The following is a 56,306-nucleotide window of genomic DNA, read 5'->3' on the forward strand; positions in this document are numbered from 1 at the left end:
GCGCGAGTTCCGGTGTGTCCGCCTCGTCCGTACACACCCGGGCGGGAACCGGCGCACCGGACCGCAATTCGCCGACGGTGGCGGTGACCGTGGTGCGCAGCGTCCGGCCGCCCGCGTCGATCGTCGGGCCGAGTGCGCACGGGACGGTGATCTCGCGGTCCAGCGCGGCGGCCTCCGGGTAGTCCGGTCCGATGACCGTCACCTCGGCCAGTCCGGGCGGCTGGGTCTGGACGAAACCCAGCGCGGTCTTGTCCAGCACCGGCCGCCAGGTCCGCATGCTCAGCTCGATGCGGTCGGTAACCGTGGGATGCAGGGAGATCCGCGTCGGCGTGCCCCGGCCGTCGTCGTCCAGCTCGCGCACCTGCGGGCCGTCGCCGAGGTTCACCGTCACCGAGGTGGGCGCGGCGGGCAGACCGCCGAGCGAGGGAGTCAGTTCGAGGCCGGTCACCAGCGTGGGCTCGGGCAACTCGAGGGTGAGCGTCGGCCTGCCTGCGGTCGGCTCGCGGACCGAGTCCTCCGGTGCGGTCCAGCTCGTGCGCGGATCGCCGTCGGTCGCGGCGAATGCGGCCCCGCGCAGGTCGCCGACGTCGGCCTTGCCCCGGGCCACCGGCCTGGCGTGGTCGGTGAGCAGCGCCTCCAGTGCTGGACCTTGCCGGGTTCGGACGGTCAGTTCCGGGGCGACCGACATCGGTTCCGGGACGGTCAGCGTGCGCTGAAACGCCCCCGGTTCCTCCGGGGCCAAGGCGAGACCTTTACTGCAACGCACCCGGTCGGGCGCGTCGAAACAGGCACTGCGGCCGGGGAATTCCTGACCGAGATCCCATCCCCGCATCGGTGCGCCCGCGGGAGCCGACGGCACCACGGTGCGATGCCTGATGTCGACGCGGACGGGCGCGTTGCGCGTCGAGTAGTCGTCCAGCGTGAGTTCGCTGATCCCGAACTGCCCTCCCGAGGAACCGTTCTCGGTGCGAATCGCGGTGATCTTCAGCCACTCGGTGCGGCCTGCGGGGAGGGAAACCGAGACCGGCGCGCCGGGTTCGGGCACCCGCACCGAAACGGTGCCGTTCGCGGTGCGCACCTCGATCCATTTGACCGGGTCGCCGATGGCGGCCGAACTGGTGGTCAGGTTCAGTTGCCCGGCCTTGATCGGGTGGTCGAGATCGAGCCAGAGCCATTGGCCGAGGGCGTGCTCGGTGCCGTTGCTGATCCACGCGGTGGACGGATCGCCGTCGACGACGGCCGCGGTGGAACTTCCCGGGGCCGCGCCGCCGAGCTGGGTGGCGTCGGCGGCCGAGCTCGACGCGGTGACGGTGGCGCCCGACCACTCGCCGCGCACCAATTCGGTGCCGGGCACCGGATAGTCGGGGACCAGGTTGAAGGTGCGGCGCGCGTCGTCGGGTGCGCGCAACGCGGAGTTGTGGTTGTCCACCCGGCCGAAATCGGCTTCGCGATCCATCGGCGTATCCGTGACCGTCACCGGGCCGAGCGGCAACCCGGCCTCGGTCGCGTCGGCGGCGAGCAAGGCGGGTGTCCGGGCGAGGCCGGGATCGCGGCGCATCCGCTCGAGCACTTCGGGGCCGCCCTGGATGACCGGGACGTCTCCGAGCGGGACGGTGTACGCGCCGGGGAACGCCTCGGGCGCGCCGGTGCCGCTGCGCACTTCCGCGGGTGTCCCGTGGCCCGGCGCGTCCACCCGGTAGATCTCGATCGCCTGGTACGGCGGGCGCAGGTCACCGTCGGCCACCAGATCGTCGGCGATCACCGCCGATTCGATGGGGTTGCCGAACTCGGCCACTTTGTGCAGCCCGGGCGACCCGTCGAGCGCCTGATGGGCCAGCATCGGCCGGGTCGAGCGGGAGGTCTCCGGATCGAGGTCGTTGCGCAGGACGACGACGCCGATCCCTTGGGCGCTCAGCGTCGCGGCCAGTCCGGCCGATGGCCTGCCGTCGGCGATGAGCCGCTGCACCGAATCCATCGCGCGGATGGTGCCGGGCGGGTTCAGCGGCACCGCGTCGCGGATCGCCCACGGCGTTCGGGCCAGCGCTTGCAGTGGTTCGTCGCGCGTGAGTCCCCAGACCTGACTGCCGAAGGGCGCGCCGGGCACCACCAGGGCGCGCGTATCGGCGGCGTTGTGCTCGAGCCAGTCGGCGGTCTGCTGCCAGTACGCGGGTACCCGGTCGTAGGCGCCGCGCGGGGCGAGTTTGCCGGTCCAGGCCAGCGAGGTGGACAGGGCCAGCGCGGTGAGGATCAGCGCCGCGATCGCGACCGCGCGGTCCCGCTCCGGGTGCGCGAAAGCGCTCCGCCAAGACTTCAGCGGTACCGAGGCGGGCAGCGGAACCCGGGCCAGCAGCTGCGCCAGCCCCAGCACGAGCGGGATGCGGATCAGCGGCTCCAGCTTGTGCACGTTGCGCAGCGGGGCGCCGCCGGAGTCCAGGAAGACGCGCACCGACTGCGCGAACGGTCCGCTCAGTTCACCGACGAACCCGGCGCTGATGCCGACCAGCCCGACACAAAGAATCAGAACGAGCCTGCCGCGATACGGCATGGACCGCAGGGCCAGCCCCGCCATGCCCGCCGCCGCGACCAGCCCGGTGGCCAGCACTGCCGCGGGCTGGGTGACCAGCACCGCGCCCGCGATGCGTTCCGGCGAGACGAACGGCGTCCAGCTGTCGGTGCCGCGCAGCACTTCGCCGAGCGAGGCCCACTGCGTGGTCACGCCCGAGGACTCGATGTAGTCCAGGAACGGCGGACTCACCTTGCCCAGCAGCAGCAACGGCACCGCCCACCAGAACGTGGCCAGCATCAGCAGCGGAACCCAGGCGGCGGTGAAACGCCACCAGCGGCGGCTGGGCCGATAGGAGCCCGATCGAACGCCGTCGGACGCAGTCCGCCCGCGGCCGATCGCCGGATAGGCAGCCGCCCACCACAGCAGCGCAGGCAAAAAGGCGGCCACGGTCGCGACCGCGTTGACCGAGCCCATCAGAGCCAGCGCCAGCGCACTGCCCGCGGCGGACTCGGCCCCGCCCCGCCGCCGCTCGCGCCCGGCGACGCCGAGCGCGGCGGGCGCGAGCAGCACCCACGGCGCCAGCATCATCGGCAGCGTCTCCGAGGAGATCGACCCGACGGTGGTCAGCACTCGCGGCGACAACGCGAAGGCGAGCGCGGCGACGACGCGTGAGCCGCGCGTGCCGATGCCGAGCGCCTCGCACAGGCGCACGATCCCCCAGAATCCGGCGAGCAGCAGCAGCGCCCACCAGATCCGCTGCGTCACCCAGGCGGGCGCGCCCAGCAGATGGCCGAGCGAGAAGAACGCGCCGTGCGGGAAGAAGTAGCCGTAGGCCTGGTTCTGCACCTGACCCATCGGCGCCTGGCTGCTCCACAGATGGCTCGCGCGTTCCAGGAAGCCGAGCGGATTCTGCGCCAGGTCGTATTTCGTGTCGGCGACCGTGAGTCCGGGAGCCTGCACGAAGGTCAACAGGAACGCCACGACGACGGTCGCGGCGAACCAACGTCTGCCCAGCGGCGCGGTGCTGTGCTGCCCCGGCGCCCCGGACGATCCGAGCGAGTCGGCGGGTGAAGCGGAGGTCAGCGGGTCAGCGGCTGCCGTACTCAACGTTGTTCAGCAGCGAGGAGTCCTTGTCGCCGCTGCGATCGATCTCCGGCCGCGAGTTCTGCTGGACCGCCATGGTGATGAGGAAGACGCTGAGCACGCCCAGCACGGCGCCCGCGACGGCACTCGCAACACCCGGGACAGCAAACTTCATCGCGGTACTCCAATACGTCGATGCAGGCACGTTCCCGGCCAACCTAGCAGGGCGTCCGGTATTTGTATGCGTTCAGGCCGCCGAATCTCCGCTGGACGCGCCCGGCCGACGCTGGAGCGCCCGACGGACTGCCCGGAAAGCGGCCGCGTCAGCGGGCCGGGAGAGCGCAGTGCAGCGCGCCGAGCAGGGTGCGCAGTTTGGCGGTGGTCTCGTCGAGTTCCGCCTGCGGGTCGGAGGCCGCGACGATGCCGCCGCCCGCGTACGCCCGCACCGCGCGACCGTCGGCCGAGAGTTCCGCGCAGCGGATCGCGACCACCCAGGCGCCGTCGCCGTCGGCGTCGCACCAGCCGACGGCGCCGCCGTAGAAGCCGCGGTCGTCCTCGAGGTGCGTGATGGTGTCCAGCGCCAGGTCGGTGGGGGTGCCGCAGACCGCGGGTGTTGGGTGCAGCAGCAGCGCGAGGTCCAATGCCGTGATCGTGCTGTCGCGCAGCCGCCCGGTGACGGGTGTCGCCAGATGCCACACCTCATGGGTGCTGATCAGTTCCGGGCTCTCCGGAATCGACAGCTCGGCGCAGACCGGCGCGAGCCGCTCGCGGATCCAGTCGATCACGAAGGCGTGCTCGTCCCGATTCTTGGTGCTCGCCAGCAGTGCCCCGGCCTGAGCGGCGTCGGCTTCCGGATCGGCTCGCCGTGGCGCGGTGCCCGCCAGTGGGCGCAGCGTCACCTTGTCGCCCTGCCGGGCGATCAGCACTTCGGGCGTCGCGCCGACCAGCGTCGCGCCGGGGCGTCCGGCGGGGGTGAGATCGACCGCGAAGACGTTCGCGTGCGGATGCCGGGTCAGCAGGTGTCCCGCGACGACTTCCGGGTCGAGCGCGGACTGCGCCTCGGCCAGCACCGACCGCGCCGCGACCACCTTGCGCAGCGGTTGCGCGGGATCGTTGAGCTGCTCGACCAGCTTGGTCACCCGCGCCACATGCTCGGCCGGGCTCGGGACCTCGGTCACCACGCGCACCGGCGGCAGCTCGGGCAACGCGGCGGGCCGCCATGGACCAGCGGTGTGCACGGCGCGCTCCGGCACGCTCAGCGCGGCAGGCTCCCGTGGATCGAAGGGCAGCGCGCCGACGACCAGCCGCGCACTGCCGTCCAGCAGCGCCGCCCGCGCTCGTCGCGCGTCGTCGAAGCAGACCCGGGTCCCGTGACCACGAACAACCCCGTCGGCCCGGGCAAGCAGGAACCCATCCATGCCCCCAACGTAACCCCGTCGCCGCGCCCCACAGCGGTGTAGCGATCCATATCTCACGCGAGTGCGATCACGAGTTCTTGCCGGGCGGGACGAGCAGGACCGGGCGGTGGCAATGCTTGAGGACGGCGTCCGCGACGCTGCTGTGCAGCAGCGCGCGGATGCCGGTGGCGCCACGGGTGCCCGCCACGATGATGTCGACGTCCAGTTCGTCGGCGCAGTCGACGATGGCGTTCCAGATGGTGGTGGCGCATTCGGCGGTGCGCGCCTCGGCGTTGAGACCCACCAGTTCGGCCAGCCGCACGCCCTCGGCGTTGATGGCGCGCGCGTCGACGTAGGCGATGTCCTCGATCTCGTCGTCCGGCACCCATTCCGGTTGCATCACTCCCGACAGCCCGGACAGGCGAGCCGCTTGCCGCACCATGGGCTCCCAGGCGGTGAGCACGATGGCCCGGTCGGCGGTGAGGAATCGCCCGGCGTATTCGACAGCGCGCTTGGCGTTCTCGGAGCCGTCGTAGGCGATGAGCATCAGATCGCAGGGCACGATGACCTCCTGGAAAGGACGCACGGCGACACCTCGAGATTACCCCTGGAGGCCCGCGTCGAGCGCTTGTTTTCGGGGGTCTACCTGCAGGTTCGCGGCCGCACCCGAGTTGCCTGCTCGGTAGGGACGTAGCGACTGCGGTCGCGCACGTCGCGGCGAGTACGGTTGACCTCTATGCGGAAGACGCCTCTGCTCGTCCTCGCCGTACTCGCCGCGGTCGCGACCGCCTGCTCGAACGGTGGCTCCACCGAGTCGGCCCCATCGAGCACAACCACCACCACGGACGCGACCACCGCCGCGGTCCCCGTCACCAGCTCAGCGCCGCCGGACTGCAACGCGGGATACCTCGCGCAGTTCACCACCCGCCAGAAGCTCGCCCAGTTGCTGACGGTCGGCGTCACCGGCGCGGCCGACGCCACGAACGTGGTGCGCAACGAGCAGATCGGCGGCATCTTCGTGGGCGGCTGGACCGACCAGGCGCTGCTCGCCTCCGGCCAGATCGAGCAGGTGAAGCAGGCTGCCAAGGTGCCGCTGATAGTGACCATCGATGAGGAGGGCGGCCGGGTCTCGCGGGTGCGCGACCTGATCGGCGCGGCGCCCTCGGCGCGGCAGACGGCGCAGACCATGAGCCCCGATGAGTTTTATAGTGCGACGCTGACCAGGGGTCGCGCGCTGAAGAATCTCGGTGTCACGGTGGATTTCGCTCCCGACGTCGACGTCAGTTCCCAGCCGGACGACTCCGTCATCGGCGACCGCTCCTTCTCCGACGACCCGGACGTGGTCACCCGCTACGCGGACGCCTACATCCGCGCTATGCGCGAGGTCGGCGTCGGCACGGTGATGAAGCACTTCCCCGGTCACGGATCCGGTTCGGGCGACTCGCACACCGGCGCGGTGCGCACTCCGCCGCTGGACCAGATGCAGAACACGGACCTGGTGCCGTTCCGCAATCTGATCGGCTCGGGCGCGGCCGTCATGGTCGGTCACCTCGACGTGCCCGGATTGACCACACCCAACGTCCCGGCCAGCATCAGCCCGGAAGCGATGCGTTTGCTGCGCGAGGGCACCGGCTATGGAGCCGCGCCGTTCCAGGGACCGATCTTCACCGACGATCTCGGTGGCATGGCCGCGATCACCAGCCGGATGTCGATCGAGGACGCCGTCGAGGCCGCATTGGTCGCCGGCGCGGACAGCGCCTTGTGGATCACCACCGACGCGGTGCCCCAGGTGCTCGACCGGCTGGAGCAGGCGGTTTCGAGTGGGCGACTGCCGATGGCCCAGGTGGACGCTTCGGTGTTGCGGTTGGCCGCGTACAAAGGTGCGTTGCCGCGCTGCTGAGGCGCGCCGCACGGTCGGGTCGGGCGACTGGTGAGCAAATCGGACCGCCGGAACTTACCTTGGAGTAATATATGAGATTCACCTGTGGTAGGAGTGTGGATGGCGGGCGGTACGAAGCGGCTTCCGCGGGCGGTACGCGAGCAGCAGATGCTCGACGCCGCCGTGGAGGTCTTCTCGCGTAAAGGCTTCCACGACACGTCGATGGACGCGATCGCCGCCGAGGCGAAGATCTCGAAGCCGATGCTGTATCTGTACTACGGCTCCAAGGACGAACTGTTCCGCGCCTGCATCCAGCGCGAGGGGCTGCGGTTCATCGAATCCGTCGCGCCCGCGGGCAACCCGCTGCTCACGCCGCACGAGCAGGTGCGCACCGCGCTGGAGGGGTTCCTCGGCTTCGTCGACCGCAATCGGCGCTCCTGGCAGGTGCTCTACCGGCAGGCCATCGGCCAGCAGGCGTTCGCCTCGGAGATCGAGAACGCGCGCGAACGCGTCATCGAGCTGACCGCAAAACTGCTGGAGTCCAGCGCCAAGCACGCCGAGCCGGGGACGAACTTCGACGTCGTCGCGGTCGCCGTGATCGGCGCGGGCGAGGCCATCGCCGACCGGCTGGCCAGCGGACGGATCGAGGTCGCCGAGGCCGTCGACCTGCTCGACGATCTGGCCTGGCGCGGTCTCGCCGGCCGGAAGAAAACCGAGTAGCCCGCCCATTGCCCGGATCGGTTGCTTCCGCGCCGCGCTCCTGCCAAAGTGCGTGAGTTCGCATAGCGCGGACCGGCTCGTCCGAAGAGCCGGGGAGAAACGGGGCGGAATTGTTCGGGTTGCTCAGGCCGTGTGCGCACGGCGCTCAGAAGTATGGAATCGATGCGGCCGAATGGCGGGCGCATCTGTGCGGTTTGTGTCTCGGCTTGCGCGACGGGCACGGTCAGCTCGCCCGCGCCACCACCAACAAGGACGCGCTGGTGCTGAGCATGCTCACCGAGGCCCAGTCCGGACCGGCGGCACGCACCACCGCGGCGCCGTGCCCGCTGCGCGGAATGCGCCGCGCGTCGGTGGTCGCCGCGGGCGCGCCCGGCGTCCAGCTCGCCACCACCGCGTCGTTGTTGTTGGCTGCGGCCAAGATTCGCGATCATGTGGACGACGGTGAGGTGGTCGCGCTCGCGCGCGGGCCGCTGGCGAAAGCCGCGACGCGATGGCACCGGGAGGCTCGCGCGGGCGCGGCCCGGATCGGTCTGGACGTCGAACCGCTCGTCGCGGCGCTCGCCGCGCAGCTGCGTTTGGAGCAGGAGGCGAAGGAGCTGGTCGCCGTGGGCGGGACGGCATTCGCGCCGGAATCCCTTGCCCAGTCCTCGCATTGGCGTTCCGCGATGTCGCCGTCGGCCGACCCGATCGACCGGTTGACCGCACCCACTCAGCTGTGCGCGTCGGAGTTCTTCGCCCACACAGCCGTCTTGGCCGACCGCACGGACAACGTCGACGCGCTGCGGGAGGCGGGATGGCAGTTCGGCCGGATCGCGCATCTAGCCGACGCCGTAACCGACTACGACGATGACGCCGCCCACGACCGCTTCAACCCTCTCGCGGTTACCGGAACCAGCGTGCCCGAGGCCTACGACCTGATGCGGCAGTCGAATTCGCGCCTGCGCGCGGCCGTCGCGGCGGCCGAACTCAGCCGGGTTCCCACCGTACGCTGGATGCTGCTCGACCCGCTGACCGCGGTGCTGCGGCGGCTCGGCGGCGGGCTCGGCGCGTTCGCCGCCCACACTTGCTCGGTGTCGCCCGAAGGGGCCGACATCCGCGCCCACGCGCACGGAACCCGCCACCGCCCGCCGACCCGCCGCCCTGGCATCGGTGAATCTCTCGCGCTCATCCTGGGCGCTTACTGCACCGGCTACGCGTGCTGCGCCGACCACACGCAACCGTGCACGGGCGACCGCAAGGACGCGTGGATCAAGAACTGCGACTGCGGAGATTGCGGAGATTGCGGCGGGTGTGATTGTTGTTGCGATTGCGGGGATTGCAATTGCTGCGACTGCGGTTGCGACTGCTGATCCGCGCTGGAGCGGCGAGCCGGCCGCTCCAGCGCGAAAGGCACGGCCGACCTCGCTGAAAAGCGCGAAGCCGCATCCTGATTCGTGGGAATCGGGATGCGGCTTCGCGGAACGTTCAGCGCAGGGTCGCCGTCAGGTGCGGGTACCCCTTCTTCGGGTGGAGCAGCGCCAGATCCCAACCGCCTTCGACCTGATCGGCATACAGGTTGACGGCGGAGGGCAGCAGGATCGGCTTGCCGAACTTGACCGAGTACGTGGTCTGCTCCGGAATGCGTCCCTCGACCGCCCCGAGAATCGTCGCCGCCGACCACATGCCGTGGGCGATCGATCGCGAGAAGCCGAACGCCTTGGCGCCCAATGCCGAAGTGTGGATCGGATTGTGGTCACCGGACGCGGCCGCGTACCGGGTGATCGTCTTCTGATCCACCCGCAGGGTGCGCAGCGGCGGCGGCGGAACCTCCTCCGGTTTGGGCTCCGGTTTCGGCCCGCCCGACAGCGAGGTGCGCTGCTGGTGCAGGAACGTGGTGACCTGGTGCCACACCTGCTCCCGGCCCACCTTCACATCGCTGATCGCGTCCACGAGCAGGCCCTTCGGGTGCTCGCGCAGGTTCTCGATGTGGGTGCGGATGTCCAGCGGCTCGCTCACCGAGATCTCGCGGGTGCGCTCGATGACGTTCTGCGCGTGCACCGCGCCCACCGCCACGAACGGGAAGTCCCGCGCCACCACCAGTTGCATCGCCAGCGGGAAGGTGAGGATGAACGGGTAGGTCAGCGGCAGCGCGTCGCCGAACCGCAGCCCGGTCGCGCGGCAGTAGGCGGCCAGATGATCCGGGTCCACCCGCAGCCCGTCGAGCCGGACGGCCCGGTCCGGCAGCGTCGGCTTGCGCGCCGACAGCAGCGGCACCGCGCCGAGCGCCGCCTTGACGAACAGGCGGTTGTTCTTCGGCGGTTCGGTGAGGGCGATCACCTGGGTCTTCTCCTTGCCTGCCGGAGCCTGGGCCATCATGCTCCGATCAGGCTCTGACCGCAGACCCGCACGACGTTGCCGGTCACCGCGCTCGACGCCGGGCTCGCGAAGTAGGCGATGGTCTCGGCGACGTCGACGGTCTGGCCGCCCTGCAGCAGCGAACTCATCAGCCGGCCCGCTTCCCTGGTGGCCAGCGGGATGGCGGCGGTCATCGCGGTCTCGATGAAACCCGGCGCGACGGCGTTGATGGTGATGTTCTTCTCCGCCAGCTTCGGCGCCTCCGCGTTCACCATGCCGATGACGCCCGCCTTGGACGCGCCGTAGTTGGTCTGCCCGCGGTTACCCGCGATGCCCGCGATCGAGGACACGTCGATAACGCGACCGCCCTCCTTCAGCGCGCCCTTGGCCACCAGCCCCTCGGTGATCCGGTGCGGAGCGGCCAGGTTGACGTTGATGACCGCGTTCCAGCGGCCTTCGTCCATGTTCGCCAGCAGCTTGTCCCGGGTGATGCCCGCGTTGTGCACGACGATATCGATGCCGCCGAAACGTTCGGTGGCGAACTCGGCCAGCTTCTCCGCCGCGTCGGGCGCGGTGACGTCGAGCGCGAGCGCGGTGCCGCCCACCTTGTTCGCGGTCTGCGACAGCGCCTCGCCCGCCGCCGGGATGTCGGCCACGATCACCTGGGCCCCGTCGCGGGCGAACACCTCGGCGATGGTGGCGCCGATGCCGCGCGCGGCGCCGGTCACCACCGCGACCTTGCCGTCCAGCGGGCGGTCCCAGTCGGCGGGCGCGCTCGCGTCGTCCTTGCCGACCCGGATGACCTGGCCGTCGACGAAGGCCGACTTGGCCGAGAGCAGGAAGCGCAGGGTCGACTCCAGGCCGGTCGCCGCCGCGGACGCCTCCGGGTGCAAATAGACCAGCTGGGCGGTCGAGCCGCGCAGCAGTTCCTTGGCCACCGAGCGGGTGAAGCCCTCCAGTGCGCGCTGCGCGATCTGCTCGTCGATGCCGGAAGCCAGCTCGGGAGTGGTGCCGATGACCACGATCCGTCCGGACGGGGTGAGGCTGCGCAGGGCGGGCTGGAAGAACTCGAACAGTTGCGAGAGATCCTCGATGGTGCCGATGCCGGTGGCGTCGAACACCAGGGCGCCGTACTTGGTGCCCTGGCTCAGCGCGTCGGCGAAGGAGTAGTCCGACAGCAGGGCGCGCACCGGCTCGGCGACGCGGCCCTTGCCGCCGATCAGCACCGGCCCGGACAGCGGCGGCTCGCCCTTGACGTAGCGGCGCAGCTTCTCCGGCTTCGGAAGGCCGAGCTTGCCGGCCAGGAACGCGCCAGGCGCGGAGTGTACGAACGATCCATAGAGGTTGGGAGCACCCTTGCTCTTGCTGGCTGCCACTATTCCTACCTTTTCTGAGTTCTGGCTCTCGGGTCTGGGGTATCGCCCCGGCGTGGTCTGCTGGCGCACTTTTGCGGGGGTATGTGTCGACATTAAACTTACTCCAGAGTAAGTTTAATGTAAACAACCGCGACGGGGCGCCGAGCAGCGCGGAGATGTCCGTGCTCCACCGGGCCGCCGGGACACCCATCCACGAGACCTTGGAGACTCGAGTGACTAGCAAAGCCCGTTCGGCGAAGAGTGCCGCCAAGACCGGTAGGACCACCCGCCCGGTCGCGATCGTCGGTGGCAACCGGATTCCGTTCGCTCGCTCCGACAAGGCGTACGCGCACGCCTCCAATCAGGACATGTTCACCGCCGCGCTGGACGGGCTGGTCAGCCGGTTCGGCCTGCAGGGCGAGCGGCTCGGCATGGTCGTCGGCGGCGCCGTGCTCAAGCGGGTCGGCGAGCACGGCCTGATCCGGGAGAGCGTGCTCGGCAGCAAGCTCAGCCCCTACACCCCGGCGCACGACCTGCAGCTGGCCTGCGGCACCGGCCTGCAGGCGATCGTCACCGTCGGCGACGCGATCGCCGCGGGCCGGATCGAAGCCGGCGTCGGCGGCGGTACCGATACCACCTCCGACGCCCCGATCGGCGTCAGCGAGGGCATGCGCGAGTGGATGCTCGACGCCAACCGCGCCAAGACCAACAAAGACCGCCTCAAGCTGGTCGGCCAGCTGCGCCCGAGCATGCTCGGCATCGAGATCCCGCGCAACGCCGAGCCGCGCACCGGGCTGTCCATGGGCGAGCACGCCGCCATCACCGCCAAGGAATTCGGCATCCCGCGCGAGGCGCAGGACGAGCTGGCCTATCTGTCGCACAAGAACATGGCGGCCGCCTACGACCGCGGTTTCTTCGACGACCTGATCACGCCGTTCCTCGGCCTGACCCGCGACGACAACCTGCGGCCGAATTCCTCGATCGAGAAGCTGGCGACGCTGAAGCCGGTCTTCGGCGTCAAAGCCGGTGACGCGACCATGACCGCGGGCAACTCCACCCCGCTCACCGACGGCGCCTCCGCGGTGCTGCTGTCCAGCGAGGAGTGGGCCGCCGAGCGCAAGCTGCCCGTACTGGCGCACCTGGTGGACAGCGAGGTCGCCGCGGTCGACTACATCCACGGCCCCGACGGCCTGCTGATGGCCCCGACCTACGCGGTGCCGCGCCTGCTCGCCCGCAACGGCCTGACCTTGCAGGACTTCGACTACTACGAGATCCACGAGGCGTTCGCCTCGGTGGTGCTGGCCACCCTGACCGCGTGGGAGTCCGACGCCTACTGCAAGGAGCGCCTCGGCCTCGACGGCGCGCTGGGCTCGATCGATCGCAGCAAGCTGAACGTCAACGGATCGTCGCTGGCCGCGGGTCACCCGTTCGCCGCGACCGGCGGCCGTATCGTCGCCGCCACCGCGAAGCAGCTGGCCGAGAAGGGCTCCGGCCGCGCGCTGATCTCCATCTGCGCCGCGGGTGGCCAGGGCGTCGTGGCGATCCTCGAGCGCTGACCGATCGCACACCGCGAGGTGGTCCGACCGGAATTCCGGTCGGACCACCTGCGCCCTACTCGCCCGGCAGCTCGAGGTGCCCGCCGAACGCTTTGCGCATCGCCGAGAGCACTTTGTCCGCGTACACCGCTTCGCCCCGCGAGGAGAATCGCGCGAACAAAGCCGAAGCCAGCACAGGGACGGGCACGCCGGTGTCGATGGCGGCATCGACCGTCCAGCGACCCTCGCCGGAATCGGATACCCGGCCGCTGTAGGAATCCAGGCTCGGGTCCGCGTGCAGCGCGGCCGCGGTGAGGTCCAGCAGCCAGGACGCGACCACCGACCCCCGCCGCCACACCTCGGTGATCTCGGGGATGTCCAGGTCGTACCGGTAGTACTCGGGATGTTCCAGGGGCGTCTCCTCCGCGGAGAACTCGCCCGTATGCTCGGCGCCGTAGTTGGCCCGGCGCAGGACGTTCAGCCCTTCGGCGTAGGCGGCCATCGCCCCGTACTCGATGCCGTTGTGCACCATTTTCACGAAGTGGCCCGCCCCTACCGGTCCGCAGTGCAGATAACCCAGCTCGGCCGTGGACGGCTCGCCGCCGCGTCCCGGCGTCCGCTCCGCCGCCCCGAGGCCAGGCGCGATGGATTTCAGCAGTGGGTCCAGGTGCTTCACCGGCTCGGATTCGCCGCCGATCATCAGGCAGAAGCCGCGAGTCCGCCCGAAAACCCCGCCCGAAGTGCCGATGTCCACGTAGTGGATGCCCTTGGGCCGCAAGCGCTCGGCGCGCACGAGGTCCTCGTGGTAGCGGCTGTTGCCGCCGTCGATGACGATGTCGCCCGGTTCGAGCAGCTCGGCGACCTGCTCGATCACCGCACCGGTGGCCCCGGCGGGGATCATCACCCACACCACGCGCGGCGTCTCCAGCATGCCGACGAACTCGGTGAGGTCGGTGCTGCCCCGGAAGCCGTCCCCGAGCTCGGCGCGCAGTTCGTCGATGTGCGCGGAGCGACGTTCGTATCCGACGGCGGTGTGTCCGTCCTCGACGATGCGGCGCACGATGTTGGCGCCCATCCGGCCGAGGCCGATCATTCCCAGCTGCATGCCATCCATCTCCCTCGTGTAGCCAAGTCTTGCGGCGGGGTCGTCTCGATTCTTCCGCGTGGGATCGATCACGGTTCGGTTCGCGGGTGTAACGCCGCCCGCTACAGCCCGATAAACAGATCGGCACCGCGCAGTTGCCTGACCCCCGACCCGGCAACTGCGCGGGCCTCTTTGTGTGGTGTACCCGGTTCTTCGCGCGGAATGTGCGCTATGCCCGAGCTGTGGCGAGCACTGTCGGTGTGGACCACTATCGTTGGCAGGGACGCGCAGCGGTGCGGGTCCACAATTCAATCGAACGGGGAGGACGGTTCGTGACGAGCCAGCCGAGCACCGGAGGACGCGGCCCACAGGCTGGTGGCGAAGTCGGATGGCGCCAGCTTCTCGGGGCGGAGCGGCCCCAGGCGGCGGACCGGTCGGTCGCTTGGACCGGCGACGAACAGCTCACCCAGCCTCTGCAAACTACCCGGAGGCGGCCCCCGCCACCCGCACCCCGCCGTGCGCCCGCGCGTCGCCCGATCTCGCCCCCGCCGTCGAAACGCCTGGACAGCGCCGTCGTGCGCCGGGTGGGTATCGCGGTGGGTGCGGTGCTGGCGGTCGCCGGTCTCGGCTACGTGGTGGACTGGGTGATGTCCTCGGGCGAGGTCGCGCGTGGCACCGTCGTCGCCGGTGTCGACATCGGCGGCATGGACAAAGCCGCGGCCGATGCGAAGCTGCGCGCCGAACTGGATCCCAGGGCGGGCCGCGAACTGCCGCTGCGCATCGGCGACGTGCAGACCCGCATCGTGCCGAGCGCCGCCGGACTGGCCGTCGACTGGGACGCCACCTGGTCGCGGATCGGCTCCCAGCCGCTCAACCCGTTCACCCGGCTCGCCTCCTTCTTCACCACCCGCGAAGTGTCGATCGTCAGTGCGATCGACGAACCGGCCCTGGATCGCCAACTCACCGAACTGCGGGTGCACGACCGGCCGTCAGTCGAGGGCACCATCACCTTCCGCAATGCCGAACCCGTCGCGGTGCCTCCGGTTCCGGGCCGGGTGCTCGATGTCGCCGCCGCGCGTACGGAATTGGCCGAGCAGTGGGTCGCCGGCGCCACAGTGGACCTTCCCGTCGTCCCCGCGCCGCTGCAGGTGCGTCCGGAGGCCGTGGACAAGGCCCTGCGCGAGATCGCCCAGCCCGCGGTGCGCTCGCCGATCGCGTTCGCGGGCAAGGGCGCCTCGGGCAGGCTCGATCCGGAGCAGATCGCGTCCGTGCTGGCCTTCGCGCCGGACGGGCAAGGCGGTCTCGCCGCGTCGGTGAATCAGGACGCCGCGACCGGTCTACTCGGGCCGCAACTGGCCACCACGGAGGTCGAACCGAAAGACGCGACGTTCGCGGTGGCGGGTGGCAAGGCGTCCGTCGTCCCCGCCGTGATCGGCGACAAGATCAACTGGCCCAAGACCTTCGAACAGCTCACCGCGTTGATGACCGCGCCGGGCGAGCGGACCGCGCAGGTGGTCTACGAACGGGTCGAACCGAAGCTGACCACCGAGGCCGCACAGGGGCTCGGCGTGGTCGAACCCGTCGGATCGTTCACTACCGGCGGTTTCAGCGGCCCCTCCGGGGTCAACATCCGCACCGTGGCCAAGAAGGTCGACGGCGCGATCGTGAAGCCGGGAGACACGTTCTCGCTCAACGACTTCACCGGTCCGCGCGGCACGGCGGAGGGATACGTCGAGTCCGGCATCATCGACCACGGTCGTCCCAGCACCGCCGTCGGCGGCGGCATCAGCCAGTTCGCCACCACGCTCTACAACGCGGCGTATTTCGCGGGTCTCGAGGACGCGGGTCACACCGAGCACAGCTACTACATCTCCCGCTACCCCGCCGCCCGCGAGGCCACTGTCTTCGACGGCGTGATCGACCTGAAATTCCGCAACAACACCCAGACCGGCATCTACATCGAAACCTCGGCGACCGCCACCGAGATCACCGTGCGACTGTGGGGCACGAAGACGGTCGACGTCGAGTCCATCACCGGCGAGAAGACCAAACCGACCGAACCCAACACGGTCACCTTGCCGAAGGGCAAGGACTGCATCGCCTCCGAAGGCGGCCCCGGCTTCACCATCTCCGACACCCGCGTCATCACCGACCACAAAACCGGCCGCGAAGTGTCTCGCAAGACCCGCACGGTGAAGTACGACCCGATCCCGATCGTCAAGTGCGAGTGAGGAAATAGCCCCGAGCACACGGTTCCCGAATCCGCCCCGCCACGCACCGGAGGGGCGGATTCGTCATCTTCACAACGGAGTTCGCATCAGCAACACGTTGTACTGGGTGTGCTGGGTGACCACGAAGTAGAGATCGCGGCCGGTTTGATACGGATAGATCATCGGCGCGTACGCGGTGGGAAGCGCGCGGGCGTCGATGAGGACGCGCGGTTCGCTCCACGGCCCTTCCGGCGCCGGTGCGGTGCGCAGGACGACGCTGTTGGCCGGATCCGTGGTCAACATGACGTACTGGCCCAGATAGTCGTTCCACATCACCGAGAGTTCCGCGACGCCGCCGACGATCGGAGCCGCCGTCTTGGCGTCGGTGGGCTTCCACTCTCTGCCGTCCCAGTATTCGTAGGCGTCGATATTCGCGATATCGGATTCTTTGGCGCGAGAGACGAATCCGGGATTGTTGCGCCCTGCCGGGGTGCCGTAGCGGTAGACGTAGCCATTCGCCTTCAAGAAGGCGTTCTGCTGGAAGTTCTCGTGGCCGTCGACGTTCGCGCGACGCGTGTGGGTGAGCTGGGCCCACGTGGTGCCGCCGTCACCGGAGGCGGCCAGGGTGGAGAAGTTGGTGTTCCACTTCCCGTGGTCACCCCATTCGCGCACCGACATCAAGCTCATGTACTGCACGCCGCCCACCGAGATGCCCGCGGTGGGAATCAGGCTGATCTCGATGCCGGGAATCTTGGGGCTGGGTATGGGATTCGGCACCACGTCGTCGAAGATGATGCCGTCGGCCGGATCGTGCCTGGAGCTGCGGAACAGCACATTGCTGGTCCAGGCCCAGATGCTGCCCGCGAGGAGATTCGGGATCCCGATGCCCGCGCTGTCGCCGAAGGCGGTGATCATGCGGCCGTTGCCGTCGTCCCACATGATGCCGAGATCCGTGCCGAGCACGTTGACGTTCTGGGTCCGATTCGGGCTGTCCATGCCGGTCACCTGGAACACCGCTCTGGCAGGCCCGGGCAGGTCCGGCAGGCCGTGAATGCCGTTGATCGCCGGAATCGGAATGACGTTGTTCGGGTCGGCTCCGGCGGGCGTGGCGGCGACCAGCGCCAAGACCGCGGCCAGCGCGCCGGCCCCGGTGAGTGCGGACAGCGATCGAGTCATCCGGCAATTCCCTTCCTCTGGGACGCAGTCTGCTCGGTCATTCTGCCCGTTCGCCGCCGCGATGTCGCCTACATCGGTGGGTGGACTCAGCGCGTTCGGCCGATCGTCACCAGCCGGTAAAGCCACCACGGGCGCTCGGGTAGTTCTGGGCTGTAGACCCGCATGCTCATCGATCGGACCCGTCTCGAGGCTGGATCGCGCACCTGCAATCGGCGCCGGGGGAGGTCGGCGGGACGCACTTCGGTGGTCCACATGCGATCCCAATCAGGGGAGCGGCGGCAACGTTCGGCGATCTCCTCGACGCGCTCGCGTGGCGCGAGCGGAGACAGAATACGGAAGGCGTCGACGAGCAGGTGCGCTTCCACGGCCCAGTCCACCATCACCCGGCGGGCCGCCGCGTCGAGGAACATCCACTCCAGCACGTTTCCTCGGGGGAGGGCACCTGGAAAGGCGCGTTCGTAGGCGGAATTGGCTGCCACCAGGTCCTGCGTCGGCATCCGCTGGTAGCAGGCCGGGTCGGGGAGGCTGTGCAGGTCGGCCTGGTCGTCCGGAGTGGGCATGTCGGGGCCGGGTCCGTAGGCGTCCGTGAAGAAATTCGGCAGGGACAGCACGACGATATGTTTGCGGTACCAGATCGGCACCTCCAGCGCGTCGAACAGCTGTTGCAGCAGTGGCTGATTCGGCGCCACCGCGCCTGTCTCGATCTGGTCGAGCACCGCTTCGGTGAGCTCGGCCCGCTCGGCGAGATGGGCGGGCGTCAGCCCCGCGGCGAGGCGTCGTTCGCGCAGATAGGCGCCGATGCCAGTTGCGTTGCGCGTCACCTCGGGCACCTCTGCCGACAATTCTCGTGCCGAACTGTGGGAAGCGGGAGGCTCTTGTCGCTCCCCGGGAGCACGCAATCTACCGGAGAGAATCGGCGTCGAGCGGTGATCGAACGTCACGAATCGACAAATGTAGACGACAACGGCCCGGAGAGGATCTCCGGGCCGTTGTGCCGTTGCGGTGGAACGAAGGTCAGAACGCGGCTTCGTCCAGCTCCATGATGTCGTTGTCCAGGTTGGACAGCACCGCGCGGGTGGCGGTCAGCTCCGGCAGGACGTTGCGGGCGAAGAACTGCGCGACCGCGATCTTGCCGTTGTAGAACGCCGCGTCGGCGCCGGTCGCGCCGTTGTCGAGGGCCGCGATGGCGACCTCGGCCTGACGCAGCAACTGCCAGCCGATGAGCAGGTCACCGACCGAGAGCAGGAAGCGCACCGAACCGAGGCCGACCTTGTACAGCTCGCTCGGCTGCTCCTGGGCGCCCATCAGGTGGCCGGTGAGCGTGGCGGCCATGGCCTGCACGTCCTCCAGCGCGGTGGCAAGCAGCTTGCGCTCGCCCTTCAGGCGGCCGTTGCCCGCCTCGGCGTCGATGAACTTCTGCACCTGACCGGCCACGTGGGCCAGCGCGACGCCGCGGTCACGAGCGATCTTGCGGAAGAAGAAGTCCTGCGCCTGGATCGCGGTGGTGCCCTCGTACAGCGAGTCGATCTTCGCGTCGCGGATGTACTGCTCGATCGGGTAGTCCTGCAGGAAGCCCGAACCGCCCAGGGTCTGCAGCGACTCGGTCAGGTACTGGTAGGCCCGCTCCGAGCCGACGCCCTTGACGATCGGAAGCAGCAGGTCGTTGACCCGCGCGGCCAGGTCGGCGTCCGCACCGGAAACGTGCTGGGCGACATCGGCGTTCTGGTGAGCGGCGGTGTACAGGTACACCGCGCGCAGGCCCTCGGCGTACGCCTTCTGGGTGGCCAGCGAGCGACGGACATCCGGGTGGTGGGTGATGGTCACGCGCGGCGCGGCCTTGTCGGTCATCTTGGTCAGGTCGGCGCCCTGGACCCGCTCCTTGGCGTAGTCCCGCGCGTTCAGGTAACCGGTCGACAGGGTCGCGATGGCCTTGGTGCCCACCATCATGCGAGCGTGCTCGATGACGTCGAACATCTGCGCGATGCCGTTGTGCACCTCGCCGACCAGCCAGCCCTTGGCCGGGATGCCGTGGCCGCCGAAGGTGACCTCACAGGTGGCCGAGACCTTCAGGCCCATCTTGTGCTCGACGTTGGTGACGAACACGCCGTTGCGCTCGCCCAGCTCACCGGTCTCGTGGTCGAAGTGGAACTTCGGCACGAAGAACAGCGACAGGCCCTTGGTGCCCGGTCCCGCGCCCTCGGGGCGGGCCAGCACCAGGTGCATGATGTTCGGGAACAGGTCGTCGGAGTCGGCGGAGGTGATGAACCGCTTCACGCCCTCGATGTGCCAGGTGCCGTCTTCTTGCTTGATCGCCTTGGTGCGACCGGCGCCGACGTCGGAACCGGCGTCGGGCTCGGTCAGCACCATCGTGGCGCCCCAACCCTGCTCGGCGGCGATCTCCGCCCACTTCTTCTGTTCGTCGGTGGCGTTGTTGTAGAAGATGTTCGCGAAGCCGGGGCCCGCGGCGTACATGAAGGCGGCGGGCTGCGCGCCCAGGATCAGTTCGGCGATGGCCCAGTACGCGGCGCGCGGGATCGGCAGGCCGCCGAGCTCCTCGGCGATGCCGAGCTTGTCCCAGCCGCCGTCCTGCAGGGTGCGGTAGCTCTTCTTGAACGACTCCGGCAGCGTGACCGTGTGGTTCTCGGGGTCGAAGACCGGGGGGTTACGATCGGCGTCGGCGAACGACTCACCGAGCGGACCCTCGGCCAGGCGGCGCACCTCGTTGAGCATCTCCTTCACCGTGTCGGTGTCGAGATCGCCGTAGGCGCCGCTGTCCAGGATGGACCCGAGGCCGAGAACCTCGAAGAGGTTGAACTCCAGGTCGCGGACGTTGCTCTTGTAGTGACCCATTGTCAGTACTCACTCTCCGTTGAGTTGGTGCGGTCGGTATGGTTGCCGTTCCCGCCCGTTGTTCGCTCCACCGGGTAGTCGTGCCGGTTTTCCGCATGCTACTCGCGGGTAACTTATGAGACATATTACCGGCCGGTAATGATTGCGCAAAGAGCTGAGCAGGCAATGTGACGCGTTTTACAGTGTTTGATGGCCGCGACTTCTGGTGGCTGGCGGCTCGCCGCGGCTGACGCTGTTGACTCCGTGGCGTGTGCGGCGGGGGCGGATGTGAGCCCGGCGGCTCGCGACGGCCGCTGCTTGCTCCGATAGTCGCAGGTCGATCACGCGGGGAGCGACGGTGCGGCTTCGGGGGGCAGGCGCGGCAGAATGAGCACAATGCTGATCGAGACGAGTGCGGGGCCGGCTGAGGTCGAGCTCGAACAGCCGCGCAGGCCCGCGTTTCTGCTGCTGCTCACGCATGGTGCGGGGGGAGGGGTGGAGGCGAAGGACCTGCTCGCGGTGCGTGACGTCGCGTTGCGGCTGGGGGGTGGGGTCGCGCGGGTGGTGCAGCCGTATCGGGTGGCTGGGCGGCGGGCGCCGGGTTCGGCGGTCAAGCAGGACGAGGCCTGGCTGGAGATCGTCGCGCGGCTGCGCGGGCGCAAGCGCATCCCGGTGATCCAGGGTGGGCGCAGCAACGGGGCGCGGGTGGCTTGTCGTACCGCCGTCGCGGCACGGGTCCGTGGCGTTCTCGCGCTCTCGTTCCCGCTGCATCCGCCGGGCAAGCCGGAGAACTCGCGCCGGGATGAACTGCTCGCGCCGGGAGACATCGAGGTGGTCGTCGTCAACGGGGCGAACGACCCGTTCGGCATTCCCGACCCCGCCGACGCCGCCGAAGTGCGCGTCATCCCAGGACAGCCGCACGCCTTCCGTGCGGGCTTCGACCTGATCGCCGAGACCGTGGCTCCGTGGCTGGAGCGCTGGTCCTGAGTCCTATTCGGCCGGTCGGGTGGCGATGACCAGCGCGTCGATGGCGTCGCCCGTTTCGGTGGGCCGGTAGACGCGGTCGGCGATGCGGACGCGCACCTCGCTCGCCGCCGCGAGCGGGCCGAGGTCGGCGACGATGTCGTCAGGGGTGAACAGGATGGCCGGGTCCTGCGGCCCGCCGCAGCCGTCGGTGATGTTGGTGGTGTCGTGGCCGAGTACGAGCAGGGTGCCTTCCGGAGCCAGCAGCCCGGCCGCCGTGCGCACCAACGCGCGGCGCTGCTCGGCGGGCAGGTGCAGGAAGACCATCAAGACCAGCTCGAACGGTCCGGTGATCCCCGCTTCGTCCAAATCGGTGACGTCGGCGCACTGCCAGGTGATGCGATTGCGGACCGAGCGGGACAGCCGCGACGCCACCGTGCGGCCTTTGTCGATGCCGACTTGTGAGTAGTCGACGGCGTGCACCTGCCAGCCGTGCGTGGCGAGCCACAGGGCGTTGCGGCCCTCGCCGCACGCCAGATCGAGAGCGCGCGGGAACTCCGGCGCATCGCCCTCGGGTGTGGCGGCTTGGAGGGGCGCACGGCGTTCCAACCCGTAGACGTGCTCCACCACGGTGTTGTTCGGCGGTGCGCCCCAGACCAATTCCGTTTGCGCGTAGCGCTCGTCCCAGTCGGCCGCATCCATATTTCGAGTCTATTGATCGGGCCACCCGCGCTTCGTGGGGTTGCCCGAGTCAGTCCGATACCTGCGAGAGCCAGTGCACCGGCGTGGTCTCGCGTACGTGGATCAGCACGTCGAACGCATCGGCGAGCGACGAAAGCCGGATGTTGGCCGTGGCGTCGGCGGCCGGGTCGTAGACGCCGCTGATGGTGCGCAGCTTCGCCGGGCCGGTCAGCCAATCATGGACCGGTTCCGGCGCGGCGGCGTGCAGGTCGACGTAGTAGGCGGGCAGCTCGACCTCGCCCAGCGCGGCGTCCACCAGGTCCGGTTGCGGATTGGGCGCCACGGCCGCGCCGAGGTCGCCGTGATGGAAGCCGATGCCGACGGACACGTATCGTTCGCCCAGATCAGCGCGCAAATGACTTCCGGTGCCACGGAATTCGGCCGTACCGAAGACGATCGGAAGGCTGGTGGTGTGCGCGAGGCCGTCCCAGTAGACGATCTTCGCGCCGGTCGAGCGCTGCCATTCCAGCACCGTCTCGGCCGACGGCCGTTCGTCCCTGGCGAACCCTTGGCTCGCGACGCTCTGCCGGTGGAAGTCGCGGATCAGGCGGGCGTGGGTGAGCGCCGAGGCGCGCTCGCCGGTATCCGGCAATGCCGTGAGCAGCTCGAGGGCGTCTTCGGCGTGCTCGGCGAACGGGCGGCCGGGGTGGGTGCCTTGATGGCGCTGGACATGTTCGTCGACTTGATGCGCGGTGCGGATCGGCGCGAGATGCGCCTCGATCGCGGCGAGCCGGTCGGGAGCCGCGCGGCGCACGTAGTCGAGTACCGCGTCGTAGTCGCTCGGTTCGGCACGGGGCGGTTCGACGCCGAAGATCCGCACCGGGTCGTCCGGGTGCGCCAGGTTGTACGCGCGGATCCAGCGCAGCGTGGCCACCGATTCCTCGGTACGCCACGGACGCCAGGCGCCGGCGAGCACCGATTCGGGGTCGCCCGCGCCCGCGGTGACGAACCGGTCCCACCGTTCGCCGGAACGCGCGCTGTCCTGGATGGCCAGTGCGCGGAAGCCGTGCCGTTCGACGAGCCCGCGCAGCAGCCGCTCGCGCACACCGAAAGTCTGGCGGGAGAACCGCGTCGACTCGCCGAGCCCGACCACCGTGGCGGTGGCGAGCCGCGCGATCAGGCCGTCGAGTTCGGTACCGGGCGAGTCCGGAACGGTGCTGTCGATCGCGATGGCGTTGTCGCGCAACCAGGCGCGGATGTCGACGGTGGTGCTGAGCATGGTGCCTCCCGGAAACGTGAACGATCCAACGCGGTGCAGCCTCGTACATAAACCTTTGTTGAGGTCAAGCGCCGCGTCGGATCGCCGGGTTCCCGGTCACAGCGTCGTGCGCATCAGCAGGACGTTGTACTGGCTGTGCACGGTCGTGAGGAAGTACAGATCGCGCCCGGTCTGGTACGGAAAGATGGAAGGCGCGTAGGCGGTGGGCAATTCGCGGGTGTCGATCAGTACTTCGGGATCGCTCCACGGTCCGACCGGATCGGGGGCGCGCCGCATCACCACGGAATTGAATCGATCGGTGGTCAGCGAAATGTATTGCCCCAGATAGGCGTTGTACATCACCGACAGTTCGCCGACGCCGAACATGATGGGCGCGGCGGCGTTCACGTCGTTCTTCCGCCAAGCGTGGCCGTCCCAGTATTCGTATTCGGCGAGATTTCCGATGTCGTGCGCGCGCACGCGGGCGACGTGCGCGGTGTGATTGCGTCCGGACCGCGTGCCGTATTCGTAGATGTACCCGCCGTCGGCGAGGAAGGCGTTCATCTGGAAGTTGGCGTCGCCGCCCTCGTTGTTCCGTCGTGTTTCCGGCAGTTCGGCCCAGGTCTCGCCGTTGTCCCCGGAGACGGCGAGACCGGAGAAGTTGGTGCTCCACTGGCCGACGTCGTCCCAGGTCCGCACGGACATCAGGCTCATGTACTGCACGCCGTCGACGGCGATGCCCGCGGTCGGGATGCGGCTGATCTCCAGGAACGGGATCTTCGGGCTGGCGATCAGATCGCGCGCCTGCCCGAACACGTCGCGCACCACGCTGTCGAAATAGACGCCCTCGGCCGGATCGGTGGTGTGGCTGCGCAGCAGGATATTGCTGCGCCAGGCCCACATGCTGCCCGCGAGCAGATTCGGAAAACCGACGCCTGCGGTGTCGCCGAACGCCGTGAGCATTTCGCCGTGCCCGTTGTCCCACATGATGCCGAGATCGGTGCCGAGGACGTTGTAGGTCTGGGTGTTGTTCGGGCTGGCCATACCGGTCACCTGGAAGACCGCCTTGGTGCGGCCGAGCAGATTCGGCAATCCGGTCGTGCCGTTGAGCACCGGGATCGGATTGATGGCGTTCGGGTTCGCGATGGCGGGTGTGGTCGCCGTGAAGAGCAGGGCCGAGGCGCCCGCCAGCGCCGAGAGCAGGAAGGATGCGGTCTTGATCACGATCTGTGAGCCCTCCGGTTTCTTCCCGAGAGCGGTGCGAAACACGGACGTCCCGCGATACACAGACCCTTCGCAGTGTGCCGCGCACCACTAGTCGACTGGCTGGCAAATCGTGCAAATGGTAGCAGCGGAACCAGTCGCGGGGAGGGTTCTCCAGCAGACTAGCGAATTTGTAGCTAATCCTCGGTAGGACGGCTGCGCGCCTTGCGGAGAATCAAAGGAAGTTGGGTCGCGCGCTCGACGGCCAGGGTTCGCCGGGTGGATGCTCGCCACGACTTATCGAAGAGTCGTTTGGCGGCGGCGACCGCGTGCGGCGACCGCGTCGCGAGGCGGTCGGCGAGTTTCTCCGCCTCCGCCACGGGGTCCGGCGTCAGCTCGGTGACCAAGCCGATCCGCGCGGCGTAGTCCGCGTCGACTACGTCCGCGGTCATCGTGAGCAAGAGGGCTTTGTCGATGCCGATCAGCCTGGATAGTGTTGCAGCGCCGGTCATATCCGGGATCAGCCCGTGTTTGGCTTCCATGACGGAGAACTCCGCGTGGGGGGTGGCGAAACGGACGTCGGCGGCGAGCGCGAGCTGGAGCCCGCCGCCGTAGCAGCGCCCGTGCACCGCGGCGATCACCGGCACCGGCAGGCGGCGCCAAGCCCAGCACGCCTCCTGGAAGGCATTGGTGCCGCGCCAGGGTAGCGGCACGAAGTTCCGAACGATTGCCAACGGATCGCTGATCGCCGCGGAGATATCCAGTCCGCTGCTGAAGCTGGGTCCGTTGCCGGACAGAATGACGGCACGCACATCGCTGCGGCGGGCCACCAGCTTCGCGCTGGCAACCAGCTCGTGGAGCATGTCGATGGTCAGGCCGTTGTGCTTGTCCGGCCGGTCCAGCGTGACGTACGCCCGGTGGTCGTCGAACCGCACTGCGATGTTGGTGCCCATGCTCGGATATTACTCGTGAGTCAGTTGTGTGGCGCGCACTGTTGCCGCGGCGCCAGGGCTCTGTTCTAATCGGACTCGAGTTACCGTCAATGTTGACGGTTATGGAGCGGAGGTCGCATGCTGCCAGCCGGAATGGACCCGAGGACGCCGGTGCTCGTCGGCGCCGGGCAGGTCGTACACCGACCGGGTGAGCCAGGCCTGCCCGGCCCGGTCGAACTCGCCGCCGAATCCTTGCGCCGCGCAGGCGCCGATAGCGGCGTCGGCGACCGATTGCTGCGTTCGGCCGATGTGATCGCCGCCGTCGCCCCGGTCAGCCGCCCCTACGGCGACCTGGGCGCGCTCGTCGCGGCTGAACTGGGCGTCAGCCCGAGGAGGACCGTGCAGTCGGTGCGTTTCGGCGGTGACGCGCCGCAGCGGCTGCTCAACGTCGTCGCGCAGGCCATCGCCGACGGCCGCTCGGAGGTCGCCCTGCTCACCGGAGCCGAAGCGGTGTACTCCGGGAACACGGCCGCCCGCTCCGGCGCGGCGGTGGACTGGCCGGAGCAGCCGGACGACGTAACCCCGGACGAGATCGTCGGCTCCGATCGTGGTCCGAACTCGGACATGGAAACCGCCGCGGGGCTGTGGGGCCCGGTGTACTTCTACGCGCTCATGGAGACGGCCCTGCGCCGCAGGTTGGGGTCGAGCGAAGCCGCGCACCGCGAGCGGATCGGCGGACTGTGGTCGCGGCTGTCGGAGGTCGCGGCACGCAATCCGTACGCGTGGCAGCCCGCCGCGCAGGCTGCCGCCGAACTGGCGACGCCGGCGCCCGCCAACCGGATGGTGTCGACGCCGTATCCGAAGCTGCTGATCGCCAACCTCACCGTGGACCTGGGCGCCGGGCTCATCCTGTGCAGCGCGGCGGCGGCCGACGCCGCCGGTGTGCCACGGGACCGATGGGTGTTCCCGCATGCAGGCGCCACCGCGACCGACGAATGGTTCGTCTCCGAACGAGCGGACATGTCTCGATCGCCCGCGATCGCCGCGGCGGGGAAAGCGGCGCTCGGCGCCGCGGGAATCGCGATAGACGATGTGGCCCACGTCGACCTGTACTCCTGCTTCCCGGTGGCGGTGCAGGTCGCCGCCGAGGAACTCGGCCTGCCGATCGACGATCCGGCCCGGCCGCTTTCGGTCACCGGCGGTCTCACCTTCGCGGGCGGCCCTGGCAACAACTACACGACGCATTCGATCGCGACGCTGTCCGGCGTCCTCCGCGCGGACCCCGGCGCATACGGCCTGGCGACGGCGCTCGGTTGGTACAGCACCAAGCACGGCGTCGGGGTGTACTCGGCGAAGCCGCCCGAGCGGCTGTTCCGTGCCATCGAGGCGGATGTGCCTGCGGCGCGGCGGGAACCCGCGCCCGGGTACACCGGTCCGGCCACGGTCGAGGCGTACACCGTCGCCTACCGCAAGGGTCCCGCGCCCGACCGTGCCGACGAGCCGGAAGCCGTTGTGGTGAGCGCACTGACACCCGCGGGGACCCGCATACTGGTCCGGGCGTCGGATGCCGACACCCTCGCGGCGTTCACCGCGGGCGACCCGCTCGGCGCGGACGCCGAGATCGCCGCGGACACGTTCACCCTGCTCACCGAGAGGAGCGCCCGATGAACGACTCGGTCCTGATCGAGCGGCGCGACGCGATCACCGTGCTCACGGTCAACCGTCCCGAGGCGCGCAACGCGATCAACCTGGCCACCGCGCAGGCCATCGAGGCCGCTGTCGACGAGTTCGAAGCCGATTCCGCCGCGCGCGTGCTCGTGCTCACCGGTGCGGGCGGGACCTTCAGCGCCGGAATGGATCTCGTGGCCGCGTCGAAAGGCGAGATGCCGATGACGCAGCGCCGCGGCCCGCTCGGCATCACGGCGAAACCCCCGGCGAAACCGATGATCTCCGCCGTCGAGGGTTTCGCGCTGGCCGGTGGTTTCGAGCTGGCGCTCGCGGGCGACCTCATCGTCGCCGCGCGCGACGCGCAGTTCGGCATTCCCGAGGTCAAGCGCGGTCTGGTGGCGGCGGGCGGTGGCGTGCTGCGCCTGACCCAGCGGCTGCCGCGCAGCACCGCCGCCGAACTCGCGCTCACCGGAGGCCGGATCGGCGCCGAGCGGCTCTACCAGCTCGGCCTGGTGAACCGGGTCACCGAGCCGGGTGCGGCGCTGTCGGTGGCGCTCGAACTCGCGGCCGAGATCGTCGCCGCCGCGCCACTCGCGGTGGCCGCGAGCAAGCGCATCATCGACGAGTCGCCGGATTGGCCGGTCACGGAGGGATTCGCGAAGCAGGGCGAAATCGCGCTGCCCGCGTTGATTTCCAAGGACGCCGCCGAAGGCGCGCTGGCGTTCGCGCAGAAGCGCGAGCCCCAGTGGCAGGGTCGCTGACGGGCGGGCCGGGACACGTCCGGCAGCCGCAGGCGCAGCGCAGGGAGCGCATGCGCACGCGGCTGCTGGACGCGGCGGTGGAGAGCCTGGTCGAGGTCGGTTACGCGGGCACGACCACGCTCGAGGTGCAGAAGCGGGCGGGTGTGCCGCGGGGAACGTTGCAGCACTATTTCCCCACCAGGTCCGATCTGCTCGCCGGCGCCGTCGAGCATGTGGCGCGACGCCGTTTCGACCAGCTGACAAGCGAGTTCGAAGCGATCCCGGACGACGCGGACCGGCTGGAGACGGCCGTCGAACTGACCACGCGGATGCTCAGCGGCCCGTCGTTCTGGGCGGCGCTGGAGATGTGGGTGGGCGCGCGGACCGACCCGGAACTGCGGGCGGCCTTCCTGCCGCTCGAGGTCCGCTTGTTCGAACTGATGCACACCAGCATTCGCGACAGCTTCCGGCGCGAGTTCCCCGACGATCCCCGCGTGCCTACGATCACCGAGTTCACCATCGAGATCATGACCGGATCGGCCCTGCGGGTGCTGCTCACCGGGGACGTGTCCCGCAACCGGGTTCTTCAGCACCGGTGGGGTAATGCCGTGCGCGTCTTGCTCGGCACGGCGTCCGCTGACACGTTGCTCGACCCGCCCGCGGGCTGAACGGACGGGCGTCTAGCGCTGGCGGGTGATCGTCTCGAGCAGCACCTGGGCGCATCCGGCCGGGTCGTCGAAGAACGGCGTGTGCCCGCTGCCGTGCAGCGTGACGTGCTCGGCGTCCGGCAGCACGCTGCGCGCCTTGCGGCTCTGGGTCGCGTAGGTGAGCAGGATGTCGCGGCTGCCCCATGCGATGGTCACCGGAATGTCGGCGAGGGAGTCGATTTCGGGCAGCCGGACATCGGTGAACGAGGCGATCGCCTCGTCGAATCCGGCCGCGTCCGCAGCGCCGATGGCCGTGTCCAGCGCCACCTTCGCATCCAGCGCCCAGGGTTTGCCGAAGACCAGGGAGAGGAACACGGTCCGGCCCGCGGCGGTGCCGAGGACGGACGGCAGGGCGGGCCGCAGCTTGCGCGCCAACGCCCGTGACTTGCCCAGCGACTGCTGGCACCACACGCGACCGGCGGTGTCCCAGAAGCCGATCGGGGAGTAGGCGGTCACCGAGCGAGCCAGCCCGCGAGCGCCCAATTCCAGCGTGATCAGCCCGCCCATCGAGTTCCCCGCGAGATGCGGTTGTTCGATCCCCTGCGCGGCGAGGAATTCGGCGAGCGCGTCGGTGAGGTTGGGCACCGTGTTGTGCGCGAGCGGGTGCGTCGAGCCGCCGAAGCCGGGCAGGTCGACGGCGATCACTTCGTACGACGCGGCCAGTGTGTCGATGATCGGCTCCCACACCTGCCACCGGCTCCCGACCCCGTGTACCAGCACGAGCGGCTCGCCCGCGCCGACGCGGTGATGGTGCAACGTCGTCATGCGCCAACCCTAACAGCAGTCACCTGTCATCAGTTGGTATCGCGCAGCAGCCGCCGACTGGAGTGGCGGGGCGCAGCTATTTCCGACAGTGCGGGATCGACACGGCCCGTCCCCGTCCGGGGAGTGATCTAGCTCACTGGCTGTCACAGTGCTCGCTCGCGCGGTGTCTGGATGCCGACACGCTGGATACGAAGGAGTTCCCGATGAACATCGCACTGTGGATCGCGACGGCACTGTTGGCCGCGCTCGCCCTCTTCGGCGGCATCACCAAGGCGTTCGTTCCGCGAGAGAAGCTCGCCGCGTCACCCGGCGGGGAATGGACCGCGACGGCCGGCGACGGCTTCGTCAAAGGTCTGGGCCTCCTGCAGATGCTGGCGGCGGCCGGTCTGATCCTGCCCGCCGTGCTCGACATCGCGCCGGTGCTGGTGCCGGTCACGGCGGTCTGCTGGGTCGGGCTCATGGTCGGCGCGATGATCACCCACGGCCGGCTCGGGCAGTCCAAGTTCGTCGTGCTGAACTCGGTATATCTCGCGGTCGCGGTGTTCATCGCGGGGGGCCGGTTCGCCCTCGAACCTTTCACGAGCTGACGGCCCGGATCGAACGCAGCCAACCACCGAGGAGGAGGGTCGAGAAGATGAGCGACCACGCGACCGAGGCTTTCGTCGCCCACCGCGACCTGTTGTTCACCGTCGCCTACGAGATGCTCGGCTCGTCCGCCGACGCCGAGGACGTGCTGCAGGAGACCTGGCTGCGCTGGGTGAAAGCCGACACCGAGCAGGTGGACGACGAACGCGCCTATCTGGTCCGGATCACTACCCGGCAGTCGCTCAACCGGCTGCGCACGATGAAGCGCCGCAGAGAGGCATACGTCGGCCCCTGGCTGCCCGAGCCGGTGCTCACCGCACCCGACGTCGCCGAGCATGTCGAACTCGCCGAGAACATCTCCATGGCGATGATGCTCGTCCTCGAGACGCTCTCGCCCACCGAACGCGCTGTTTTCGTGTTGCGCGAGGTCTTCGACCTCGGATACGAGGAGATCGCGGCCGCGGTCGGCAAGAACCCGCCGACCGTCCGCCAGATCGCGCACCGCGCCCGCCACCGCGTCGAGGCCCGCCGCCCGCGTTCGGCGGTATCACCCAGCCACACCCGCGCCTCGGTGGAGGCGTTCGGGCGCGCTCTCGAATCGGGGAATCCCCAAGCCTTGCTCGACGTCCTCGCGCCGCATGTCGTCCTCATGAGCGACGGCGGCGGCATCAAGCGAGCCGCGCTGCAGCCCGTCATCGGCGCCGAGAAGGTCACCCGCTACATCACCGGCGGCACCGGCAAGGTCCGGGCCGAACTCAGCTGCGAAACCATTCTGATCAACGGAAACCCGGCACTGGCACTGCGCCTGGACGGCGTGCTCGACGGCATCATGGCCTTCCACGTCGAGGACGACCACATCACCGGCCTCTACTTCGTTCGCAACCCGGAAAAGCTGACCCGCGTCGAGTCCGAGACGCCGCTCGCGTTGCGCTGAATCCCGGCAGCGCTGGGGCGGCCGCCACGCGCTCACCGGCAGCGAGCAGTGCGGGTCGCTTTCGGTGGTGCGATGGAAATCGTCCAGATCGCGCTGACGCGGTCGTCGCCGAGGGCTGGTGCCGGACCCGGCAATATCGGTAGGATAATTGGTATGGCAACGCGTAAGGTCACCCTTTCGCTGGACGAAGCCGCTTGGTCGTATGCCGAGCAGGCGGCCGCCCGCGCGGGAATGTCGCCGTCGGCTTGGATTTCGAAGGCCGCGCGACGGGAGGCCGTGCGCACCGGGGTCGGTCCGGTGTCGGATGTGACCGCCGAGGCCGCCGCGGACGCGGCAGAACTGGCGGCCGCCGAGGAGGCGATGCGTGCGTCGGGGTGAACTGTGGATCTACAACCCGCATGGTTCGCCGCGCCGCCGAACGGTCGTGCTCATCAGCAGTGACGGCATCAACGAATCGCCGCGCCCCTGGTTGATCGCGGCCGAGGTGGTCGAGGACGACCCGCAGGACATCCTCGCGGTTCCGGTGGAGGAACACGGCTGGGTGCATGCCGGGAACATCGGGCGCATCTTCCGCGGTTGGCTGGCCGAGCGGGTGGACGTGGTGGACACCGACACGCTGGAACGGCTCGACACCGCGTTGCGCGCGGCCATGGACCTCTGAGGCCTCCTGGGCAAAGACCGCGCACGACTACCGCTGAAGGCCGGACGGCATTATGGTGGCCACGCCACCGACAGTGGTCAGTCGAGGAAGAGGAGTCAGGTGCGGATCTGCATGATCGCCGCGGCGCTGATCGCGCTGCCGGTGCTCGCGGCATGCGGCAGCGACAAGGACACGGCGGCGCCCACGGTGACGCAGGCCGATCTCGCCAAGTCGTTGCAGGACAAGGGCCTCAAGAACAAGCAACTGGCCGAATGCGCGGCGAAAGTGTTCGTCGACCAGGGTATTTCGCAGGCCGGACTGCGGATCATGATCAGCGACGAGTACGACACCAAGTCTCCCAACCAGGAAACGCTGGGGATGAGCAAAGAGGACGCGGACAAGGCGCGCGCCGCCAGCGGTCGCATCGCGAGCGAGTGCATGTCGGCGGCTCAGACGCGCTGAGTTCCGGCCCGCCGGGGCGGTGGACGATTCGCGTAGCGAGGCGGTGAAGCAGACCGTACGCTGTCGCTACGTCGACTCGGGTGTCGACCAGAAGCCGAGGATTCGACCGTGTCACAGCCGCCTTTTCCGACATCGCCGAACCCGGTGGGATCACCTGCGGCGCAACCGATCACCCCGTCGGGTCGCTGGTTCGCGCTGGGTGGCGCGCTGATCGGCGTCGGCATCATCGGCGGGATCATCCTCGGCGCTTTCGGCTTCCTGCAGACCTCGGGCCGGATCGATGACTTCCAGCGGGTCAAGGTGCCCGGCTCCGGGATGGTGAACTTGGCGGAGTCGGGCGGCTACACGGTGTACTTGGAGTACTCCGGAGCATCGTCGCGGGGCCCCTCCGGCACGGTCAACCTGCGGGTGCTCGATCCGGACGGCAAGCATGCGGAGTTGCGGAAGTACGACTCGGCAGTCACCTATTCCTTCGGCAGCCACGAGGGACGTGCCGGGTTCTCGTTCGATGCCGCGAAGCCGGGCGCCTATCGCGTGACCACGGCCGGGAGTTCCGAGGTGACGGTTGCCATCGGACAAGGGCTCGGCTCCTCGTTCGTCGGCACGCTGCTCGGTGCGCTCGCCCTGGGTTTCGGCGGCGTCGTGCTCGGTGTGCTCGTGATCGTGGTGGTGGCGGTCAAGCGAAGTGCGAGCAGGCGCAAGGTCGCCGCGGGAGGGTTCGCGGGGCGCCCGGCCGAATACTGAGTGCCCGCCGGAGCTTCGCTGATCACAGCGCGACAGTGAGCTCGATTCGCGCGGCCGATCCGGCTTCGAGCCCCTCGGCGACCCGCACCGCTTTCTTCATCGGCAAGACGTAGGTCGCGCGCGACTTGTCCGGAAACAGCGAAGTGGACCACCGGGAGCCGCCGACGACCACATGCACCCGCACGGCGCCGAATCCGCCCGAACGATGGGCGTACCGCTCCTCGATCTCGTCGGCCACGTCTGCGGGCAGCGACACGAAATGCCAAGCGGCATTCCCCTGGTGTTCACACACTTCCGCCGTGAACGAGTACCGCGAACCAGCCACGTCGCGACTGTAGCGGCGGGTACCGACAGCGGCACCGCGTCGCCCGCGACAGCCATGTGACTCGGCACCTGCGTCGTCCCCGCGCTGTCCAACGCACGCGGACAAGTCGACCTGGCCCGGACCTCGCGCACCTGAGCGGTCGATCTTTCCGCTTCGGCGAGCATTTCGATCGCGCTGCGCGCAACCCGTGAGCGACCGCGCGGGGTGCGCGATGGTGGGCTGATGACGACCACCGAGGCGAAATCCACTACCGATTCCGAACTGGATGCGATCTTCGGCCCGATCTTCGACCGGATCGCGCAGGGCGCCGTGACGCGAGAAATCGATCGCACGCTTCCTTACGACGAGGTCGGACTGCTGCGCGCGGCGAAATTCGGCGCGCTGCGCGTTCCGGTCGAGTTCGGCGGCTACGGCGTCACCGTCCGGCAGCTGTTCCGCTTGCTCATCGAACTCGCCGCCGCGGAATCGAATCTGCCGCAAGCGCTGCGGGTGCACTTCTCGTTCGTCGAGGATCAACTCCTTGCGGAGCAAGGGCCCGAGCGGGAGCGGTGGCTGCGCGCGGTGGCCGAAGGCACGCTGGTGGGCAACGCGATCACCGAACCAGGTGTCGGCGCGGTGGACCGCTACCGCACCACGCTGACCGAGGACGGCGGGCGCTGGTTGCTCAATGGTGTCAAGTACTACAGCACGGGATCGCTGTACGCGGACTACATTCTGGCCGCCGCCGACCGGAACGGTGAGCGCGTCGGGGTGCTGGTGGACGCGAACGCCGAGGGAGTGCGTCAGCACGACGACTGGGACGGCTTCGGCCAGCGGCTGACGGCCAGTGGGACAACGGAATTCACCAACGTAGCGGTAACCGAAGACCGAATCCTCGGTCCCGGCTACGGCGCGCCCGGACCGACCTACGCGACCTCCTACCTGCAACTGGTCCAGCTCGCGGTGCTGGCGGGCATCGCCAAGCGCGCCGAGCGCGATATCCGAGACTGGGTCGCGGCGCGTACCCGCGGCTACACACACTCCACCGCCGACCTGCCACGGCACGATCCGCTGGTGCAACAGGTGATCGGGCGGCTGTCGGCGGCCGCGTTCGCCGCCGAGGCCAGTGTGCTCGCCGTCGCCGACGTGCTCGACCACGTGCTGGCGGGCGGCGCGAAGGACGAGAGCGCGGTGGTGGCCGCCGAACTCGCGGCGGCCCGGGCCCAGCTCGCCGTCATCGATCTGGTGCTGCCCGCCACATCGCTGCTGTTCGAAGTGGGTGGCGCATCGGTCGTTTCCGAACAGCTGCGGCTGGATCGGCACTGGCGTAACGCCCGCACCATCTCGGTGCACAACCCGGCGATCCAGAAGGCGCGGGCGATCGGCGATCACCTGCTCAACGGCGCCGATCTGCCGTTCGCCTGGAGCGCGGGCGAGCGTACACCGGCCGGAGGAGCCGCGCAGTGACCCGCCGGATCCGGTTCAACGCATTCGACATGAACTGCGTCGCCCACCAGTCCCCGGGGCTGTGGCGGCATCCCGACGACCAATCGCACCGCTACAAGGAGCTGGGCTACTGGACGGAGCTGGCGAAGCTGCTCGAACGCGGCCGCTTCGACGGCATCTTCATCGCCGACGTCCTGGGCACATACGACGTATACGGCGGCAACGACATCGCCGCGCTGCGCCAAGGCGCGCAGATCCCGGTTGCCGACCCGCTGCTGCTGGTCTCCGCCATGGCGGCGGTGACCGAGCATCTCGGGTTCGGCATCACCACCGGCACCGGATTCGAGCACCCGTACCCGTTCGCGCGGCGGCTGTCCACGCTCGACCATCTCACCAACGGCAGGCTGGGCTGGAATGTGGTGACCGGCTACCTGCCTTCGGCCGCACGCAATTTCGGCGCGGCCGACCAGCTCGACCACGACGAGCGCTACAACCAGGCCGATGAATACCTCGAGGTGCTGTACAAGCTGTGGGAAGGCTCGTGGGAGGACGACGCGGTGGTCCGCGACGCGACCGCGGGCGTCTACGTGGACCCGGCCAAGGTGCACCACATCGGTCATCGCGGCACGCACTACACCGTGCCGGGCATCCACTTGTCGGAGCCGTCGCCGCAACGCACGCCGGTGATCTACCAGGCGGGCGCGTCTCCGCGCGGGGTGCGCTTCGCGGCCGAGAACGCCGAGGCCATCTTCATCGCGGGTCCGTCGAAACGAGTGCTCGCGCAGACGGTTTCCAGGATCAGGGACGCGCTGGCGGCGGCAGGCCGCGCCCGTGACGCCGCGCGCATCTACGCGCTCGCGACGATCATCACCGACGCGACCGACGAGGCGGCGCGGCGCAAGCACGAGGAGTACCTGTCCTACGCCAGTGTCGAGGGCGGCTTGGTGTTCATGTCCGGCTGGATGGGCATCGATCTGTCCCGCTACGACCTCGACGACCCGATCGGCCAAGTCGAAAGCAACGCGATCCAGTCGGCGGTGGCGGCGTTCCAGGAATTCGACGACGACGGGCGGGAATGGACCGTCCGCGACATCGGCAAGTGGGCCGGCATCGGCGGCATGGGCCCGGTGTTCGTCGGTTCCGGGGAGACGGTCGCCGACCTGCTCCAGGAATGGGCCGCCGAAACCGACCTGGACGGCTTCAACCTAGCCTACGCGATCACACCGAGAACGTTCGAAGACATCGTCCGGCACGTCGTCCCGGTACTGACCGCCAGAGGCGCGTACACACCGGAATACACGCCGGGCACGCTACGCAACGCGTTGTTCGGCGCGGGCGACCGATTGCCCGCGGATCATCGGGGCGCGAGCTACCGCCTGGGCGGTGCGGGATCGACGGCTCTGCCGGATACGGTCTCGCGTCCTGGGGCGACGGTCGAGGCGAGCTCTTGATCGTGACGCAGTTATGGCGATGTGGCAGCCTTCGCCCGTACTTGAAGGCGGGCGCTCGGACCAGGGCCGGGACCCGCGAGGGATCGCTCAGTCGACGAGGTCGCTGGGATCGGTATTGGCTCCGCACAGCACGACACCGATCCGTTCACCGTCGCGTGGCTGGTATGCCCGGGTAGCCAGTGCCGCCAAGCCGGTCGCGGAGCCGTGTTCGACGACGAGTCGATGCCGGTCCCACAGCTGCCGACGCGCCCGTACGATCGCATCGTCGTCGACGACCACCAAGCGCACGTCTGTGGATACGGCCCAGGCCAGCGCGGCGGCGGAAACCCTCGGCGCGCCGAGGGAATCGGCCGCGATGGAATCCACGCTCACGTCGAGCACCGTGCCTGCAGCCAATGCGGCATTGAGCGCCCGGCTGCCATCTGGTTCCGCGCCGACCACTCGGATGCCGAAATAATCTGCGACCGCGGCGATTCCGGAGAACATGCCGCCAGCGCCGACCGCGAGGATGACCGTGTCCAACCCGGCTACCGCGTCCATGAATTCGAGCAGAATGGTGCCCGCACCGGCCGAGGTCAGGTTGTTGTCGTAGGTGTAGGCGTCGATCGCACCTGTGCTCATCATGAACTCGTGGGCGGATTCCCTTGCGTTGTCCTGCGCTTCGCCTGCCAACCGAACCTCAGCGCCCAACGCGCGCAGCCAGGCTACCTTGGCCCGGGGCGTCGAACCGGCGAGGAAAACGGTCGCCCGCACGCCGAAAATTTTTGCGGCCCAGGCAAATCCGATATCCGCATTAGCACCGGTGGCGGAGACGATACCGGCTGCCGGCATAGACCCGGTTTCGATCAGTCCTGCCATCAGGTTGGCCGCGCCGCGAGCCTTGAAAGAGCCGGTGTGCTGCAGGAATTCGAGTCCCAGGAAGATTTCGGCGCCGCCCGTCCCGGCCGACGGCCGGAGGGAACCGAGTGCCTGCTCGTCCTCCGATTGCCGACCCATCGGCGCGACGGTCAAGGGCCGGACGACACCGGCGATACGTTCGGCGGCCGCCTTGACCTCGTCATAGGTAGGACTGCGCATCCGACGGTTCTCCTCAACGATCACAGGTTTCCGTCGACGCCGCCAGGTCCGGCAGAACCCGGCATGATCGCCTATGCCCTCATCTCAATACCGTCCGGTACTTTAATCGAAGCTTGCCGGGTCGGCACCGTGAGCTCGAACCGCCGACGCGCACCGCCCTCGGTCTCGATACCCGTCCGAGGGCGGCTTGCGGCCTTCACAAAGTCGCCGTGCTCGCACTCCACCGATCGAGCGCGGCATACGCGGGCCGCCACTGATCGCGGTACGCGGCACGCACCGGCTCCGGCAGCGGCGCGAGCAGCACTTGGACCGTCTGCTCGTCGGCACCGTCCAGCAGCCACGGAATCAGTTGCGGAGCCGCAGGACCGATACGGCTGCCGTGCAACTGACCGAACGCTTGCCACTGCTCCGGTGTCACGACCGCCTGAATCAGCGGCAACGCCTCGCCCTCCTCGTGCTTCAGGTGCCCGGTCAACCCGGTCGCCAAGGCATCGAGCAGACCGCCGAGGCGATCCGGCCCACCCTCGGGATCGGCGAAGGTCGCGTCGATCTGCTCGAGCAGCGGATCGATGACGGCGTGCTCGGCCTCCATGGCGTCCAGTAGTGCCAACTCGTCGGGTCGCTCGGCGAGCGTCTGCCGCATCACCGGCCACAGCGCGTCGTCCTCAGCGGTGTGATGCACCAGTAGGGATTTGGTGAACATTTGCCAACCTGCAGCGGTGGCGAGGATCTTGCGCGGATCGTCGTCGATCCGATCGGTGATTTCGGCGATGTATTCGAGTTCGCGCCGCAGCGCGTTGTGCATGGCGTACATCGTCGTCATGTCGAGGGTCATGGGTTTCTCCTGGTGGAACGGTATGGATCGGTTGCGCCAACGGGGTCGGCGCTCACGGACGCGCCGCTTCCGGCGGCGGTGCGGAGAGCAGGGCGTGCAGGATGCCCCGCCCGATCCGCAAGGTCGACCGGATCGGGTCGGGGCTCGGGTCGCGGCGCGCCGTCGGCCGCAGCGCCCAGGAAGCGGCCGCGAACCCGGCGAGCACCGTTGCGGGCATGGCGAATTTGCGTGGATTGCCGTTCGCCAGGTGCGAGGCCGCGCCGCCGAGATAGACGGCGAGGGATCCGGCGTAGACCCACTCCTTGAGCCGCGGCATTCCCGGGGCCACCAGCACTGCGGCCATGGGCAGTTTGCAGATGCCTTGAATCGTCAAGAAATATCTGGGGTAGCCCAACTGATCGAAGGCTTCTACCGCGAACGGCTCCCGGGTCAGGTCCCACATGCCGCCTTTGAACATCTCGGCGGCAACCGGTAAGGTCGTCGCCCAATACGCGGCGGTCCGGATCCGGGAAACCGCATCTGATCGCGAGTTCTGTGAAGTCATCGTCATACTCCGCTCAGGCCCAGCTCGCGCCCGCGGGCTCCTTGATGCTGGTGTTGAGGCGATTGAAGAAGTTGGTCAGCGCAATCATGAGAATGACTGCGGAGAGCTGGTTTTCGTCGTAGTGATCGGCGATCTCGTCCCAGACGGCGTCCGGCACGGCATCCTCGGACTTGTCGGCGATCCGGGTGGCAACCTCTGCCAGCAGCAGCGCCGCGCGCTCATCCGCACCGAACTCCGCCGATTCTCGCCACGCGGCGACGGCGAACAGCTTCTCGTCGCCAACCCCCGCCTTACGACCGCCCGCCAGGTGTGAGTGCACACAGGCGCTGCATCCATTGATCTGGCTGACCCGCAGCGCAACCAATTCCAGCAGTTCGGCGGAGACTCCGCCCTGGTAAGTGGCCTTGTAGAGGGTGTTGATTCCCTTCATCGCGTCAGGCAGGACCATGGCGGGGTTCTTCATGCGAGCATTCATGTCAGGTGTTCCTCTCGGGACGTTGATAATCCAAAATCAGTGGTGGCTGCGCGTCTGCTGGTCGAGCCAGTCGGCGAAGCTCGGACCGGACAGGACGGCATCCGGCCCGGGGAGCAGAGCGCCGCTCTCGTACAGGTCGCGGTCGGGGTTGGCCGGATCGCTGACCTCCTCGATCGACCTGTCGTCCCCACGTCGCGCGGTCACCAGCCGGGCCATCTCGGCCAGGTATTCGGCGCGCGGTCCGGCAATCTCCGGGAAGGGGCCTCCTTGGCGCGCTGACCATGCGCCGGTCGCGAATTCGGCCAGCTGTTCGGCGACCGCGCGTGCGGAGACCAGTTGGGTACGCATCTTCGGGATGTAGATCACCGAACCTTGTGCGCCCCAATGCATCATCTGTTCGACGAGTTCGTGGAACTGCGCGGCCCGCAGAATTCGCGTCGGCACCGGGCCCGCCAGCAGTGCCTGCTCGTGCACCAGCTTCGCGGCGTTGTATCCAGCGGTGGAGCCGTCGATGCCGATGATGGACACGGCCACGATCCGCCGCACTCCGGCCGCCTGCGCGGCCGCGTGCAGGTTGCGGGCCGAGGCGGTGAAGAAATCGGTGGCTGCCTGCTGTTCGAAGGACGGCGTGCTCGATGCATCGATCACTGCGGTCACGCCGTGGAACGCTTCGGCGAGTCCGGCACCGGTGACCACATCCACTCCGGTCGACCGCGACATCGCCACGACCTTGTGCCCTGACTCGGTGAGCACGTCGACGATGTGGCGGCCGAGCCGTCCGGTGGCGCCCGCTACCGCGATCGTGCTGTCTTGCGTAGTCATTCCGTTTCCTTTGTGTCGTGGGCGTGGTCCGTATGCCGGACCAACGGCCAGTCGATGTCCACCCGTCCGGCCAGGACGAGGTAGTTGTCGAAGATCGCCAGCGCCACATGAGCGATGACGTCGACGAGTTCGGCAGGCGCCAGTTCCGCCTGGGCGGTGCAGAGTTCGTCGTCGGTGACTGCGCCGCGGCGGCGGATCAGCGCCGCCGCAAAGGCCAGGATCGCCGCGTATTTCGGGTCGTCGGCCGAGCCGAGTCGGGCGTCGCTGAGCTCGCCCTCGGTCATCCCCGCGAGACGGCTGCCGAGGAAGCTGTGCGCCGAAAGGCAGTAGTCACACCCGTGCTCCTGGGCGACCAACAGCCCGACGGCGGAACGTGCGAACACCGGCATCTCGCTGCCGCCCAGCGCTTCGGTGAGGGCGACATACCCCCGCAGGGCGGCAGGGCTTTGCGCCATCACCTTCACGTTGTTCGGTGTGACGCCGAACAGCCGCTGGCTGACAGTGAAGAGGTGTCCGGCAGCGTCACCCGCGTTCTCCGGGTCTATCGGGGGCATTTGCGGCATGGGAACAGCGTGTTACGGCCCGTTGATACTTTTGCGATGCCTTCACGATGGGTGTTGTATGGAGCCGAGATGGGTGCGCGTTTTACGGTCCTCGGACCAATGAAAATCGTGGTCGACGGCTGCGAGTCGGCCGCGGCGCCAAGACATCGGGCGGTGTTCGCCTATCTCCTGGTCAATGTCGGAAGAGTCTGCAGCGCGGCCCGAATCATCGAGGCCATCTGGGGCACGGATCCCCCGGACACTGCGCGCTCGCAGATCCACGCCGCGGTGACGGCGATCCGGAAGGTGTTGCGCGAAGCAAACGCGGCCCAGGTACTGCAGACCACAGCCGCCGGATACGTTGCGCTGCCGGGGCCGGGGCAGTTGGATCTCGCGGAATTCACCAGCCGGATCGGTGCAGGCCGATTGCTGGCCGCTTCCGAGCCCGAGGCCGCGGTGGCGGAACTGCGCGCGGCGCTGGCGCTGTGGCACGGCGAGGCGCTCGCCGATCTGAACGCTGACTACGTCGCGTCTGTGCGGCGCCGCCTGCAGGAGAAGCAGTTGGCGGCGTTCGAACAGTTGACCGAGGTAGAACTCGGGCTGGGCAGGCACGAGGCGGTGCTCGACGAGTTGGCAGCTATGGTGTCCGCAAACCCGCTGCGGGAGAAGCTGGCCGGTCAACTGATACTCGCACTGCATCGGGCGGGACGTCAGGTCGATGCGCTCGCCGCCGCACGATCGTTCCGGACGGCACTCGCGCAGGCGCAGGGGCTGGATCCGGGACGCGCCTTCGTCGCGCTGGAACAGGCGGTATTGCGGGACGACGTCGAACCGGCCACACATGTAACGCCACCGGCCGCACGCACCGAACCTGTGCCGCGTAGTGCGAACTTCTTGCCATACGACATCCCGGATTTCGCGGGCCGAGACGCCGAACTCGGGCATCTCCTCGCACCACTCACCGGCACCGCGGGGACCATCGCCACGATCGACGGCATGGCGGGCATCGGCAAGACCGCGCTCGCCGTCCACACCGCGCACCGGGTAGCCGACCGATTCCCCGACGGTCAGCTGTTCATCGACCTCCAAGCGCACACGATCGACCGCCAACCGGTCGCGACAGATACGGCGCTCGAAATCCTGCTGCGCCAGATCGGAATTCCCGCCGAACGCATTCCGCAGACCACCGCCGATCGCGGCGCGCTGTGGCGGTCGGAACTAGCTGGGCGGCGAGTGGTCGCGGTGCTGGACAACGCTGTGGATGCCGATCAAGTCCGGCCGCTGCTGCCCGGCGGGACGGACAGTCTCGTCCTGATAACCAGCAGGCGGCGGCTGATCGACCTGGACGGTGCTCGGGCGCTGTCGGTCGATCCACTGCCTGCACGCGATGCTGTCGACCTCTTCGAGCGGATCGTGGGCGAGCGCGCCACCGCCGAACCGCTCGCGGTGCTGGACGTGCTGCACCTGTGCGGGTTTCTGCCACTGGCGGTTCGGATCGCCGCCGCTCGACTACTGCACCGCCCACAGTGGACCGTCGGCTATCTGGCGGGGCGGCTGCGTGGCGAGCGGCGCAGACTCGCCGAATTGTCGACGGCCGAGCGGGGTGTCGTTGCCGCGTTCAACCTCTCCTATCGGCAGCTTCGCGCGGACGGGCAGCGAATGTTCCGGCTGCTCGGCCTGCACCCCGGGCGGGATATCGATCCCGTCGCCGCGGCGGCGCTCGCCGGTACCTCGGTGGACGACGCCGAAATGCTGTTGGAAGGCCTCCTCGACGTCCACGTGATAGCTCAATACGAGCCCGGCCGATACACCTTTCACGACTTGCTGCGTCAGCATGCCCGCGCCATGGTGTCGGTGGACGAATCCGACGATGCCCGTGCCGTCGCACTGTCACGGCTTTTCGATCACTACCTGCATACCGCGCGGACGGCGGTGGATCTGCTGTTCCCCTACAGCGCCGGTCACCGCCAACCGCTGCCGCCCTCCGCGGCCCGGGTGACGCCGCTGGACGACGCCGAGGCCGCGGCCGAGTGGCTCGACGCCGAACGCGAAAACCTCGTCACCACTGCGGCCTATGCGTCCGAACACGGAACGCCCGCGCACGCCAGAGACACCGCGGAAACCCTGCGCCCCTATCTCGACGGCAACTCCCGCCACTCCGACGCCGCACGCTTGCACCAGGTGGCACTGCTGGCGAGTCGAGAGCTGGCCGATTCGATCGGCGAGGCCAGAGCGTTGACCGACCTGGGCTGGGCCTGCTGGCGACAAGGCGATTACGAGCTGGCGACGACGCATTCGCGAGCGGCATTGCGGGTCGCCCGCCTCTCCGGCGATCGCTATCAAGAGGCCAGAGCGCTGAACACGCTCGGGAATGTGGCGTGGCGTAAACGGGAGTACGACCAGGCCGGGCGATACCTGCGCGACGCGCTCGATCTCGCCAACCGCCTGGGCAACCGAGTCGGCGAGGCGCACGTGCTCGGCAACCTCGGCATGTTGCTCGGCGCCGACAACAATCGGTACCGCGACGCCCGCGAACATCTCGACCGCGCGCTGGCACTGCACCGCGAGGTGGGCAATAAGCGCGGCGAGGCGTTGGTCCTGAACTATCTGGGGTCGCTGTGCCGCCGCAACGACCTGCTGGACGAGGCCAGGCACAACCACTCTCGGGCTCGTGACCTGTATCGGATGCTGGGCAGTCGTGGTGACGAAGCGTCCGCCCTCAACGGCCTCGGCGAGACAGACCGCACCGCAGGCGATCCGGGCACGGCGACCGAACAGCACGGCACCGCACTGACGTTGGCCGACGAGGTACTGAACCTACCCGAGCGGGCGCGCGCCAACGACGGACTGGCTCGCGCGTATCGAGATCTCGGCGACGTCGGGCGAGCGCGCGAATACGCCGGTACCGCGATGAGCCTGTATGCGAATCTCGGCGTCCCGGAGGCCGATGATATGCGCGTTTTCCTGGCCACACTCCCCGACTCCGATTAGCCGGAATCCCCAGTAGTCGGAGTGGGCCGGGTGTGCGGCCCGCAGTGGACCGCCGAAGTCCCGCTCGCTCCGGTGTGCGGACAACGCCAGGGAAGCGGTTCGGAGTCGGAGCCTTCGGGGCCGGACGCCGTCCGGCTCTACGGCCGACGAATCAGATCGCCGCGAGAAATATCTCGGCTACCACTTCCAGCCCCGCACGATCGATGTCGTCGAAGCGCTCGGGGCGCGGGCTGTCGAGGTCGAATACTCCGATCAGCGCATCGTCCCGGACCAGCGGCACGACAATTTCCGAACGCGTATCGGCGTCGCACGCGATGTGCCCCTCGAATGCGTGCACGTCGGGCACGAGTTGAGTGGTTCTGGTTTGCGCCGCGGTGCCACAGACGCCTTTTCCCAGCGCGATGCGCACACACGCGGGTTTGCCCTGGAACGGGCCGACCACCAGTTCCCGACCGTCGTAGAAATAGAAACCCACCCAATTCACATCGGGTAGGGCGTGGAATACCAATGCGGCGAGATTGGCGGCGTTGGCGATGCGGTCGGTCTCGCCCGCGACCAGCGCTTCGGCTTGGGCGACGAGCTGGCGGTACTGCTCGGTGCGGTCTCCGGTCAGGTCGGCGACGACAAACGACATGGCCCGAATGGTACGCGCTGCGAATTCGCTGTCTGCTTATTGATTCTCGGTGATCGCAACACTCTGCGAGCACCGCGCGCCCATCGCATCATCCCTGCATGACTTCGCAGCAACCCGTATCCCGTTCCACTCGTTCGGCCGCGGTAATCGGCGCCGGACAGACCGGCGTCACTGCGGCGCTAGGACTTCTCGACGCCGGTTTCGACGGCACCCTTTACAGTGAGCGCGATCAGCGCGCATTACGCGAAGACGTGCCCGCCACCGGCACCGCGCTGGAATTCGGTGAGACCCAGCAGGCCGAGGCCGCGCTCGGATTGGACAGCTACACCGCGCGGGCGCCCCGGCACACCGGTTTGAGCGTACGCATCGCCGGACCTGGCCCCGATCGTCCCGAATTGATCCAATTCGACGGCCATTTCGACGGATACGTCGGCGTCGCGGTGGACACCCGGCTCAAGGCCGACGAGCGGCTCACCGCGTTCCTGGAGCGCGGCGGCCGGTTCGCGGTCGAGCAAGTGACGCCGGAGACGCTCGACGGTATCGCCGCCGCCAACGACCTCACCCTGGTCGCGACCGGCCGCGGCGGGCTGTCGGACCTGTTCCCCGTCGACGCGCAGCGCACGCCCTACGACGCGCCGCAGCGGTCCTTGCTCACCGTCGTCGTCACCGGGATCGGCCATGACGAAGATGTTTTCGCGCATCGCAGCGTGGCGGGCGGCGCGCACAGCGGCTTCTCCATCCTCGCCGACCAAGGCGAGGGCTGGTGGGGCCCGTACCTGCACAAGGACGCGGGGCCGAGCTGGGCCTTCCTCGGCTGGGCGCGGCCCGGCAGTGACTGGGAGAAGCGATTCGCCGGGGCCGACTCCGCCGAGTCGGCGCACCGGATCGTGCAGGACCTCTACCGCGACTACATCGAGTGGGACCTGCCGGAGGTGCTGGCCACCAAGACCATTCCCGAGGATCCGCACTCGTGGCTGAAGGGCGCGGTGCGCCCGGTCGTGCGGTCGGGGGTCGGGCGCACCGCGGGGGGCCACGTGGTCGCCGCGCTGGGTGACACCGCCATCGCCTACGATCCGATCGCCGGGCAGGGCGCGCAGAGCGGCCTGATCCAGGCGCAGCGTCTGGTCGCGGCGGCCGCCGTGCACGAAGGACCGTTCGACGAGGCGTGGATCGCGCGGCAGTACGCCGCATTCCTCGCCGCGCGCGCAGATGCGGCGAACAAGGTGACCAGGCTGTTCCTCAGCGATCCCGAACTGGCCGAGGTCGGCAACGCGTTCTTCGCCGCGGCGGCCGTCGACCCGGCGTTCGCTTCGGCGCTGGTCGGCCTGCTGCACCGGCCGCAGCCGTTCCTGCCGGTCGACTCGCCGGAAGCGGTCAACGAGTTCATCACGCGGGTCACCGGCGAGGACGCCGCCGCACTACTGGGCCGGTTCGCGCCCGCAGGCAAGTTCGCCAGGTCGAGCTACTCGCCCGCGCTCGCCGACGCCTGATCCGAATCGCGCAGATTCAAAACCTCGTCCCGACCGGGGGCCGGTGCTGGAGTGGAAGGAGCGCCGGACGCATGCGTGGCGTCCGGCCTCCGATCCGACGGCTACCCCCGATAACCATGGAGCAGCTATGACCACGGAGCAGATCGCCGAGCAGATCCGGTTCGCCTACTGGGTGCCCAACGTCAGCGGGGGACTGGTCACCAGCGATATCGAACAGCGCACCAGCTGGGATTTCGAGTACAACAAGAAGCTGGCGCAGACCGCCGAGAACAACGGCTTCGATTACGCGCTGTCCCAGGTGCGCTACACCGCCTCCTACGGCGCGGAGTACCAGCACGAATCGACCTCGTTCAGTCTCGCGCTGCTCGGCGCGACCGAGCGGCTGAAGGTCATCGCGGCCGTGCATCCCGGGCTGTGGCATCCGGCGGTACTGGCCAAGTTCGGCGCCACCGCCGATCACTTGTCGAATGGCCGGTTCGCCATCAACGTCGTGTCCGGCTGGTTCGCCGGTGAGTTCACCGCGCTCGGCGAGCCGTGGCTCGAGCACGACGAGCGCTACCGGCGCAGCGCCGAATTCCTCGAGGTGATCCGCAAGATCTGGACCGAGGACAACGTGAACTACGGCGGCGACTTCTACCGCATCCGGGACTTCACCCTGAAGCCGAAGCCGCTGAACACCCCGGAGCGGCCGAATCCCGAACTCTTCCAGGGCGGCAACTCGACCGCCGCCCGGCGCAACGGCGGCCGCTACGCCGACTGGTACTTCTCCAACGGCAAGGACTTCGACGGCGTTACCGAACAACTCGACGACCTGCGTGCCGTCGCCCGCGCCCACGACCGCGAGGTGAGATTCGGGCTCAACGGCTTCATCATCGCCCGTGATACCGAGCGGGAAGCTCGCGACACCCTGCGCGAGATCGTCGAGAAGGCGAACAAGCCCGCGGTGGAAGGCTTCCGTGACGCGGTGCAGCAGGCGGGCGCGTCCACCAAGGACCGCAAGGGCATGTGGGCCGATTCCACGTTCGAGGACCTGGTGCAGTACAACGACGGTTTCCGCACCCAGCTGATCGGCACGCCGGAGCAGGTGGCCGAGCGGATCGTCGCCTACAAGCAGCTCGGCGTCGACCTGATTCTCGGCGGCTTCCTGCACTTCCAGGAGGAGATCGAGTACTTCGGCGCGAAGGTGCTCCCGCTGGTGCGTGAGCTGGAAGCCGCGCAGCGGCCCGTCGCGGCGGTGAACTGATGACCGCGGTCGCCGCCGATCGCATCCTGTCGGCGGCACAAGCGTTCGCGGTCGCACAGCGGCTCGCGGCGGACTTCGCGCCGGGAGCCGCCGAACGCGACCGGGAGCGCGCGCTGCCGTACGCGGAGGTCGATCGGCTGGCGGCCAGCGGTCTGCTCGCGATCACCGTGCCCGCCGCGCACGGCGGCGCGGATCTGCCGCCGAGCGCGGTCGCGGAAGTGACGCGGATTCTCGCCACGGCCGACCCCAACATCGCGCAGATCCCGCACAGCCACTTCGTGTATGTGAACCTGCTCCGGCTCGCGGGTACGACGCAGCAGCAGGAGCGCTACTACCGACGGGTGCTCGACGGTGGGCGCATCGCCAACGCGCAGTCCGAGCGCGGCGGTACGACCGTCGCCGACATCGCCACCACGCTGCGGCCGGCCGGTGACCGATTCCGGGTGGACGGCGTGAAGTACTACTGCACCGGATCGCTGTTCGCCGACCTGTTCGCGGTGCTGACCCGGCTGGACGATCCGGAAGGCCGCAGCGGTCTCGAGGCCGGTGAGTACATCGTCTACCTGCCCGCGAACACTCCCGGTGTACGCGTCGTGGACGACTGGAACGGGATAGGGCAGCGCACCACCGGCAGTGGAACGGTGTCTTTCGACGAAGTGCTCGTCGATCGCGACCAGGTGATTCCCCGCTCCGGCGCGGTGCGGGCACCCACCGGCTATGGCGCGTTCGCCCAGTTGCTGCACGCCGCCATCGACACCGGCATCGCCCGAGGCGCCCTGACCGCGGCAACGGAATTCGTGCGCACGAAGAGTCGTCCGTGGTTCGAGGCGGGGGTGGCGAACGCGGTGGACGACCCGCTGTTGATCCAGCGCTTCGGCGAATTGTCCGTAGCGGTGACCGCCGCTGAGGCGACGCTCTCGTCGGCCGGATGGGCATTGGACGCGGCCATCCGGATCGATCCGAGCGCCGCGAACATCGCCCAGTCGTCGCTGGCCGTAGCGACCGCCAAGATACTCGCCGACCGCGCCGCCAACGACGTGTCCGCCGCACTGTTCGAGGTCGGCGGAACGCGCAGCGCGGCGGCGGATCTCAATCTGCACCACTTCTGGCGCAACGCGCGCACGCACACCCTGCACGATCCGGTGCGCTGGAAATACCAGCACATCGGCCGGGCCCTGCTGCACGACGCCGCGCCACCGCTTCACGGTGTGATCTGAAAGGAGACGAAATGGCAGTCACTGTCGTCGTCGGAAATCCGAAACCCGCCTCACGCACGCTCACCGCGGCCACCCTGGTCGCGAGGGGGCTGCGACCTGAGGTGGAGCCCACCGTGATCGACCTGGTCGAGTTCGGTCCCGCGCTGCTCAGCTGGGGTGACCCGGCCGTAGCCGAGGCGGTGCGCACCGTGGCGGGCTCGGAGCTCGTCGTCTTCGCCAGCCCCACCTTCAAAGCGACCTACACCGGTCTGCTCAAGCTGTTCCTCGAACAGTTCGAGGGCGGGACCGGCCTGGAAGGCGTGCTCGCGGTCCCGGTCATGCTCGGCGCGGGACCGGCCCACGCCCTCGCTCCCGACCTGCTGCTCAAGCCCGTGCTCGTCGAAATCGGGGCCACTGCCGCGTTGCCCGGGCTCTATCTGTCCGATCGCACATTCGCCGAGGACGGCGTCATCGACCGGTACAGTGGTCGGTGGCGTTCGGTCGCCCAGGCACTGGCCCACAGCTCGAAAGCTGCGAATCATGCATGACCTGTTCGAATTCCCCGCCGACGGAGCCGGTCTGCGTCGCGCGTTCGCCAACTTCCCCAGCGGCGTCGTCGCCGTGTGCGCCGAAATCGACGGAACGCCGCACGGTCTGGCGGTGAGCACGTTCGTGCCCGTCTCGCTCGATCCGCCCCTGGTCTCGTTCTGTGTGCAGAACTCGTCGGCCACCTGGCCCAAGCTCGCCGCCGCGAGCCACCTCGGCCTCAGCCTGCTCGGCACCGACCAGCAGGCCGCCGCCCGCTCGCTCGGCACCCGCGACGGCGACCGCTTCCGTGATATCCAGCTGCACCGCGGTTCCGGCGACGCCGTGTTCATCGATGGCGCGTCCGCCTGGATCGAGGGCGTCCAGGAAGCGCACGTCCCGGCAGGCGACCACGCGGTGGTCATCCTCCGCATCCACCGCATCGCAACCCGCACCGACGTGGACCCGCTCGTTTTCCACGGCAGCAAGTTCCGCCGACTGCACGCGGAATCGGCGAACGGGGCGGCCTGAGGGTCTAGTTCACTCGCAGAACGCGGCGGGGTTCGTCCGGTCGTACAGGGGACGCGACGGCGTCCTTGCAAGACCTGACATCAAACTGCGTGACGCAAGTTGCCGGTCGCAGCGACCGGACGACCGCACGGCCCAGGGTTGGGCTGTACCGGCGGCGCTGTGGGAGACTCAGGCGTCTCCTACGGAAAGGTCCGGCTATGTCGCTCGGGATGGTTCTCGGTGATTTCCCGCGCACTTCGGCGCGGGCGTAAACAGGCGACCTGATGGCCCCTGTGCGATAGCAGCACAGGCAATTTCGCGTCTCCGCGTCGAGGTGCTCTTCGTGCCCTTTGCACGCTCGTACACGAGGAGTACGCGGTGTCCACCGTTTCCTGGACCGAGGACAACACCTGCCCGAGCGCCCGTTGGCATTCCGAGAATGGCGCGCCACCACCCGATTCCCTCGTGGTGGTGAACGACTGGACGACTGCCGACGCGGCTTGCCGAATGGCGCGAGCGGGGACCGGCCTGCTGTGGCGCGGTGATTTCCACAACGCGCGGCAACTGCTGCGGGCGATGGGTCGGCGGGTCGAGCGGAAGGTTTCGCTGGGCGACGATCCGGCCGAGGCGTTCCGCCGGTATCGCGCGTCTCGTCGGCGGCGCGCGGAAGTGCTCGGCAAGTTGCTCGTGCTGCTGGAAGACGACTATTCGCTGGCGTTGCGTCGCGCTCCCGATGTGCGGCGCGCCTGCACCGAAGCGTACGGCGCGGCGCGGGGGCATACGGTGGTCGCTCTCACCGAGTTGCTCGGCGTGCTGGGGGCGGCGCAGTGGCGGGAGAAGGGTGTGTACGTGCCCGCGCTCGGCGACCGCATTCATCCGCACTACGGTGTGTTCTCCCCGGTCCGGGGCGAGTACATCGATCTGGTAGCAACCGCGCCGCTACCCGCGCGGACCGAGACAGCCTTCGATCTCGGCACGGGCACCGGCGTGCTCGCCGCCGTTCTGGCCCGCCGCGGTTGCACTCGAATCACAGCCACCGACAAGAGTTCCCGTGCGCTGACCTGTGCCCGCGCCAACCTCGACCGACTGGGCCTGTCATCCGTCGCCGTGCAAGGCCCGACTCTCTTCCCGGACGGCAAGGCCGACCTGGTGGTGTGCAATCCCCCCTGGCTCCCCGGCACACCTACCTCGACCATGGAAAGCGGCGTATACGACGAGAACTCGTCCATGCTGTATACCTTCCTCTCCGGCCTCCGCGCTCACTTGCGCCCTGGCGGCGAAGGCTGGCTGATCCTCTCCGACCTCCCCGAACACTTGGGCCTGCGCCCCCACGACGAACTCCTCGACCGCATCACAACCGCAGGCCTCCACATCACCGCTCAACTGACGACCCGCCCCACCCACCACCGAGCCCACAACCCCACCTCTCCACTCCACCACGCCCGCACCCGCGAAACCACTTCCCTGTACCGCCTGGCACCTCGTTGAGTGGCAGATCACGGAGTGGCTACCCCCGTCATCCGGGACCGAGTCCACGGCGTATTGGTCGCATCGGCAACGGGTTTCGGGGACTATGTTGACATTGCTAGTCGTTTCAGTGAAGACTGAAATAACTAGCAACGACGGGAGTTTTGATGGATCTCCATATCGAGCAAGTGACGTTCAACAGCCTTGGCACCGAGTGTGCTGGGGATCTGTATTTGCCCGCGGCGGACGGCCCGGTCCCCGGTCTGGTGCTGGGGCACTCCGGGGTGATGGTGAAAGAGGCGTTGCGAGTGTTCGCACCGTATTTCGTGCGGGCGGGGTTCGCGGTTTTGGCGATCGACTATCGCACGGTCGGAGCCAGCGCGGGGCAACCTCGCGGCCAGGACTACCCACAGCGACAGGCAGAAGATTTCCGTAGCGCGGTGTCGTACCTGCAAACCCGCCCGGAGGTGGACCCGGATCGGATCGGAGTCTGGGGAGTCAGCATCGGGGGCTCGGTGGCGACGCAGGCCGCGGTATTGGACCGGCGCGTGAAATGTGTTGTGGTGCAGAGCCCGAGCGTGTGGAACGGATGGCGGTATCTGGAGCGGTTGCTCGGCAGGGAGGGCGTCGGCGCGCTGCGGGACCGGTTGGACGAGGACTGGCAGCGCCGGTATACCGGTCACGACAGCGCTCGGGTGCCGCACCTGACGCTGCAGGGGGAAAACGTCGAGAGCACGCCGGATCTCGCCGCCGAGATGTTCCCGAACTACCGGAACGAGAAGACCCTCGACTCCGCGGAACATCTCCTGACTTTCGCGCCGGAGGACCTCATTCATCGCCTGGCGCCGACCCCGCTGCTGATGATCGCCAACGGCGGCTGGGACCCGTACCACATGCTCGAGGAGGCGCAGAGCGCCTTCGCCAAGGCAGGCGAGCCGAAACGACTCGAGGTGCTGCCTTACGACGTGCTCGGTCTCTACACCGGTCCCGGGCTCGAGGAGGCCATGGCTCTGGGCGTCGAGTGGTTCGACCGGCACCTGCGCCGTACCCGCCTCATCACTCCCACCCCGGCGCCGACCTGGGAGTCGGTGACCGCTGTGCCACAGTAATCGAGCCGAATACAGCGCAGGAGGACACAGCATGCCGGACACGGACCGACAGGACGCCACGCTGAAGTGGGTGGAGCGAGTCGCTACCTTCTGCGTCGAGGAATGGGGACTGCCCCCCATCACCGGACGAATCCTCGGCCTACTGATGATCTGCGATCCGCCGGAGCAATCCGCAGGCCGGATCGCCGAGGCGATCCACGCCAGCCGCGCTTCGCTGACCTCCAACATGCGCCTGCTGACCACCATCGGCCTCGTCCGCAAGGTGCGGATCCCCGGTGACCGCACCGCCTACTACCGCATCGAGGACGACGCGTGGGAGAAGGTCATCCATCGCAAAATCGCCGGCCTCGGCGCCTTCGGCGACATCGCCGAGGACGGACTCTCCTTGGTCGGCGGCACCGATCCCGCTCTCACCGAACGCATCCGGGCCGCTCAGCAGGCATTGACCTGGCTGCGCGACATCGCCGCCCGACCCACGGACACCACCACCTGAAGGACCGATCGTGCTCCGAATCCGACCCGACCTCGACCCGATTCAGGAAACCCTGCTCCTCACCCTGCAAGCCCGAGCACTGGACGCGACCACGCGCACACCGATCCTGGGCGACACCCACCAGGCGGAGCTGGCCGACCGGATCGACTACGACTTCACCGAACTCGAGCTGAAACCCAGCCTCATCTGCGGAACGGCGCTACGCGCGAAAAAACTCGACGACGCGGTACGCGCGTTCACCGCCATGCACCGAAATGCGGTGGTACTCGATCTCGGCTGCGGCCTGGACACCCGCATGCTCCGATGCGATCCACCCGCCGATGTCGACTGGTACGACATCGATTACCCCGAAGTCATCGAACTGCGGCGACAGTTGCTTCCGCACAGCCCCCATCCGCTGGGCGTCGATCTCACCCAGCCGGGCTGGACTCGGCAGCTGCCCGCCGATCGACCAGCCATGATCGTCGCCGAGGGCCTGCTGCCTTTCCTGCCCGGCGACACGTTCCACACCCTGATCCGCGAGGCGACCACACACTTCCCGACCGGTGAACTCGCCCTCAACGGCTACACCCGTTTCGCCGCCTGGGCCATGAAATACCACCCGTCGATCAAAGCCCTCGGCATCAGCGCCGCCCAAGGATTCGACGACGCCCACGAACCCGAAACCTGGGGCGCCCGCCTGACACTGATCGAAGAACAACTTCTCACCCGCGCCGGCGAAGTCGACCTCTTCCCGCAACCGTTACGCGCGGTAACCCGCGCCATAGCCCTCAGCTCAGGACTGTCTCGGCAAGCCAACCGAATACTCCGATACGCCTTCTAGTGTCTCGGGCATCGCGCCGCCACCCCATCCTCAACCGCCACCGAAGGTGATCGAGAGCCGGGGTTCCGGCAGTCCCCCACCTCGGCGGGGAGCCGGGCGTATACGTGAAAAGTGTTGCTGGCGGCGGACTCTCGTCGTTCGCGGGTTTTCCCCATCTGATGTCGGCCTGAGGCAGTTTGTAGGTTCGTGCCGATATCGTCGCCCTCGGCGCAATGGCTGGAGTGCCATTGCTCGGTGGAGGGAGCATCCCATGTCCGGTCTCGAGGCTCATGCTCGATCGTTCGGTGTCGCTGCCAGTGGGGTGGCAGCTGCGGGCGTGCTGGCAGGTGCAGGTTGGGCGAACGCCACGGTTACATCCAACGGATTACCTTTGAAGCCCATGTCGATCCCGCAACCGGCTCCCGTCGGCACTCAGGCGACTCCTGTCGGCGTCTCCTCGGGCTCGAGCGACGCCCAGTCTCTGGCCTGCCTCGTGCACGCCCTGTCCAGCGGCGCCTGCCGGTAACCCACACCACCCCCAGCGGCGGTAACCGCCCGGCACTTCGTTGAGTGGCACATGACGGAGGGGTTACTAGCGATTCGCCTCAACCGTGTGCCACTCGATGACGACCGCTGCGGGGCGGTTGGTCGGGTAGCAGAAAGGCCCTGGATCGGCGGGGTGCCGATCCAGGGCCTTCGGTGGAGCCGATGACGGGAATCGAACCCGCGCTGTCTGCTTGGGAAGCAGAAGTTCTACCATTGAACTACATCGGCAGAGGCAAAAGTGCCAATCGAGACTGTAGCAGAAGCCGCGCTCAGGGTGGGAAAAGCGCAGCTTGTACCGGTGGCAGAAGTCAGGGCATTGGTCGTCGGCCTTATCGCACTGTTCGCTATGCCCGCCGGTAGTTCGAGGAAGCACTCGCCTCGTCCGGCCGTCTGGTGTCGAGTTCCCGTCGATTGGCCGATGTACCCCGGTCGGCGCGTACCAAGTACCGGTACAAGCTCAGGCAGAGGATGAGCCACAGCGCCCCGAAGCACCAACCGCCGAGGACGTCCGTCGCCCAGTGGACGCCGAGGTAGATCCGCGACAGGCCGACCGCGATGACGAAGAGCGCGGCGGCGATCGCGGTCCAGGCGCGCAGGGCGGGGCCGTGTATGCCGGGGAGCGCGACCGCGAGGACGATGCCGACCACGACGAACGAGCCCATGCTGTGCCCGGAGGGGTACGCCTGGTTGGACACACTGATCAGGTGTTCTTCGAGGGGTGGGCGGTCTCGGTCGGTGAGTTTCTTGCCGCCTCGGACCAGTAGGCCGCCGCCGAGCCCGGTGATCGCGACGAGCGCTGCCGCCGTCCAGCGCCGCCGCCAGGACAGGACCAGGCAGGTGGCGGTGGCCAGGGCGGTCATGGCGAGCGTGCCGCCCAGCAGGCTGATCGCCACCGCTATCGGGGTCAGCGTGCCGTTGCGGTGCGCGACGGCCCAGTCGGTGATGCCGCGATCGAACCCGCCGGGGCCGCGATTGCCGACCACACCTGCCGTGAGGGACGCGGCGCACACCACCAGCAACCCGGTGAGCACCCAGATGGTGTTGCGAATGCGAGGGGAGGTCACCATTCCACGGTGCCATTTCCGGCGCTGGAAGGTAGCTCAGGCGGTTCCCAGCTGGGACGACGTCACAAACGTCGTCTCGGACACCGCTGGCAGGGTGGTGAACGGCCGCCGACTCAGAACTTGCTGTAGCCGCCGTCGATCAGCAGAGTGTCGCCGGTGTGGTACCCGCTGGTGGGGCTGGCGAGGTAGACGGCGACGGATTCGAAATCGCTCGGCAGGCCCCAGCGGCGGACCGGGATCCGCGGGTGGACGCGTTCGCGGAAACGGTCCCAGGCGAAGGCCCCTTCGGTCATCGGCGTCTCGACCCAGCCGGGCAGCACGGAGTTCGCACGGATGCCGTGCTTGGCCAGCTCCACCGCGATCGAGTTGACCATGGCGATCAACCCCGCCTTGCTGGCCGCGTAGGACTGCCCGCGCGGAACTCCCTGGTGGGCGGCGAGGCTGGCGGTGGCGACCAGACTGCCGCCTTCGCCCTGGGCGAGCATCGCCTTCGCCGCTTCACGCAGCGTCACGAACGCGGCGTCGAGATTGAGCGAGGTGACCCGGCGGAATTCCGCGAGATCGGTCTCCACGAACGGGATGAACCCCTGGCTCACACCGGCGTTCACGAAGCAGGAGTCGATGCGGCCGAGTTCGGCGGCCGCGTGGCCGATGGTGTCGATCACCTGCTGCTCCTCGCCGACGTCGCAGCTCAGCGCGAGCACGCGCCCGCCGAACGCGCGCAATTCGGCGGCGGCAGCCTCGTTGCGTTCGGCGTTGCGGCCGACGACGCAGACATCGGCCCCGGCCCGTGCGAGACCCCGGGCGAATCCGAGACCGATGCCGGAGTTGCCTCCGGTGACGACGGCGACGTGGCCGGTCAGGTCGAACAGCGAGCCCTCGGACATGGTTCATCCCTTCGATCGCGGGCGGCGCCGCCCGAATGAATGCGAGGATATCGTTCTCTCCATATCACTGTGCGGCTGAGGAGCCCCGGCGAGCAGGCGCTACGCTCGTCGCGTGCTGCTTTCCGATCGTGACATCCGCGCGGAGATCGCCGCTGGGCGTCTCGGCGTCGAGCCGCTGCTGGAGAACCTGATCCAGCCGTCGAGCATCGACGTGCGCCTGGACCGGATGTTCCGGGTGTTCAACAACACCCGCTACACCCACATCGATCCGGCGCAGCGGCAGGACGAACTCACCAGCCTGGTCGAGCCGGGCGAGGGCGAGCCGTTCGTGCTGCATCCTGGCGAATTCGTGCTCGGCTCCACCCTCGAGGTGTGCACGCTGCCGGATGATCTGGCCGGACGCTTGGAGGGTAAGTCCAGTCTGGGCCGATTGGGTCTGCTGACCCACTCGACCGCCGGCTTCATCGATCCCGGGTTCAGCGGGCACATCACGCTGGAGCTGTCCAACGTGGCGAATCTGCCGATCACGCTGTGGCCCGGCATGAAGATCGGTCAGCTGTGCCTGCTCAGGCTGACCAGCCCGGCCGAGCACCCGTACGGCAGTGCCGTGGCGGGCTCGAAGTACCAGGGCCAGCGCGGACCGACTCCGTCGCGGTCCTACCTGAACTTCCCGATTCCGGCCGCCGCGATCGACGCCGCCGAAGCACGCTGACCGGGGCCGAGTCCGCTTCGTCGACTGTGGGGGAGAAGCGGACCCGGCGGACGGCGGCGGGGAACCGACCGCGGAGGTGATCAGTCCCCGCCGCCCGCTCCCACCGCGAGCGCCGTTGTGAGGATGACGGACAGCGGTGGGAGCGTGTCACCGCGGCTCGGCGGGCTGACCCAGAAGCACCCTTCCCGGGTCCAGCGGCCGAGGCCGGTCGGCAACATCACGGCGCTGCCGACGGCGGGCAGGCCGATATCCAGCCGATTGAGCACCTCGAGCACCTGCGGTCCCGGTCGGCTGTCGGGCTCGGCGAGGAAACTCCATCGGATCTGCCTGGCCAACATGGGACCCCTCGTTCCCTGCTGTTCCAGTGCGGCGCGCACCTTCTCGGCGCGCGCGGTCGGCAGGTGGACGACGCAAACGCGTCCGGTGATCGGCAGCATGGCGAAACCGCCCCGCTCGGTGACCGGCAGTCCGAACTCGTGCCGATAGAACGCCACCCAATCGTCCACGGTCCTGAGTTTCTCGACATTCACGGCGAACTCCTTGCCTTCCGACTCAATGGTCCCGGCCCGCCGCGCGATTCGGCATCGCCCGCTCACCCGCCTTGCGCTGCCCTTCCGCTGCCTTTGATAGGGGCCGTATTTCACCTGTGGCCGCGCTCACAAACCGCTCGTACTCTGGAAGGAGTTCGTTCGGAAGGGATGACACCGTGGTCACGCATTGGTCAGGCAAAGAGGCCCGTGCCCTTCGCGAT

General features: G+C 68.5%; 54 protein-coding genes and 1 tRNA gene (1 of these 55 cut by a window edge). 28 read left to right on the plus strand and 27 right to left on the minus strand.

The genetic code is table 11. The features are described from left to right. The 4 genes from ACIA5H_RS10115 to ACIA5H_RS10130 form a co-directional block, all read right to left on the minus strand. Positions 1–3,613: the 5' portion of an alpha-(1->3)-arabinofuranosyltransferase gene (locus ACIA5H_RS10115; RefSeq protein WP_397075275.1), read on the minus strand. 770 nt of this gene lie to the left of the window's left edge; 3,613 of the gene's 4,383 nt are visible here — the first part of the coding sequence; the start codon lies at positions 3,611–3,613; its stop codon lies beyond the left edge, outside the window. Beyond that, positions 3,594–3,764, minus strand: a complete 171-nt coding sequence (locus ACIA5H_RS10120; RefSeq protein WP_083880942.1) for a DUF2613 domain-containing protein — start codon at positions 3,762–3,764, stop codon at positions 3,594–3,596. Before ACIA5H_RS10120 ends, ACIA5H_RS10115 begins: the two co-directional genes overlap by 20 nt. Before the next feature lie 148 nt (positions 3,765–3,912). Continuing rightward, entirely contained in the window at positions 3,913–5,007 is a 1,095-nt protein-coding gene (locus ACIA5H_RS10125) for an isochorismate synthase MenF (protein ID WP_397075277.1), read from the minus strand. Positions 5,008–5,074: 67 nt separating this feature from the next. Next, the gene (locus ACIA5H_RS10130; protein ID WP_364424870.1) at positions 5,075–5,548 is read right to left on the minus strand and encodes a universal stress protein; all 474 of its coding nucleotides are present in this window, start codon (positions 5,546–5,548) and stop codon (positions 5,075–5,077) included. Positions 5,549–5,722: 174 nt separating this feature from the next. Between ACIA5H_RS10130 and ACIA5H_RS10135 the strand changes: the two genes are divergently transcribed. From ACIA5H_RS10135 to ACIA5H_RS10145, 3 genes are all read left to right on the plus strand, one after another. After that, positions 5,723–6,886, plus strand: a complete 1,164-nt coding sequence (locus ACIA5H_RS10135; protein ID WP_355071361.1) for a glycoside hydrolase family 3 N-terminal domain-containing protein — start codon at positions 5,723–5,725, stop codon at positions 6,884–6,886. Positions 6,887–6,985: 99 nt separating this feature from the next. Beyond that, on the plus strand, positions 6,986–7,585 hold the full coding sequence (locus ACIA5H_RS10140) for a TetR/AcrR family transcriptional regulator (protein ID WP_040870930.1): 600 nt from the start codon (positions 6,986–6,988) through the stop codon (positions 7,583–7,585). Positions 7,586–7,791: 206 nt separating this feature from the next. Beyond that, a complete protein-coding gene (locus ACIA5H_RS10145; RefSeq protein ID WP_397075280.1) occupies positions 7,792–8,934 on the plus strand; it encodes a regulator in 1,143 nt (380 codons plus the stop codon). Between the two features lie 115 nt (positions 8,935–9,049). On the opposite strand, the gene ACIA5H_RS10150 is transcribed toward ACIA5H_RS10145, so the two are convergent. Both ACIA5H_RS10150 and ACIA5H_RS10155 read right to left on the minus strand, forming a co-directional pair. Further along, positions 9,050–9,940: a MaoC/PaaZ C-terminal domain-containing protein gene (locus tag ACIA5H_RS10150; RefSeq protein WP_355071364.1), complete on the minus strand. Its 891-nt coding sequence runs from the start codon at positions 9,938–9,940 to the stop codon at positions 9,050–9,052. Next, the gene (locus tag ACIA5H_RS10155; protein ID WP_397075282.1) at positions 9,937–11,295 is read right to left on the minus strand and encodes a 3-oxoacyl-ACP reductase; all 1,359 of its coding nucleotides are present in this window, start codon (positions 11,293–11,295) and stop codon (positions 9,937–9,939) included. Before ACIA5H_RS10155 ends, ACIA5H_RS10150 begins: the two co-directional genes overlap by 4 nt. A gap of 212 nt (positions 11,296–11,507) precedes the next feature. Between ACIA5H_RS10155 and ACIA5H_RS10160 the strand changes: the two genes are divergently transcribed. Next, positions 11,508–12,830 carry an acetyl-CoA C-acetyltransferase gene (locus ACIA5H_RS10160; RefSeq protein ID WP_355071367.1) on the plus strand — a complete coding sequence of 441 codons (1,323 nt, stop codon included), beginning with the start codon at positions 11,508–11,510 and terminating at the stop codon, positions 12,828–12,830. Positions 12,831–12,885: 55 nt separating this feature from the next. Here ACIA5H_RS10160 and gnd read toward each other — a convergent pair whose 3' ends face one another. Then, positions 12,886–13,914 carry a phosphogluconate dehydrogenase (NAD(+)-dependent, decarboxylating) gene (gnd, locus tag ACIA5H_RS10165; protein ID WP_356962959.1) on the minus strand — a complete coding sequence of 343 codons (1,029 nt, stop codon included), beginning with the start codon at positions 13,912–13,914 and terminating at the stop codon, positions 12,886–12,888. 554 nt (positions 13,915–14,468) lie between these two features. Here gnd and ACIA5H_RS10170 point away from each other — a divergent pair. Next, complete coding sequence (locus tag ACIA5H_RS10170; RefSeq protein ID WP_397075285.1) at positions 14,469–16,124, plus strand: VanW family protein; 1,656 nt, start codon at positions 14,469–14,471, stop codon at positions 16,122–16,124. Between the two features lie 69 nt (positions 16,125–16,193). On the opposite strand, the gene ACIA5H_RS10175 is transcribed toward ACIA5H_RS10170, so the two are convergent. The 3 genes from ACIA5H_RS10175 to ACIA5H_RS10185 form a co-directional block, all read right to left on the minus strand. Further along, positions 16,194–17,279 carry a DUF4185 domain-containing protein gene (locus ACIA5H_RS10175; protein WP_356962956.1) on the minus strand — a complete coding sequence of 362 codons (1,086 nt, stop codon included), beginning with the start codon at positions 17,277–17,279 and terminating at the stop codon, positions 16,194–16,196. 86 nt (positions 17,280–17,365) lie between these two features. After that, positions 17,366–18,100 (minus strand): helix-turn-helix domain-containing protein, encoded by a 735-nt coding sequence (locus ACIA5H_RS10180; RefSeq protein ID WP_379249295.1) that lies wholly within the window; start codon positions 18,098–18,100, stop codon positions 17,366–17,368. Positions 18,101–18,293: 193 nt separating this feature from the next. After that, on the minus strand, positions 18,294–20,129 hold the full coding sequence (locus ACIA5H_RS10185) for an acyl-CoA dehydrogenase (protein WP_355071375.1): 1,836 nt from the start codon (positions 20,127–20,129) through the stop codon (positions 18,294–18,296). Between the two features lie 375 nt (positions 20,130–20,504). Between ACIA5H_RS10185 and ACIA5H_RS10190 the strand changes: the two genes are divergently transcribed. After that, the gene (locus tag ACIA5H_RS10190) at positions 20,505–21,095 is read left to right on the plus strand and encodes an alpha/beta family hydrolase (RefSeq protein ID WP_397075288.1); all 591 of its coding nucleotides are present in this window, start codon (positions 20,505–20,507) and stop codon (positions 21,093–21,095) included. Positions 21,096–21,098: 3 nt separating this feature from the next. Here ACIA5H_RS10190 and ACIA5H_RS10195 read toward each other — a convergent pair whose 3' ends face one another. The 4 genes from ACIA5H_RS10195 to ACIA5H_RS10210 all read right to left on the minus strand — a co-directional run bounded on the left by ACIA5H_RS10195 (position 21,099) and on the right by ACIA5H_RS10210 (position 25,166). Continuing rightward, positions 21,099–21,773, minus strand: a complete 675-nt coding sequence (locus ACIA5H_RS10195) for a class I SAM-dependent methyltransferase (protein WP_355071379.1) — start codon at positions 21,771–21,773, stop codon at positions 21,099–21,101. A 49-nt stretch (positions 21,774–21,822) separates the two neighbouring features. Beyond that, positions 21,823–23,031, minus strand: a complete 1,209-nt coding sequence (locus ACIA5H_RS10200; protein WP_397075291.1) for an erythromycin esterase family protein — start codon at positions 23,029–23,031, stop codon at positions 21,823–21,825. A gap of 96 nt (positions 23,032–23,127) precedes the next feature. Continuing rightward, on the minus strand, positions 23,128–24,234 hold the full coding sequence (locus tag ACIA5H_RS10205) for a DUF4185 domain-containing protein (RefSeq protein ID WP_379249290.1): 1,107 nt from the start codon (positions 24,232–24,234) through the stop codon (positions 23,128–23,130). Positions 24,235–24,410: 176 nt separating this feature from the next. After that, entirely contained in the window at positions 24,411–25,166 is a 756-nt protein-coding gene (locus ACIA5H_RS10210) for a crotonase/enoyl-CoA hydratase family protein (RefSeq protein ID WP_397075293.1), read from the minus strand. Positions 25,167–25,283: 117 nt separating this feature from the next. On the opposite strand from ACIA5H_RS10210, the gene ACIA5H_RS10215 reads away from it, so the two are divergent. From ACIA5H_RS10215 to ACIA5H_RS10225, 3 genes are read left to right on the plus strand one after another with little or no spacing between them, the layout of a single operon-like run. Beyond that, a complete protein-coding gene (locus ACIA5H_RS10215; protein WP_379249286.1) occupies positions 25,284–26,813 on the plus strand; it encodes a thiolase C-terminal domain-containing protein in 1,530 nt (509 codons plus the stop codon). After that, positions 26,810–27,574 (plus strand): crotonase/enoyl-CoA hydratase family protein, encoded by a 765-nt coding sequence (locus ACIA5H_RS10220; protein ID WP_397075296.1) that lies wholly within the window; start codon positions 26,810–26,812, stop codon positions 27,572–27,574. Before ACIA5H_RS10215 ends, ACIA5H_RS10220 begins: the two co-directional genes overlap by 4 nt. Then, the gene (locus tag ACIA5H_RS10225) at positions 27,559–28,221 is read left to right on the plus strand and encodes a TetR/AcrR family transcriptional regulator (RefSeq protein ID WP_397075298.1); all 663 of its coding nucleotides are present in this window, start codon (positions 27,559–27,561) and stop codon (positions 28,219–28,221) included. The genes ACIA5H_RS10220 and ACIA5H_RS10225 overlap by 16 nt, the downstream gene beginning before the upstream one ends. Positions 28,222–28,233: 12 nt before the next feature. On the opposite strand, the gene ACIA5H_RS10230 is transcribed toward ACIA5H_RS10225, so the two are convergent. Then, positions 28,234–29,025, minus strand: coding sequence for an alpha/beta hydrolase (locus ACIA5H_RS10230; protein ID WP_355071391.1), 792 nt, complete (start codon positions 29,023–29,025; stop codon positions 28,234–28,236). A gap of 203 nt (positions 29,026–29,228) precedes the next feature. On the opposite strand from ACIA5H_RS10230, the gene ACIA5H_RS10235 reads away from it, so the two are divergent. The 6 genes from ACIA5H_RS10235 to ACIA5H_RS10260 all read left to right on the plus strand — a co-directional run bounded on the left by ACIA5H_RS10235 (position 29,229) and on the right by ACIA5H_RS10260 (position 32,390). Further along, positions 29,229–29,612, plus strand: a complete 384-nt coding sequence (locus ACIA5H_RS10235) for a DoxX family protein (RefSeq protein ID WP_397075300.1) — start codon at positions 29,229–29,231, stop codon at positions 29,610–29,612. A gap of 47 nt (positions 29,613–29,659) precedes the next feature. Further along, positions 29,660–30,544, plus strand: coding sequence for an RNA polymerase sigma-70 factor (locus ACIA5H_RS10240; protein WP_397075302.1), 885 nt, complete (start codon positions 29,660–29,662; stop codon positions 30,542–30,544). 153 nt (positions 30,545–30,697) lie between these two features. After that, a complete protein-coding gene (locus ACIA5H_RS10245) occupies positions 30,698–30,922 on the plus strand; it encodes a hypothetical protein (protein ID WP_063016531.1) in 225 nt (74 codons plus the stop codon). Beyond that, positions 30,909–31,205: a hypothetical protein gene (locus tag ACIA5H_RS10250; protein WP_379249280.1), complete on the plus strand. Its 297-nt coding sequence runs from the start codon at positions 30,909–30,911 to the stop codon at positions 31,203–31,205. The genes ACIA5H_RS10245 and ACIA5H_RS10250 overlap by 14 nt, the downstream gene beginning before the upstream one ends. Before the next feature lie 111 nt (positions 31,206–31,316). After that, on the plus strand, positions 31,317–31,646 hold the full coding sequence (locus ACIA5H_RS10255) for a hypothetical protein (RefSeq protein ID WP_245562771.1): 330 nt from the start codon (positions 31,317–31,319) through the stop codon (positions 31,644–31,646). Positions 31,647–31,754: 108 nt separating this feature from the next. Next, complete coding sequence (locus ACIA5H_RS10260) at positions 31,755–32,390, plus strand: hypothetical protein (RefSeq protein WP_355071398.1); 636 nt, start codon at positions 31,755–31,757, stop codon at positions 32,388–32,390. Between the two features lie 22 nt (positions 32,391–32,412). On the opposite strand, the gene ACIA5H_RS10265 is transcribed toward ACIA5H_RS10260, so the two are convergent. Then, positions 32,413–32,715 (minus strand): DUF1905 domain-containing protein, encoded by a 303-nt coding sequence (locus tag ACIA5H_RS10265; RefSeq protein WP_397075306.1) that lies wholly within the window; start codon positions 32,713–32,715, stop codon positions 32,413–32,415. Between the two features lie 222 nt (positions 32,716–32,937). Here ACIA5H_RS10265 and ACIA5H_RS10270 point away from each other — a divergent pair, with 222 nt between their 5' ends. Further along, a complete protein-coding gene (locus tag ACIA5H_RS10270) occupies positions 32,938–34,161 on the plus strand; it encodes an acyl-CoA dehydrogenase family protein (RefSeq protein ID WP_397075309.1) in 1,224 nt (407 codons plus the stop codon). Further along, positions 34,158–35,591 (plus strand): LLM class flavin-dependent oxidoreductase, encoded by a 1,434-nt coding sequence (locus ACIA5H_RS10275; protein WP_397075311.1) that lies wholly within the window; start codon positions 34,158–34,160, stop codon positions 35,589–35,591. The genes ACIA5H_RS10270 and ACIA5H_RS10275 overlap by 4 nt, the downstream gene beginning before the upstream one ends. Before the next feature lie 87 nt (positions 35,592–35,678). On the opposite strand, the gene ACIA5H_RS10280 is transcribed toward ACIA5H_RS10275, so the two are convergent. From ACIA5H_RS10280 to ACIA5H_RS10305, 6 genes are all read right to left on the minus strand, one after another. Beyond that, positions 35,679–36,668 carry a pyridoxal-phosphate dependent enzyme gene (locus tag ACIA5H_RS10280; RefSeq protein WP_397075313.1) on the minus strand — a complete coding sequence of 330 codons (990 nt, stop codon included), beginning with the start codon at positions 36,666–36,668 and terminating at the stop codon, positions 35,679–35,681. 196 nt (positions 36,669–36,864) lie between these two features. Continuing rightward, positions 36,865–37,503 carry a hemerythrin domain-containing protein gene (locus ACIA5H_RS10285; RefSeq protein WP_379249272.1) on the minus strand — a complete coding sequence of 213 codons (639 nt, stop codon included), beginning with the start codon at positions 37,501–37,503 and terminating at the stop codon, positions 36,865–36,867. Between the two features lie 52 nt (positions 37,504–37,555). Beyond that, positions 37,556–38,047, minus strand: coding sequence for a DoxX family protein (locus tag ACIA5H_RS10290; protein ID WP_397075316.1), 492 nt, complete (start codon positions 38,045–38,047; stop codon positions 37,556–37,558). A 13-nt stretch (positions 38,048–38,060) separates the two neighbouring features. Then, entirely contained in the window at positions 38,061–38,522 is a 462-nt protein-coding gene (locus tag ACIA5H_RS10295) for a carboxymuconolactone decarboxylase family protein (RefSeq protein WP_355071412.1), read from the minus strand. Positions 38,523–38,558: 36 nt separating this feature from the next. Next, complete coding sequence (locus ACIA5H_RS10300) at positions 38,559–39,344, minus strand: SDR family oxidoreductase (protein ID WP_397075319.1); 786 nt, start codon at positions 39,342–39,344, stop codon at positions 38,559–38,561. Beyond that, entirely contained in the window at positions 39,341–39,907 is a 567-nt protein-coding gene (locus ACIA5H_RS10305; RefSeq protein WP_397075321.1) for a carboxymuconolactone decarboxylase family protein, read from the minus strand. Before ACIA5H_RS10305 ends, ACIA5H_RS10300 begins: the two co-directional genes overlap by 4 nt. Positions 39,908–39,943: 36 nt before the next feature. Between ACIA5H_RS10305 and ACIA5H_RS10310 the strand changes: the two genes are divergently transcribed. Next, the gene (locus tag ACIA5H_RS10310; protein WP_397075323.1) at positions 39,944–42,877 is read left to right on the plus strand and encodes a BTAD domain-containing putative transcriptional regulator; all 2,934 of its coding nucleotides are present in this window, start codon (positions 39,944–39,946) and stop codon (positions 42,875–42,877) included. Between the two features lie 151 nt (positions 42,878–43,028). Here ACIA5H_RS10310 and ACIA5H_RS10315 read toward each other — a convergent pair whose 3' ends face one another. Next, positions 43,029–43,511, minus strand: a complete 483-nt coding sequence (locus tag ACIA5H_RS10315; RefSeq protein WP_397075325.1) for a GAF domain-containing protein — start codon at positions 43,509–43,511, stop codon at positions 43,029–43,031. A gap of 98 nt (positions 43,512–43,609) precedes the next feature. Here ACIA5H_RS10315 and ACIA5H_RS10320 point away from each other — a divergent pair, with 98 nt between their 5' ends. The 9 genes from ACIA5H_RS10320 (at position 43,610) to ACIA5H_RS10360 (ending at position 52,367) form a co-directional block, all read left to right on the plus strand. Further along, positions 43,610–45,001, plus strand: a complete 1,392-nt coding sequence (locus ACIA5H_RS10320; protein ID WP_397075327.1) for a styrene monooxygenase/indole monooxygenase family protein — start codon at positions 43,610–43,612, stop codon at positions 44,999–45,001. 127 nt (positions 45,002–45,128) lie between these two features. Next, complete coding sequence (sfnG, locus tag ACIA5H_RS10325) at positions 45,129–46,244, plus strand: dimethylsulfone monooxygenase SfnG (protein ID WP_355071422.1); 1,116 nt, start codon at positions 45,129–45,131, stop codon at positions 46,242–46,244. Then, a complete protein-coding gene (locus tag ACIA5H_RS10330) occupies positions 46,244–47,461 on the plus strand; it encodes an SfnB family sulfur acquisition oxidoreductase (protein ID WP_397075330.1) in 1,218 nt (405 codons plus the stop codon). The genes sfnG and ACIA5H_RS10330 overlap by 1 nt, the downstream gene beginning before the upstream one ends. 11 nt (positions 47,462–47,472) lie before the next feature. Beyond that, complete coding sequence (locus ACIA5H_RS10335) at positions 47,473–47,988, plus strand: NAD(P)H-dependent oxidoreductase (protein ID WP_355071426.1); 516 nt, start codon at positions 47,473–47,475, stop codon at positions 47,986–47,988. Further along, the gene (locus ACIA5H_RS10340; protein WP_355071427.1) at positions 47,981–48,496 is read left to right on the plus strand and encodes a flavin reductase family protein; all 516 of its coding nucleotides are present in this window, start codon (positions 47,981–47,983) and stop codon (positions 48,494–48,496) included. The genes ACIA5H_RS10335 and ACIA5H_RS10340 overlap by 8 nt, the downstream gene beginning before the upstream one ends. A gap of 357 nt (positions 48,497–48,853) precedes the next feature. Further along, positions 48,854–49,963, plus strand: a complete 1,110-nt coding sequence (locus ACIA5H_RS10345) for a methyltransferase (RefSeq protein WP_397075333.1) — start codon at positions 48,854–48,856, stop codon at positions 49,961–49,963. Between the two features lie 146 nt (positions 49,964–50,109). Beyond that, the gene (locus ACIA5H_RS10350) at positions 50,110–51,051 is read left to right on the plus strand and encodes an alpha/beta hydrolase (RefSeq protein WP_397075335.1); all 942 of its coding nucleotides are present in this window, start codon (positions 50,110–50,112) and stop codon (positions 51,049–51,051) included. A gap of 31 nt (positions 51,052–51,082) precedes the next feature. Beyond that, a complete protein-coding gene (locus tag ACIA5H_RS10355) occupies positions 51,083–51,544 on the plus strand; it encodes a GbsR/MarR family transcriptional regulator (protein WP_397075337.1) in 462 nt (153 codons plus the stop codon). Between the two features lie 10 nt (positions 51,545–51,554). Beyond that, positions 51,555–52,367: a class I SAM-dependent methyltransferase gene (locus ACIA5H_RS10360; RefSeq protein WP_397075339.1), complete on the plus strand. Its 813-nt coding sequence runs from the start codon at positions 51,555–51,557 to the stop codon at positions 52,365–52,367. A gap of 679 nt (positions 52,368–53,046) precedes the next feature. Here ACIA5H_RS10360 and ACIA5H_RS10365 read toward each other — a convergent pair. From ACIA5H_RS10365 to ACIA5H_RS10375, 3 genes are all read right to left on the minus strand, one after another. Beyond that, positions 53,047–53,120 (minus strand) — tRNA-Gly (locus ACIA5H_RS10365). 116 nt (positions 53,121–53,236) lie between these two features. Further along, positions 53,237–53,956 (minus strand): phosphatase PAP2 family protein, encoded by a 720-nt coding sequence (locus ACIA5H_RS10370; RefSeq protein ID WP_364424727.1) that lies wholly within the window; start codon positions 53,954–53,956, stop codon positions 53,237–53,239. 113 nt (positions 53,957–54,069) lie between these two features. Beyond that, the gene (locus tag ACIA5H_RS10375) at positions 54,070–54,843 is read right to left on the minus strand and encodes an SDR family NAD(P)-dependent oxidoreductase (protein WP_397075342.1); all 774 of its coding nucleotides are present in this window, start codon (positions 54,841–54,843) and stop codon (positions 54,070–54,072) included. Positions 54,844–54,955: 112 nt separating this feature from the next. Between ACIA5H_RS10375 and dcd the strand changes: the two genes are divergently transcribed. Then, a complete protein-coding gene (gene dcd / locus ACIA5H_RS10380) occupies positions 54,956–55,555 on the plus strand; it encodes a dCTP deaminase (RefSeq protein WP_355071445.1) in 600 nt (199 codons plus the stop codon). 80 nt (positions 55,556–55,635) lie between these two features. On the opposite strand, the gene ACIA5H_RS10385 is transcribed toward dcd, so the two are convergent. Then, positions 55,636–56,085 (minus strand): hypothetical protein, encoded by a 450-nt coding sequence (locus tag ACIA5H_RS10385; RefSeq protein ID WP_063016495.1) that lies wholly within the window; start codon positions 56,083–56,085, stop codon positions 55,636–55,638. Between the last annotated feature and the right edge of the window lie 221 nt (positions 56,086–56,306).

The organism is Nocardia sp. NPDC051900, from assembly GCF_044452545.1.
Taxonomy (GTDB): domain Bacteria; phylum Actinomycetota; class Actinomycetes; order Mycobacteriales; family Mycobacteriaceae; genus Nocardia; species Nocardia sichangensis.

Bases quoted from the DNA above. Each gene is read 5' to 3' on its own strand.
- ACIA5H_RS10120 (WP_083880942.1), bottom strand. From the start codon at position 3,764: ATGAAGTTTGCTGTCCCGGGTGTTGCGAGTGCCGTCGCGGGCGCCGTG.
- ACIA5H_RS10125 (WP_397075277.1), bottom strand. From the start codon at position 5,007: ATGGATGGGTTCCTGCTTGCCCGGGCCGACGGGGTTGTTCGTGGTCAC.
- ACIA5H_RS10135 (WP_355071361.1), top strand. From the start codon at position 5,723: ATGCGGAAGACGCCTCTGCTCGTCCTCGCCGTACTCGCCGCGGTCGCG.
- ACIA5H_RS10140 (WP_040870930.1), top strand. From the start codon at position 6,986: ATGGCGGGCGGTACGAAGCGGCTTCCGCGGGCGGTACGCGAGCAGCAG.
- ACIA5H_RS10150 (WP_355071364.1), bottom strand. From the start codon at position 9,940: ATGATGGCCCAGGCTCCGGCAGGCAAGGAGAAGACCCAGGTGATCGCC.
- gnd (WP_356962959.1), bottom strand. From the start codon at position 13,914: ATGCAGCTGGGAATGATCGGCCTCGGCCGGATGGGCGCCAACATCGTG.
- ACIA5H_RS10175 (WP_356962956.1), bottom strand. From the start codon at position 17,279: ATGACTCGATCGCTGTCCGCACTCACCGGGGCCGGCGCGCTGGCCGCG.
- ACIA5H_RS10185 (WP_355071375.1), bottom strand. From the start codon at position 20,129: ATGGGTCACTACAAGAGCAACGTCCGCGACCTGGAGTTCAACCTCTTC.
- ACIA5H_RS10190 (WP_397075288.1), top strand. From the start codon at position 20,505: ATGCTGATCGAGACGAGTGCGGGGCCGGCTGAGGTCGAGCTCGAACAG.
- ACIA5H_RS10195 (WP_355071379.1), bottom strand. From the start codon at position 21,773: ATGGATGCGGCCGACTGGGACGAGCGCTACGCGCAAACGGAATTGGTC.
- ACIA5H_RS10200 (WP_397075291.1), bottom strand. From the start codon at position 23,031: ATGCTCAGCACCACCGTCGACATCCGCGCCTGGTTGCGCGACAACGCC.
- ACIA5H_RS10210 (WP_397075293.1), bottom strand. From the start codon at position 25,166: ATGGGCACCAACATCGCAGTGCGGTTCGACGACCACCGGGCGTACGTC.
- ACIA5H_RS10215 (WP_379249286.1), top strand. From the start codon at position 25,284: ATGCTGCCAGCCGGAATGGACCCGAGGACGCCGGTGCTCGTCGGCGCC.
- ACIA5H_RS10220 (WP_397075296.1), top strand. From the start codon at position 26,810: ATGAACGACTCGGTCCTGATCGAGCGGCGCGACGCGATCACCGTGCTC.
- ACIA5H_RS10230 (WP_355071391.1), bottom strand. From the start codon at position 29,025: ATGACGACGTTGCACCATCACCGCGTCGGCGCGGGCGAGCCGCTCGTG.
- ACIA5H_RS10235 (WP_397075300.1), top strand. From the start codon at position 29,229: ATGAACATCGCACTGTGGATCGCGACGGCACTGTTGGCCGCGCTCGCC.
- ACIA5H_RS10240 (WP_397075302.1), top strand. From the start codon at position 29,660: ATGAGCGACCACGCGACCGAGGCTTTCGTCGCCCACCGCGACCTGTTG.
- ACIA5H_RS10245 (WP_063016531.1), top strand. From the start codon at position 30,698: ATGGCAACGCGTAAGGTCACCCTTTCGCTGGACGAAGCCGCTTGGTCG.
- ACIA5H_RS10255 (WP_245562771.1), top strand. From the start codon at position 31,317: ATGATCGCCGCGGCGCTGATCGCGCTGCCGGTGCTCGCGGCATGCGGC.
- ACIA5H_RS10270 (WP_397075309.1), top strand. From the start codon at position 32,938: ATGACGACCACCGAGGCGAAATCCACTACCGATTCCGAACTGGATGCG.
- ACIA5H_RS10280 (WP_397075313.1), bottom strand. From the start codon at position 36,668: ATGCGCAGTCCTACCTATGACGAGGTCAAGGCGGCCGCCGAACGTATC.
- ACIA5H_RS10285 (WP_379249272.1), bottom strand. From the start codon at position 37,503: ATGACCCTCGACATGACGACGATGTACGCCATGCACAACGCGCTGCGG.
- ACIA5H_RS10290 (WP_397075316.1), bottom strand. From the start codon at position 38,047: ATGACTTCACAGAACTCGCGATCAGATGCGGTTTCCCGGATCCGGACC.
- ACIA5H_RS10295 (WP_355071412.1), bottom strand. From the start codon at position 38,522: ATGAATGCTCGCATGAAGAACCCCGCCATGGTCCTGCCTGACGCGATG.
- ACIA5H_RS10300 (WP_397075319.1), bottom strand. From the start codon at position 39,344: ATGACTACGCAAGACAGCACGATCGCGGTAGCGGGCGCCACCGGACGG.
- ACIA5H_RS10305 (WP_397075321.1), bottom strand. From the start codon at position 39,907: ATGCCGCAAATGCCCCCGATAGACCCGGAGAACGCGGGTGACGCTGCC.
- ACIA5H_RS10310 (WP_397075323.1), top strand. From the start codon at position 39,944: ATGCCTTCACGATGGGTGTTGTATGGAGCCGAGATGGGTGCGCGTTTT.
- ACIA5H_RS10315 (WP_397075325.1), bottom strand. From the start codon at position 43,511: ATGTCGTTTGTCGTCGCCGACCTGACCGGAGACCGCACCGAGCAGTAC.
- ACIA5H_RS10320 (WP_397075327.1), top strand. From the start codon at position 43,610: ATGACTTCGCAGCAACCCGTATCCCGTTCCACTCGTTCGGCCGCGGTA.
- sfnG (WP_355071422.1), top strand. From the start codon at position 45,129: ATGACCACGGAGCAGATCGCCGAGCAGATCCGGTTCGCCTACTGGGTG.
- ACIA5H_RS10330 (WP_397075330.1), top strand. From the start codon at position 46,244: ATGACCGCGGTCGCCGCCGATCGCATCCTGTCGGCGGCACAAGCGTTC.
- ACIA5H_RS10335 (WP_355071426.1), top strand. From the start codon at position 47,473: ATGGCAGTCACTGTCGTCGTCGGAAATCCGAAACCCGCCTCACGCACG.
- ACIA5H_RS10340 (WP_355071427.1), top strand. From the start codon at position 47,981: ATGCATGACCTGTTCGAATTCCCCGCCGACGGAGCCGGTCTGCGTCGC.
- ACIA5H_RS10350 (WP_397075335.1), top strand. From the start codon at position 50,110: ATGGATCTCCATATCGAGCAAGTGACGTTCAACAGCCTTGGCACCGAG.
- ACIA5H_RS10355 (WP_397075337.1), top strand. From the start codon at position 51,083: ATGCCGGACACGGACCGACAGGACGCCACGCTGAAGTGGGTGGAGCGA.
- ACIA5H_RS10375 (WP_397075342.1), bottom strand. From the start codon at position 54,843: ATGTCCGAGGGCTCGCTGTTCGACCTGACCGGCCACGTCGCCGTCGTC.